Genomic DNA, 57671 nt, shown 5'->3' on the forward strand with positions numbered 1-57671 from the left:
CCACTCTCATTTCTAACACATTAGCTACTGCCTTTATTTTTGAATCACCGCCGTAGCAATGCTTAGCTCCTTCAACTGCGCGGCAGAAATCGGCGAAGGCGAGTCAATCATTACGTCGCGGCCGGAGTTGTTTTTGGGGAAGGCGATGAAGTCGCGAATGGAGTCGGCGCCGCCGAAGAGGCTGCAGAGGCGATCGAAACCGAAGGCGATGCCGCCGTGGGGTGGGGCGCCGTACTCGAAGGCGTCGAGCAGGAAGCCGAACTGGGCTTGTGCTTCTTCATCCGAGAAGCCGAGCAGCGAGAACATGCGGGCCTGCACCGTGCGGTCGTGAATACGGATGGAGCCGCCCCCTACTTCTACGCCGTTAATTACCATATCATAGGCATTAGCGCGCACCTGACCGATGGTTTCGGGGCTATCGAGCAGAGCAATATCCTCAGGTTTGGGCGAGGTGAAGGGGTGGTGCATGGCGAAGTAGCGATTTTCGTCCTCATTAAATTCGAGCAAGGGAAAATCCACCACCCACAGCGGCGAGAACGTGTCTTTGTCGCGTAGACCCATACGCTGGCCTATTTCTAGTCGCAGCTCCGAGAGTGCCTTGCGGGTGCGGTTGGCTTCGCCGGCCAGAATGAGCAGCAAATCGCCGGGCGCGGCGTTGAACGCAGCTTTCCACTGCTGCAATACTTCCTGCGCGAAGAATTTATCGACCGATGATTTCACGCTGCCGTCGGACTCGATGCGAGCGTAGATAAGGCCAGTCGCGCCAATTTGGGGACGCTTCACAAACTCAGTCAGCTCATCGAGCTGCTTGCGCGTGTACACGGCGCTGTTGAAAGCATTGATACCGACTACCAGCTCTGCACTCTCGAACACCGGGAAGTTGTGACCCGATACCAAGTCCTGCGTTTGGGCGGCCGTGGGGGGCGTTTTTTCGGTGTTTTTCAACTCCACAAACTTCATCTCGAAGCGCGTATCGGGCTTGTCGTTGCCGTAGAAGCGCATGGCATCGGCGTAGGTCATGCGCGGCAGCTCCCCGATTTCCAGGCCTTTTACTTCCTTGAACAGGTACTGCACCAGGCCTTCGAAGGTGCGCAGAATGTCTTCCTGCTCCACGAAAGACATTTCGCAGTCAATCTGGGTGAACTCGGGCTGACGGTCGGCGCGCAGGTCTTCGTCGCGGAAACACTTTACGATCTGGAAATAACGGTCGAAGCCCGATACCATCAGCAGCTGCTTGAAGGTCTGGGGCGACTGGGGCAGGGCATAAAACTCGCCTGGGTTCATGCGCGAGGGCACCACGAAGTCGCGGGCACCTTCAGGCGTGCTTTTGATGAGCACAGGCGTTTCCACTTCGATAAATTCCTGCCCATCGAGGAAGCGGCGCGTCGCCTGGGCCACGCGGTGGCGCAGCTCTAAGTTGCGGCGCACGGGGGAGCGGCGCAAGTCCAGATAGCGGTACTTCATGCGCAGGTCGTCGCCGCCGTCGGTGTCGTCTTCGATGAGGAAGGGAGGTAATTTGGCGGGGTTCAGCACGTCCAGTTTCTCCACCCGAATCTCGATGTTGCCGGTGGGCATCTTATCGTTTTTGGAATGGCGCTCGGCTACTTTACCCGTCACGCAGAGCACGTACTCGCGGCCCAGTTGGCGAGCTTGGTCGCGCACTCCGGGCGTTTCTACGCCTTCTTCCAGAGCCAGTTGAGTGAGGCCATAACGGTCACGCAGGTCAATCCAGAGGATGCCGCCTTTGTCGCGGGTGCGCTGCACCCAGCCGCAAAGGGTGACGGTTTGACCAACGTGGTCGAGGCGAAGTTCGCCGCAGGTATGGGTACGGAGCATGAGCTTGAATAGTCGGTAAGAGGTAATCGGGACTTGGAAGGCGAAGGTAGGAAGATATGCCGGGCCCAAAAACGCGCTGTAGTCAGCGGCTTTATTTTTTCAAAGCTGTAATAGCTGTGCCAGAGCCGCGATTCATGCACTAGAAGCGCTTCAGCAAAGATTATTAGTTGCAAGGGCAACTCTTATAGCGAATTCTCTATCTTTCAATTGATTCTTTCTGCCTTCCCCTCAATTCTATCTTTTCCTCCCGCTTTTAACTTCTTACCGCACGCATGGCCCTTGTTATCGAAAACCTGTCGAAAACCTATTCCAACGGTGTGCAGGCCCTGCGCGACGTGAACCTGACCATCCCGACCGGTATGTTTGGCCTGCTCGGCCCCAACGGCGCGGGCAAGTCGAGCCTGATGCGCACCATCGCCACCTTGCAAGAAGCCGACAGCGGCAGTATTCGCCTGGACGAATTGGACGTGTTGCGCGAAAAAGACGCTGTGCGCCGTATTCTGGGCTATTTGCCCCAGGAGTTTGGGGTGTATCCTAAAGTAGCCGCCGAAGATCTATTGGATCATTTTGCCGTGCTCAAAGGCCTCTCCGACAGCAAGGAGCGCAAAGCAACAGTAGCGGCCCTGCTGCACAAAACCAACCTCTACGATGTGCGCCGCAAGAACCTGGGGGGCTATTCGGGAGGTATGAAACAGCGGTTTGGTATTGCCCAAGCGCTGCTCGGCAACCCGCGCCTCATTATCGTGGACGAGCCCACGGCCGGCCTCGACCCGGCCGAGCGCAACCGCTTCCACAACCTGCTGAGCGAGATTGGAGAAAACATCATCGTTATTCTCAGCACTCATATTGTGAGCGATGTAAGTGACTTGTGCCGCAACATGGCCATCATCAACAAAGGCCAATTGCTACTCACCGGCGACCCGCTGGTGGTGATGAATGAGCTGCAAGGCCAGGTGTGGCGCCGCGCTATCGCTAAAGACCAGCTACCGGCCCTGCAAAAGGAGCAGCAGGTTATTTCTTCCCGCCTCTACGCGGGCCAAACCATTGTGCACGTGGTCAGCGACGGGTCGCCGGGGCCGGATTATGAGCCGGTGGTGCCTTCCTTGGAAGATGTGTATTTCGCCCGCATTGCGGAGGCTGAGCGGAGCGCCGCGGCGGTAGTGGCTTAGCAGTTCGCCCCACACCTCTCTTCACAATCAAAACATCTCCCTCATGTTTCTCCAAATATTTCGGTTTGAGCTGTGGTACCGACTGCGGCGGCCGGCTACTTATATATACTTTGGCATCCTGCTGCTGCTGGCTTTACTGCTGATGCTCACGGCGGGGGGCTTTTTCAAGGGCGTAGCCGTGAGCGTGGGCAGCAAGGTGCTTATGAACTCGCCGTTTTCCCTGAATGGCTACACCAATGTCCTGACCCTGATACCGGGCGTGCTGCTGATTTCGGCCATGTTTGGGCCAGCCGTAATGCGTGACTTTGACACGCGCATGCATCCGCTGCTGTACACTACGCCTATTTCGCGGGTAGGGTACCTGGGAGGGCGTTTTGCCGGCACGTTCGTTATTACGATGCTGGTGCTCAGCGGCATTGGTCTCGGTTTGTTTATTGGGACGTTGATACCGGGTATGCCGGCTGAACGCATTGGCCCCCAGAAACTGCTGTACTACCTAAACCCCTACCTCACGCTGGTATTGCCCAACGTGCTGCTTATGGGGGGCATTTTCTTTGCCCTGGGCACGCTCACGCGCAAGGCGCTGGCCACCTACGTGGGCAGCATCGTGTTCTTGGTGCTGTATTTCGTAGCCCAAAGTCAGCTCACCGACCTCGACAATCAAACCCTGGCCGGCCTGCTCGACCCGATGGGCACCGGGGCCACGCGCCAGCTTACCAAGTATTGGACGCCCGCCGAGAAGAACACCCAAATTGTGCCGCTGACCGGGTTACTGCTCACCAACCGGGCAATATGGCTGGGCGTGGGCCTGGCGCTTCTGGGCTTCTGTTTCTGGCGCTTCCGCTTCGCTCAGAGTGCCGCTGAAGGCCCCGTGCGGCGCCGCGCCGAGCGCCCTGGCCTCGACGTGCTGCCTACTACCGCCAACGTTGTGCTGCCGCGCGTGCACCAGGAGTTTGGCACCGGTCAGTACTTGCGCCAGTGGGCGCGCCTTACCAAGCTGGAGTTTCTGGATATCGTCCGCAGCCCCTATTTCATTGCCATTGTGGTAGCGGGCTTGGCTTTTTTGCTGGCCGCGGCCTTGCAGGTAGGTAAGATCTTCGACACGAATACGTATCCTGTTACCTCTCAGGTTATTGTTATCCTGTCGGGCTCTTTCAGCCTGTTTACACTGGCTATTATCACCTTTTATGCCGGCGAGCTGGTGTGGCGGGAGCGGGATGCCCACCTGAATCAGATTTATGATGCTCTACCCCTGCCCAACTGGGTGCCACTGGCCTCTAAGTTGTCCGCTTTGCTGCTGATACCCATTGTACTGCAGGTAGTTGTGTTGGTCTGTGGCCTCCTGACGCAGATATTCTCCGGCTATTTTCAGTTCGAGCTGGGCCTGTATATCCGTTGGTTGTTTGGGCTGCAAATTTTGGATTACTGGCTGCTGGTAGTGCTGGCCCTGGCCGTGCACGTGCTCGTGAATCATAAGTATCTGGGCCACTTTGTGATGCTGCTGTACTACATGTTCACGGTTTTCACGAGCCAGATCGGCCTGGAGCATAATCTGCTGATCTACGGCTCCGACCCCGGCATACAGTACTCAGCTCTAAACAAGTTTGGTCACTTCATTGGGCCTTACGTGTGGTTTAAGCTTTACTGGGCGGCGCTGGCGCTGGTATTGGCTGTGGGGGCCAATTTGCTCTGGGTGCGCGGCACCGAAACCAGTGGCACCGTGCGGCGGCAATTGGCGGCGCAGCGCGCTACGGGCTTGGCTCGGGTAGCGTTGGGCGCGGGCTTGCTCACGTTCCTGCTCGTGGGAGGCTTTATTTACTATAACACCAACGTGCTCAACCGTTACCAGGGCTCCAAAGCCCAGGAGAAGCTGACCGTTGAGTTTGAGAAGAAATATAGCCGCCTGGGCAAACGCCCGCAGCCGCGCATTACGGCCGTGGAGGTACAGGCCGACTTGTTTCCGAGCAAGCAGGAAGTGCGCCTGCGGGGTCAGTACTGGCTGCGCAACAAAACGGCTTTTCCCATTGATTCGGTGCAGCTAAATCTATCCTCTGAGGCGAAGATTCGTCTGTTGGCGCTTGGTGCGACGGGTGGGGCGCCCGCCCGCACCGTGCTCGCCGATTCGCTGCTGGGCTTCTACATCCAGCGCCTGCCACAGCCCCTGGCTCCCGGCGACTCCCTGCCCCTGCGCTTTGACTTATACTACGCCGCGCCGGGCTTCGAGAACCGTACGGCTCGCACCAGCGTGGTGTATAACGGCACGTTTATCAACAGCCAGCTCATGCCCAGCATTGGCTATAATCCCAACGCCGAAATTCGCGATGAGGACACGCGCAAGGATTACCATTTGCCCCCCAGGCCGCGCATGGCTTCGCTTTCCGACACGGCCGCGCGTCGCAATACCTACATCAGTCACGACTCGGATTGGGTGCGCTTCGTGGCTACCGTTAGCACTGAGCCCGACCAGCTGGCCATTGCGCCGGGCTACTTGAAAAAAGAATGGCAAGACCAAGGCCGCCGCTACTTCCGCTACGAAATGGACGCGCCCATTCTCAACTTCTACTCCTTCCAATCGGCCCGCTACGCCGTGCGCAAAGCCAAGTGGAACGACGTGGACATTGCCATTTATTACCAGCCCGGCCACGAGTACAACCTCGACCGTATGGTGCGCGGTGTGCAGGACGCCCTCACCTACTACACCAAGAACTTTGGGCCCTACCAGCACCGGCAGGTGCGCATCATTGAGTTTCCGGGCTACCAGACGTTTGCCCAAAGCTTCCCCAACACCATTCCGTACTCCGAAAACATTGGCTTCATCGCCAAAATCGACTCGGCTAACCCCGAGGACGTGGATTACCCCTACTACGTGACCGCCCACGAGGTGGCGCACCAGTGGTGGGCCCACCAGGTAATTGGGGCCAACGTGCAGGGTTCCACGATGATGTCGGAGACGCTGTCGCAGTACGCAGCCCTGATGGTGATGAAGCAACTCTACGGGGAGGCGCGCATGCGTAAGTTTTTGAAGTATGAAATGGACCGCTACCTCAGCGGGCGGGCCATTGAGCAGACCAAGGAACAGCCGTTGTATAAGGTAGAGAATCAGCAGTATATCCACTACCGTAAGGGTTCGGTGGCCATGTATGCCCTGCAGGACTACATCGGTGAAGACAAGGTGAATAAGGCCTTGGCAGCCTATATCCGGGAGGTGAAGTTTCAGCAGCCGCCTTACACCACCGCGCCCGATTTGCTGCGCCACCTGCGCCAGGTCACGCCCGACTCTTTGCAGTACCTGATTACAGATATGTTTGAGCGCATTACTCTGTATGAAAACCGAGTCGATTCGGCGTCTTACAAGAAGCTACCCAATGGCAAATTCCAGGTTACACTGAACCTAAACAGCAAGAAGTTTTACGCCGACAGCCTGGGCAATGAGCGTCCCGCGCCCATGAACGACTGGGTCGATATTGCCGTGCTTACCGAGCGCAAAGTGAACGGCAAGTGGCGCGATGAGCCCCTGTACCGACGCAAAACGCGGCTCAAGGCCGGAAATAATAAGCTGGAGATTATCGTGGCCGAAAAACCAGTAAAGGCTGGTATTGACCCATTTAATGAATTAATTGACCGCGACCCGGACGATAACATCAAAAACTTACCACGCAGCTAGCTGGAGGGCTTTTCGGGTTTGGCCCGGATTGTGCAAAGGGCCGGAAGAGAACCTTGTTTTCCGGCCTTTTGTCTATTCTTCCTATGAAATATACTGCTCTTCTCGCCGCAGCCCTTCTCACGGCAGCGGCCGCTCAGGCCCAAACGTCCACCAAAGTCAAGACCAAAACGGAGGTCAACGGCACCAGCGTCAAGTCCAAGACCAGCGCTGAGCCCGTCATCCTCGACGGCCCCATCAAGCGCGTTGAAACCCTCTCCGGCATCGACGTATATCCCGACCCCAATACGAATACCATCTTCTTGAGCTTCACCCAGCAGTTTACCCAACCCGGCACGCTGGTGATGACGAACTACAAGAAAACGCCTGTTTATACCACCGCCCTCGACCCGCGCAATAACACCGGCCAGCCCGTGGATTTGGGCCGGATTCCGGCGGGTACTTACCTCGTAGAAGCCAAAACCGGCAACTACGTGTACTGGAAAAAAGTGAGCATTAAATACCCCGCCAAGCCGGTGGCCAGCAAAAAAAAGAAGCGACGCTAAATCCGCCTATTTAGTTAGCTCTTTTACCTCCGTAGTCGTTTCGGCTGCGGAGGTTTTTTATTTGTAACCTCGTGGCTGAAACGGAATACAGTCGGCGGCCTTTCGTTGTAGAGGCACAATATTTTATGTCTCGTCGTTGCTGAGATTATTAGTCCTGAATGGCGCCGTAGCGAGTCGTTCAACGACCAGACGCAAAATATTGCGTCTCTACAGCGTTCCTTTGCAACTCCCCAGTTTGATTTTCCCTTTATGAAATCCTCATTGCGCCTGCTTCGATTTGCCCCCTGGACCTTGCTTTTCCTGCTGATGGTTGCGTTTGTAGCGCCTAAGCTGAAGAAAACGCAGATCACAAAAAACCTTACCGTGGGCGTGCCCGAAGGCTTCGCCGCCCTACCCGATGATGGTATTGCCGCCAAGTATCCTGCCCCGCGTAAGCCCTTAGCCGTGTTTACCAATCCCAGCGGCCGCGTCGATTTCAGCGTGGCCCAGAAGCCCAGCACCTTTACTAGCAAGGACTACGGCATTCTGCTCAAGGTCTATAAAGCCAGCATTCAGAACGCCTATACCAAAGTCGATTTCCTTACAGAGGATATTCGCACCATCAACAAACGCGACTTTGTGGCGCTAGAGTTTGTGTCATCGGTGGCGGATACGCGGCGGGGGGGCAATTTGGCGCCCATTCGCCGCTACCAGTTCGTGCAGTACGCCATTGAGGGCGACCAACTCATGATTTTCACCTTCAACTGCCCCGCCGAAGAGCAGGCGCAGTGGCAGCCGACGGCGCAAGCCATGATGAAAAGTATTGCGTTGAAGTAATAGCAAGAACAATCAAAACGAGGTCATGCAGAGCAGAGCGAAGCATCTCGCTCGCTTCGTTGAATTACTACTCTCACTAAACACGCGAGATGCTTCGCTCTGCTCTGCATGACCCCGTTTTAGTTTAGACTACCACCTATCAATTAGCCTATGACTCTTTCACTTTACAGCGACGAAAGCTACATGCGCGAGGCCCTGAAGCAGGCGCGCTATGCTTTGGCCGAAGACGAGATTCCCATTGGCGCAGTAGTGGTGCTGGAGCGGCAGATTATTGCCCGCGCTTACAACCAAACCGAGAAGCTCAACGACGTAACCGCCCACGCCGAAATGCTGGCTTTGACGGCAGCGGCTAATTTCCTGGGTAATAAATACCTGACTGATTGCACCTTATACGTCACCGTAGAGCCCTGCGTAATGTGCGCGGGTGCCAGCGCCTGGGCCCAGATGCGGCGCGTGGTGTACGGCGCTTCCGAGGAGAAACACGGATTTCGGCGGCACGGCAACCTGCTGCACCGACGCACAGAGCTGGTTACGGGCATCATGGCGATGGAATGCGCCGAGCTGATGCAGGAGTTTTTTGCCCGCAAGCGGAAATAACTACTTTTGAGGGCGGCTGGGGGCAATTTCTAACCCTTCGGCGGCTTTGTCAGTTAAAGAATACCAGTAGCTGCTCGAATGCCGGGCAGCCTTACGCGTTTCATTTCACCTCCAAACCTTTCTTTCTCATGGCCTTCGAACTGCCCCAACTGCCTTACGCCTACGACGCCCTCGAGCCGCATTTTGATGCGCAAACGATGGAAATTCACTACACCAAGCACCATCAGGCTTACGTCACTAACCTGAACAATGCTATCCAGGGCACCGAGATGGAAAGTCAGTCCATCGAAGACATTTTGCAAAATATTGCCGCCGCTCCGGCCGCCGTGCGCAACAATGGCGGTGGGCACTGGAACCACTCCTTGTTCTGGCAAATCCTGACGCCGAATGGCGGCGGGCAGCCTACGGGCGCTATTGGTGAGGCCATCACGCAGTCGTTTGGCAGCTACGATAAATTCAAGGAGGAATTCACCAAAGCCGCTACCACGCGCTTCGGTTCAGGCTGGGCTTGGCTGTGCAAGCAGCAAGACGGCTCCCTACAAATCTGCTCGACGCCTAACCAGGACAATCCCCTCATGCCCGACGCTGGCTGCAAAGGCACGCCCGTACTCGGCCTCGACGTGTGGGAGCACTCCTACTACCTGAAGTACCAGAACAAGCGCCCTGACTACATCGCCGCTTTCTACAACCTCATTAATTGGGACGAGGTAAACAAGCGCCTCCAGGCCGCCGCTTAAGCTTTTGCTTTCTCCTACAAAAAAGCCCCCCGCATAACTGTGGGGGGCTTTTTTGTATAACGCTGTATACTTTCAGTATGTCATCCTGACGAAGGAAGGACCTTATCACATAAGAACGACTAGCATAACAACGACTTGTTCAGGCTTGATAAGGTCCTTCCTTCGTCAGGATGACAGAATAAACAAAGAATTAACGCGCTACTGCAAGGTCAGGACGGCACCGAAGTAGAGGAAGCGGCGCTGAAAGTATTCCGGGTTGGCCTGGCTGTAATCGGTGGAGTAGCTGTAGCTGCTCACGTTGCGGGTGTTCAGCACGTTGCTCAGCACCACGTAGAGCACCAGCGTATTTTGATTTTCGCGGCTGCGGATGAATTTGCTGGCTGTCAGGTCGGTGCGGAAATAGTTGGGCAGACGGCTAGTGCCAAGCTCGGGGGCGTACTGGGGGACAAAAAATCCAGATTCTGGGTCGAGCTGGGCACCGAGGATGGGGGTGTAGGGAGCGCCGGAGCGGTACTGGGTAAAGCTGCCGATTTGGCCGCCTTTGAAGCCATATTTCAAATTGCTTTTTACAATAAACGGTAGGTTGTACCGCCGCTGATTAACAGCCAGGGCCGCGGCTTCTGGGCTATTTATTTGGAGGCGCGACCGGATGCTAGCCAGGGAAAGATCAGCGCTCAGCTTCTTGAAAAACGTGCGCTGGGCGTACACTTCCACGCCCAGCACGCGACTGTCGAGCACCGAGTTTTCGTCCTTGGCATACACGGCCGCTGATAGATTCAGCTCTTCGGAAGTATAGGCGTAATCGAGAGCCACCTGGCGGGTGCGGTAGCGCAGAAAGGGATAATAGGCGGCATCGGGCGAGGAAAAGGACGTGTACTGACCGCCCGATAGGTTCAGAAACTGGCGCGGACTGATATCGTAGCGTAAGTTGAGTTGCCCGCTTAGGTATGCGGATTGCTGGCTATGCGGCACGTTGGTACGTAGACCCACGCCTACCACCCAGCGCTGGTGCTTCCACTTGGTGTACTGATAAGCTTCCCACAAAGTGCGCTGCTGTCGAATGGTGGCCGCGTAGGCCGGGGCCGTTTCACTCATAGCGTAGGGCAAGGCCGGAAATTGCCCCCCAACGCGGATGGCGCGCTCGTCGTAGCTCAGGCCCACGCGGGTAGACAGGGCATCGGACCAGTAGCGACGGAAGTTGAGGCCACCGTAGTAGTCGGCGTTGCGGCGGGCAGCGCGGTAGTTGCCCACGCCGTCGGTGGCGCGGCTGCGGCTGGCGCCTAGGCTGAGGCTGAGGTCGGCGCCGGTCCAGGCTTTTTCGTAGCTGGCTATGCCAAAACCACGGTTTTTGCGGTAGCGGTAGGTGTCATTCAGCGAAGCGTTGTGAAATCGATAGGCGTACTGCTCGCTGATGCCGTAGGCAAACAGCTTGAGCGTGCCGTAGCTGCCTAGACTAGTCGAAAAATGCCCCCCAAGATCCCGATTGCCGAACTTCGAGAGCTTTCGAAACGACTCTGGGTTCACGGCTTTGATCAGCTCGCCGGTTTGGTAGTTGCCGTACACTTTCAGCATGCCCTTCTCTCCCACTGGCATGCCCGCCATCACCCCCGAGTTAGCTAGGCCTAAAGATCCTTGTAAAAAGCGCGGTCGCGGCTTATCGTCGGTGGTGAGGCTGATGAGGCCGGCGCCAGCGTTGCCGTACTCCAGGGGCGGATTGGAGGGAAACACCAGCACCGACTTCACCAGATCCACATTAAAAATGCTGAACGTACCGATGCCGCTGAGCTGGGCAAATTTTACGGCGTCGTAAATTGGCACATTATTCAGGAAAATGCCTGTCTGGGCCGGGTCGGAGCCCCGCAGACTAATACTAGCTGACTCGTCGGTGTTAGAGGCGGCGGGCAAGGTGCGCACGGCTAGCAACGGATCGGCCGCAGCGGCCGGGTTGGTTACTATTTTTAGATAATCTAGCTCCCGCACAATAAAGTCCTCGGCAATGGGTCGCTTGGCCGTCACCTCCACCTGCCCCAGCTGCTGACTCGCCTGGGGCCGCAGCCGCACCAGTATCTCCGCCTGATTTTGCTCCCCAGCCGCCAAAGACTGCCGATACGGCGCGTAGCCGATGTACGTCACTATCAATGTATCGCCTTTGGCTAAGGTGGTAGGCAACTCGAAGCGGCCGTCGAGGTTGGTAGCGGTGGCGGTCGTGGGCAGGCTGCTCAGCCGCACCGTGGCGCCTAGCAGTTTCTCGCCAGTATTGCGGTCGGCTACGGTACCGCGCAACACAAGACGGTTTTGCGCCGCCGCTGGGCTATTGAAGGCGCACAGCAAGGCCAGAGCCAGCACCACAAGGCGGGCTTGGAAATGGGAAAGACGGGACATGGGAAGGGAGTTTAAGCATGAAGCTTAAGACGTCGTTTGGTTGTAGCGCGAACTTTCAGTTCGCGTATCGTTGCTGATGTTGTTATAAATGCCTCCCAGCGTTGACGTTTAACGACACGCGAACTTTCAGTTCGCGCTACAGCTTGGCAACCAGACTTTTCAGCACCCCGTGGTTAGGATACTTGGCCAGGCCCTCCGTGGCGTATTGTTTGGCTAGCTCGGTTTGGCCGGCTTTCTTGTAGGTCTGGGCCAGATAGCTGTAAGCGTCGGCTTTACCCCAGTTGGGAGCGTAGGGATTAGGGTCGGTTTTTTCGGGCAGGGCAATGGCTTTCTTGAAGTGCTCGGCCGCTACTTTGCCGCCGCCGTACTGGGAGGGCGTGTAAAAGTCGTTGATGCCACGGGCGTAGTGGGCGCGCAGATTATTGGGGGCCAGGGCAAGAGCTTTTTCGGCATTTTCCTTCACCGTATTGGCCTTGAAAGGAATGGTGAGGAAGCTGGCAAACTCCAGGTTTAGGCCTTGCAGCAGGGAGAGCAAGGCGTAATGCTCGGCCGTTTTGGTTGGGATTTCTTCTAACAGGGCGATACCGGTTTGCAGAGCTTTCTCGGCCGTTTTCTTGTCCTGGCCAGCCCGGAAATACAGGTGATATTGGGCAAAAGCCCCCCAGTAGTTCAGATAGGCATTGGGGCTTTTGGCTCGTAACTCATCCAAGGCCGTCGCCACATTGCGGAGCGAATCGGCGGGCGTACGCCAGGTTATCTTCTCTTGAATGTTGGTCAGCACAGAGGCCGACCGGTTTTGCCCCCCAGCCTGCGCCACTAGCTGGCCAGGTACCAATAGCAACACAAACGCGAGCAGAAGCAGGTACTTTTTCATAGTTGTAGAGAAAAGTGTGGATGGACAAAAAAAGACAAGGCACGGCCTGGCTAGCCCGAAAAAGTGGCTAGCGAGGGCAAAAACAGCGAAAAGGAAACGGGACTTACTCGGGCTTGAGGTAGCGTTGCAGGCTCTGCACGTAGTTCTCGAAGGCCGTGACGCCCTGGGGCGTGATGGCGCAGCGCGTGAGTGGGTAGCTGCCGCTAAACTCCTTCGTCATTGTGAGGTAGCCGGCGTCTTTGAGCTTACTGATCTGGGTGCTCAGGTTGCCCGCCGTTGCGCCGGTCTTCTCCTTCAAGAAGTTAAACTCCGCCTCCCGCACGCTCAACAAGATGGACATGACCGCTAATCGAAGCTGGGAGTGCAAGAGCGGATCAAGGTCTTCAAAGGGTGCGGCCACGGCGGTATTGGTTTTTAAGCATATGTCCTGGCACGATGTAGGCCACTAGCACGGCAGTGGCCACGAGCAGCAGCTGCGTCTCGAACGACACGCGAAATGCGACTGTCGCCAGCACCCAGCAGGTGGCCCCACCCCACAAAAGCGGCCGGTATCGGAGCACCCCGCCCGTGGCAAACGTGCCCAGACCGTATAGGGCAATGATAAGAGGATACGCAATCTTCCAGCCTGAGACTGATCCTACACCGATGAGCATGAGCATCAGCACCCCAAAACCTGCCCAGAGGTAAATCATAAAGTCGTGCTGAACGGTGCGCACCCGCTCGCGGCGGCCCCGCCGAAAACCATTCACGAAGGCGGCCACCGTGCCCAGGCTCATCAGCACCGGCCAGGCCAGCCAGGGCTTATCGTAGCCGGTTTGCAGCAGGCCAAAGTGACTCAGGGCCGCCACAAACACCAGCCACCCCCAGAGCAGTAAGTCGAAGGAGTTGTCGCTGAGGTCCTGCTTGGCCGTGTGAATCATCTCCTGAATCAGGCGCAGGCTATCGGCGGGCGACATGGGTTTTTCGAGGGGTTCCATATAAAGTAAAGTTGAGAAGCAGAGGAAAAGAGCAAGCCGCGCCTTAAGCAGCCGCGCGGCTATGCGTGTGCAGCATGTAGCCTGGTATCACGTAGCTCATCAGCATCGCCGTAGCAATAAGCAGCAGTTGCATATGCTCAGGAACAAAGATGGTGGCCACGCCCAAAATCACCGATGAAATGCCCCCCAGCACCAATGGCCGGAAGCTCAGCACCCGACCAGCCACCAGCGCCGCCAGTCCATTAAAGAACAGCAGAATGGGATGAGCAGTGACCCAGCCGAACTGAATGGCGCAGGCAATGGCGACAAAGAGGATAACGATAAAGCTCCTTTGCAGCAAGCGCATGGCCTTAGCGGCCGGCGCAGTGCTGGCGGGCCGCAGCTTCCGCTCCCGCCGACCCCGCACGCTCAGCACAATGGCCATCATCGGCATCAGCACCATCCAGGGCATCCAGGGTGCCGCAAACCCGCCAATCGTCAGGCCTACCTCACTCAGGGCTGCCACCAGCACTACCGAACCACGGAGCATATAGGTGAACGCGTAAGAGCGCAAATCGGCGGGCTCTACCACTTGGCTGGTAGTGGAACTAACGAAGCTGTTAACGGTAGCAGGGGCGGCGAAGCTGGCGAGCGTTTTCATGGTTGGCGTGGCTAGTGGTGATTGGACATAACAAACGTAAACTAGTTTACATTATAAACCAAACTATTTCACAAACTTTTTTGCTTCCTAAACTAGCTTCTCTCCCACCCGCTTCGTTTTCGATTTTCTCTATCTTTGAATGCCTGGGCTGTGCAAGCGACCAGGTTGTTCTCTTTTGCTGCCTTTCCCACTTCTTTTCTGAAGTCTGGCTCCTCGGTTTGGTGCCGGCTTCGCTGCTCTCGGCGGTCTTCAGCTGTGCACGCTTACTCGCCGAAAATTCCTCTCTTTTAACCTGATCCTACATGAGTATCAAGCTGCGTCTCATTATCCTGAGCTTCTTACAGTTTTTTATCTGGGGTTCGTGGCTGATCACCATCGGGGCGTATTGGTTTCAAACCAAGCAATGGTCTGGAGCTCAGTTCGGAGCCATCTTCTCGACGATGGGCATTGCGTCCATCTTCATGCCCTCCATCATGGGCATCATCGCCGATAAGTATATGAATGCCGAGAAGCTCTACGGCATCCTGCACATTCTGGGGGGCATTGTGCTGTTCACCGTGCCGCTGGTCACTGACCCCGGCACCATGTTCTGGGTGATGCTGCTAAACATGATCTTCTACATGCCCACGCTGGCCCTCTCTATTGCCGTGTCTTACTATGTGCTCAAAAGCCGAGGCGGCGACGTGGTGCGGGATTATCCACCTATTCGGGTGTGGGGCACGGTGGGCTTTATCGTGGCTATGTGGACGGTGAGTCTGCTAGGATTCGAGAAATCGGCCAACCAGTTCTATGTAGCTGCCGGCGCGGCTATTCTGCTAGGTTTCTATTCGTTTACGCTGCCGAAGTGTCCGCCTATCGCGAAAGACACGCCGAGCCGTTCCTTGGTCGATGTGCTGGGCTTGAAGTCGTTTGCTTTGCTGCGCGACACCAAAATGCTCACCTTCTTCCTCTTCGCTATGCTATTGGGCGCGGCCTTGCAGCTGACCAACGCCTACGGCGACACCTTCCTGCACGACGCTAGCAGCAATGTAGCCCCCATCAGCACTGAGTCTTGGTCACAGCTTTTATCGCAACTAGCATCCCAGCCCATTCAAACTCTGAGTGGCTTATCTGCGAAATATCCGGCCATCATCATGTCTATCTCGCAGATTTCCGAGACATTATTCATTCTGGCTATTCCCTTCTTCCTGCGCCGCTTTGGCATTAAGCAGGTGATGTTCTTTAGCATGATTGCCTGGGTACTACGCTTCGGCTTGTTTGCCTTCGGCAATCTGGATTCTAATCTTTGGATGATTATCCTCTCGTGCATCGTGTACGGTATGGCCTTCGACTTTTTCAATATCTCCGGCTCGCTGTTCGTCGAAACTCAGACCGCGCCCTCTATCCGGGCCAGTGCGCAGGGCTTGTTTATGATGATGACCAACGGCTTTGGTGCCGTGTTTGGTAGCTTGGTAAGCGGCCTCGTCATCGAGAAATACTTCACTGCCGCCGATGGCGTCACGAAGGACTGGCAAAGCATTTGGCTGTCATTTGCCGGCTACGCCTTGGTTGTGGCCGTGCTATTTCTCATCTTGTTCAAGCATAAGCACGAGCCTGCGCTTATAGAGGAAGTGGAGCAACCTGGGCCACTGCTGGCCGCTGGAGAAGCATAAATGAAGCCAGGCTGCTCCAAAAGTATAAAAACAGTAAAAAACTAGTTTAAATGTAGTCTAACAAAAAACCCGCTCTGCGTCATGCAGAGCGGGTTTTTTGTTGAATTTGGAGTTGCTCTAGCTTAGAACTGCTCGTCGGCGCTGAAATAGAAGTCGCCTTCAATTTGTGCGTTCTCGTCGGAGTCGGAGCCGTGCACGGCGTTGGCCTCAATGCTCTTGGCGTACTTCTTCCGAATGGTGCCTTCTTCCGCCTGGGCTGGGTTGGTAGCACCAATCAGGGTGCGGAAATCGGCAACTGCGTTGTCTTTCTCCAGAATAGCCGCCACAATTGGGCCCGACGACATATATTTTACCAGATCCTGGTAGAAGGGACGCTCCTTGTGAACCTCATAGAATTTGCCGGCGCGCTCAGGCGTCAGGCGTACTTTCTTAAGCGAAACGATGCGGAAGCCACCCTCTTCGATCATGTGCAGGATGCCACCAATGTGGTTTTCCTGTACCGCGTCGGGCTTAATCATCGTGAATGTGCGGTTAGTGGCCATTCTGTTGTAGTAAAGTGGTAAGAGTAAATAAGACTTGCGAAGCGCAAATCCGTGGCAGATTGCGGCCGCAAAAGTAGACGAAAGTTGGTTGGGTTGAGAACCTGAGCGCTAGGCAAGTTGAAATCGACCCTAAAAAGCCCCCCAGCTTCGTGCTAATACGCTAGGTCAGGCTTTAATTAAGAGTTATGCATGGCCTTCTACATTAAATCTAGAACGTCATGCAGAGGCGGAGCCGAAGCATCTCGCGTGCTGATGAGAGGTCGGTAATCCAGCTAAACACGCGAGATGCTTCGGCTACGCCTCTGCATGACATTCAGTAGAATGGTTTGCTGCAACTTTTTATAAAAAGAGAACTTTCTCTTCCTCAACTGATTACGAAGCTCTAGGCCTTTACCGAACCTAAACCCAACGGTCTATTGTTAGGACGAAAATTATTTGCGGATTATTTCCGAATTTTGCCGCCTTGCTTCCGGCCTAAACCACCGAATTTCAGCCACCTATCAGTAGGCAATGTCCACAATCTCAGCTCTGAAGGAGTTGCTCGCGCAGCCCCGGCAGATTTTTATCACCACACACCACAAACCCGACGCCGACGCGCTTGGCTCCTCCTTGGGGCTAGCCGGGTACCTTCGTAAAAAAGGTCACCACGTCACCGTCGTCACCCCTTCCGATTATCCCGATTTTCTCGCTTGGATGCCCGGCAACGAAGATGTTATCGTCTACGATGCCCGCCGCAACGATGCCCAAGTGCGTGAAATTATTGGTACGGCCGAGGTTATCTTCTGTCTTGACTTTAGCTGCCTGAACCGCATCAACGAGCTCGGCAGCTATATCCGCAACGCCCCAGGCACCAAGGTGCTCATCGACCATCATCTGGAGCCGGAAAACTTTGCCGACCTGGATTTCTCTAACCCCAAAGCAGCGGCCACGGCCGAGCTGGTGTTTGAGGTAATCCGCGACTTGGGCGACCAGGACATGATTGACGTGGGTATCGGCGAGAGCCTCTACGCGGGCATCATGACCGATACGGGCTCGTTTCGCCACCCCAGCACCTCGCGCAATGTGCATTTGATTATTGCCGAGCTGCTCGATGCGGGCATCGACTTAAGCTCCGTGCACCGCCGCATCTACGATTCACACTCCGAAATGCGCCTGCGCTTTCTGGGCTTCGTGCTGAAGGATAAGCTGGTGGTATTGCCCGAGTACAACACGGCCTACATCGCCATCACTCAAGAAGAGCTGCGCCAGTACCAGTCCAAAACCGGCGATACCGAAGGCTTGGTCAACTTTGCCTTAAGTATTGAGGGCGTGGTGTTTGCGGCCGTACTCATCGACCGTGGCCAGGCTGTAAAAATCTCCTTCCGCTCGGTGGGGGGCTTTTCGGTAAATGAATTTGCTCGCAAGCACTTCCAGGGTGGCGGCCACCTCAACGCATCCGGCGGTATCAGCCACGACTCTTTGGACGCGACCGTGCAACGGTTCCTCAGCTTATTGCCTCAGTATCAAACCCAGCTCGTGACGGCCCCGCTAGCGGTTGCGCCGCCCGCAGCGTAACTTGCTTCGATTTTACTTCAACCCTCTTTCCTTTTTCATGCTTTTCCAACGCAATTTTCTAGGCTTGGCGCTTGCCGCCGGCATTTTAGGCCTCGCTTCCTGCAACAAGGGCGGCGGTGACTTCACGAAGGCCAAATCCGGCTTTGAGTACAAACTTTTCAAAAGCGAAGGTGGCAAGTACACCGAGCGGGAAGTAAGCCCCGAGGGCGACGCAACCTACAAAGACCGTCTGGGCAAAATCCTGGCTCTGAATGTGGAGTACCGCACAGCCAAGGATTCCATTCTGTTCAATTCGCGCAAGGCCCAGATGGGCGTACCAATGCGCATCAAGCTAGAGGAGCTGAAAACCAAAGGCGGCCTGGAAGAAGCGCTTTCTATGCTTCAGCCCGGCGACAGCGCAGTTTTCCGCTTCAACGTTGACACCATTTTTGCCAAGTCATTCCGCGCGCCTGTGCCGCCGTTCATGAAGAAAGCCGGCAACACGATGACAATGTTCGTGAAGGCCGACAAGCTACAATCGGAGCAGGAGGCTATGGCCGACCAGCAGAAGATGATGGAAGAGCAGCAGCGCAAAATGATGGCGTATGCTGAGCAGCAGATCAAGAAAGACGACGTAATCCTGCAGGACTACATCAAGAAAAACAACCTGAAGGCCGAGAAGTCTCCTTCCGGTATCTACTACGTAGTGAACAAGCCCGGCACCGGCGCTAAGCCCAAGCAAGGCCAAACGGTAGCCGTGACCTACAAAGGCTCGCTGCTCGACGGCAAAGTATTTGACTCGTCGGAGAAGCAAGGCGGTAAGCCAATCGAGTTTCCCTTGGGCGTAGGTCAGGTTATTCCGGGTTGGGATCAGGGTATTGCCCTGCTCAACGAAGGCAGCCAGGCTACGCTGCTCATTCCCTCTACGCTGGGCTACGGCCAGCGTGGCGCCGGCGCCGATATTCCGGCCGATGCCGTGCTCCGCTTCGACGTGGAGTTGGTTGACGTAAAGTAAATTGCCCCCTAGCCGTCGTGCGTAGGCCTCTGGGCCGGCCACGACGGCTTTTTTTATTTCTTTTTCCGATTCTTTTTTTGCGTCTATGATTCAGTTGCTCAAACGCTCTATTTTCTCTCGCCTGGCAGTGCTGCTGGTAGCTAGCACTCCCCTGCTCACAGCCTGCGAAAAGGAAGTAGATTATGTAAAAAAGGACGAAACGATCATCAGCGAGTACATCGCCAAAAACAACATTACTGGTGCGCAGCGCCAGGAATCGGGCCTGTACTATGTACCGACTGTGGTAGGTACCGGTGCCAAGCCCAAGCCGGGTCAAGTAGTATCGGTGCACTATGTTGGCACGCTGCTCGACGGTCAGGAGTTTGACAATTCTGTAAAGCGCGGCAAGCCCATTGATTTTCAGTTAGGTGTAGGTCAGGTTATTGCAGGTTGGGACGAAGGTATTGCGCTCATGAACCAGGGTGGCAAGGCTACGCTGCTTATTCCCTCGGCGCAGGCCTATGGTACGCGCGGAGCCGGTGGTGGCTCAATTCCGCCTAACACGGTGCTGCGCTTCGACGTGGAGCTTGTAGGCGTTAAATAACCACGCTACCTGTTACGTTATACTCCGGACTGGTTTATTTTTAAGTACAAAGGCGATACGATGATGAAGACTTCTTTTACCTCCTCTTGGCTCAATCGAGTAGTGCTGCTTCTGCTGGCTATTGGGCCCTTTTTGGTCGCCTGCGGTGACACCACTCAGGAGAAATACGCCAAGCAGATACGCAAGCAGGAAGAAGAGTATAAAGTAATCGACGAGACCAAGATTCAGGCTTATCTAGCTAAGAACAATATCACGGAGTTTACTCGTCTACCGTCGGGCTTGTTTATGATACCCATCGTAAATGGTACTGGAGCGCAGGTAAAGGCTGGCAATCGTGTAACGGTGAAATACCGAGGTACATTTATCGAGAACGGCGCGGTCTTCGACAGCTCATTTGACAAGCGTATTCCCTGCGACTGCGGCACCTTCCTAATTGGTAATGGTGAAGTAATTAAGGGATGGGACCAGGCTTTCGTTGAAATGAAGAATGGCGACCGAAAAACTCTAATCATTCCTTCGTATTTGGGTTATGGCGCCGCTGGCAGCACCGATGGGGCTGGCTCTTATAGAATTCTACCTAATCAGGTACTCGTCTTCGACGTCGAAATCACCGACATCCGGTAAAAATGCCCCCCACCTCGCCTTGCTGGCGCTATTTAGCGCTGCTACTAATGCTGCTCACCGGAGCTGGCGGAGTTTATGCCCAAGGGCCGGCGGACACCGTTCGGACAGCCTCGGGCTTGCGCTACTTTATTCATCAGCCGGGCAAAGGGTCGGTTGCTAAGGTTGGCGACCGAGTAGTGGTGAACTACACAGGCTTTCTGCCCAATGGCCGCCTCTTCGATTCGTCGGCGTCGGATGGCCGGCCGCTGAAGTGCCGCGTCGGGCGGGGCGAGGTAATTAAGGGTTGGGATGAAGTGCTGCTGCTACTTCCCGCCGGCAGCCGGGCCCGTGTTTGGATACCGGCCGCCCTGGCCTACGGCGCCAAGGGAGTCCGCGACCCCGAAGACCAGCGCCGCTATCTTATTCCTCCCAAAACCGACCTCGTTTTTGAGTTGGAAATGGTGAAGGTAAGCAGGTAACAAAAAGCCCCCCAGCGACGCTGGGGGGCTTTTTTATGCAGAATATTTCACAACTACTCTCCTAGCACTTCCGAAAGCACGGCCAACGAGCGAATGTCGCCCAGCTTCTCGATGTGCAGCTGATAGTAGCGAATGAGTACTGCCAGCAGCTCGCGGCGAATGCGGCCATTTGGGACGGTGGCGGTAGCTGGGTCGCGGAGAAGCTCGTCGAAGTAATGGTCAAACTCGCGGAAGCGCAGCACCGTGGGCGCACTGCTGCTGTTGGCTGGGTTGCTGGCCTCCCCGGCAAACGCGACCTGGGTTGTTACCTGCTCACCTGACAAGATGCCGAAGCCCAGATAAGAAGCCAGCTGAAGCAGAAAAACCAGCGCAAAGTTTTCATAGCCCGAGGTTTGCTTGTCGAAAGCCAGAATAGAATCGTGGAGGAAAGTAAACAGGGGTTCGTTTTCCTCTTCCTCAAACACGGTGCGGCTCACTACTTCCGACAAAAATAGCACAACACTGCCCTTGCGCACATCATACGGAATGCTGGCAAATTGCTCGGCACACCGAAACTCCGACAAGCGCGTTATGCCCCCCGTACGAGAAGTATACGCCACCAGATCGAGCAAAGTAAAGGGCTGAAATAACGCAATGCGCCCCGGTGGCTTGGCCTTGCGCACACCGTTCACGATATACGTCTGCAAGCCTAGCCGCTCGGTGTACACTCGCGCAATGATGCTGGTTTCGCGGTATTTGATGTAGCTCAGGACTAAGCCACGCGTTTTTATGAGCATTTTTTACTTGTTGATGGGCTGACCGCTCCTTGCACACAGTATTAGGTGTAAAGACGCACATTCACGTCTGAAGCAATGCAAAGGTTGTCTCGGCCTCTGTTGTTTACTGGAGCGCTCTATCAATAGCTCATTAACACCAAAGCACGGCAACAAATTACCGTGCTACCACCGCTATTTTGCTGATGCAAGTGTTCTTGCCATCGGCGTCAGAGGATAGGACCATATACACACCCGACTGCACTTTGCGGCCGTTGTAGTCGGCTAGGTTCCACGTGAGGGTGCCGCCGTTAGCGCGGGTCTGGTACACGAGCCGGCCCCCAACGTCGGTGATCTTTACGACTGCGTTATTGGCCAAACCCGAAATACCGACCTGCCCTGTGAAATCGGTGCGGACGGGGTTGGGCGATACTTTGGCGCAGGTAGGCTTGCCTTCTGTAACCGTAGCTGAGCCTCGATAAGAAACCACCCCAGCATCGGTGACTACGAAAACATCCCCGGTGCGGTCATTCACGGCCACGTCCAAGATACGGTTGGAGGGTAAGGGACTATTGGCGGTAGTAAAGTTTAGCAATGCCTCGTCGGCGCTTTCGCTGAACAGCCATAAGCCCCGGTCGGTACCAAACCACTTGCGATTGGCGCCATCTACGGCTACGGTGCGTACTACATCGGTGCTCAGCGTGGCAAAGCCTCTGCTAGCGGCCGGTCCGCGCACAATAAAGGGCTTTTGAAACACCTCCTCGCTGCCAGCATCGAACACCAGACCCGGATTGGTAAGCACAGCCACCCCGGCGCTGGTAGTCACCCAGATACTGCCCTGCCGGTCCTTCACCATATCGTAGATATCGTTGGAAGGCAGACCATTAGCCGTGGTAAAATAACGGGGCGTCCGGGATGTTTCGTCGTAAGCAATAATGCCATTGCCCGTGGGCTGACGCGACGTGGAGAGCCACGCGTGGCCACCGTCGTCAAGCACGATACCGTTGAGGTTTTCGGCACCGTTGAAATACGGCAATGAGCGCCAAGTAGTAGCTACCGGATTAAAGATGTGGATGCTGGGCGTATTGGTAAACTCATGGCGGTTCACCACCCACACGTTGCCCTCGGGGTCTGCCGTGAGGTCCGTGACGCGGGTGTAGTTGGGGTCAAAATTGGGGAATTTGGGTGGAGCTAGGGCCGACTTCAGTGGGTTATTGCCGCTGCCATCGGTAAACTGACGAAAGCTGCCCAGCCCTTTCCACTCCAGCACCCCATTGCCGTAGCTGCCAATATAGAGCGTACCATCGGGAGTGCGCACGCCGTGGGTCAGGTCTTTCGGATTCGGGTACTGAGCGCGGTTAGGTACGGTTTGCGGGGTAATGTTGGTCCACTGCCCGTCTTTGTATTCGTAAAAGCCACCAAAAAAGTCGCTTTGTAAGAATCGGTCGGAGAAGCCGCCACTGAATACATTGGTGATGCCGGTGCGCGCATCGGTATATACACTAAAGGCCCGGGCGCTGGCAGGAGCATTAGTCACGAAGCTTTCAAACTGCTGGCCATCAGCGGTTTTGACGAGGCCATTCTGGAAGTCAGCTAGGTAAAAAGCGCCGTCGCGCGCCCGCGTTACGGCGCGCACATCACGCAGGCGCGCATCGCGGAGGGTGCGCACAGTGCCGCCAGGCTGGCTGAGTATGGACAGCTTATCGACATCGACTACCAGCAAGCCAGCCCGCGACGAGGTGAGTTGCCGAAATTGCCCCCCAGCGAAGCCTGGCACCGGTTGCCAGCCCCGTCCGGCCCCAGTTCCTCCCACAAAACGGTAGAGCTGGTCGCCGTTGGCGCCCGCGTACACCTTGCCCGCCTGCGTCGCCATTGTCCGGAAAGGATTGCCGGCCCGGGCCGGCAAATCGATAGTCCAGCTGCGAAAATTAGCGAGGTTATCGGTGAGGCGGCCCCGTAGCAAGCCGGCGGACGTAGCAGCATATATCGAGTCGCGGACGATGGTGCTGGCGTACACCTGCACGGCCTGCCCACCCGGCCCGATATTCACATAAGTATCGCGCACCTCCAGCCGCGTCATGTCAAATACGAGCAGGCCAAAGCTACTGGACAAGTAGGCCCGCTGGCCGCTAAACTGGATATGATTGACGGTTTTGGCCTGATTAATCTCGGCCCGTAGAATGTCGGTTACGTTTCGAATAGAGTTGTCAGGGCGCAGTACATCTAGGTTGCCATTATTATAGACAACTAGCACTTGCTGACTTACCGAATCATAGGCTACGGTGCCCACGCCCACGTCATTGAGGCCGTCGCGGCGGGAAAGCAGGCGGGTGGTATTGAGATCTTTATCGAAATAAAAAAAGGAGCTTTCGGTCGCTACGTATACCCGCGGGCCCGTGTCGACCAGGGCTTTAGCCTGGTTGGTGGGCAAATGCAGCTGCCAGTCGCCGTAGCCTACGGGCCCTTGTGCCAGGGCCGAAGTAAGAGCGCAAAGCCAAGCAGCAACGAAGCCAAACCAGCGAGAGGTATGCAGCGGATGAGTCATGAAACAAGAAGAAAGGCAACACCAGAACGTGCTCGGTGCTACAGCATTTTATACTGGGCCGAAACGCGCGCTGGGGGGCTTTTTTCTTTCATGCCATCCAGAAAGCAAGGCCGGCAGCGCGCTTCATATGAGTCGGTTTCGCCCAGCAAAATCTTATCCTCGGAAGCGGCAATACGGAAAGAATACGAAGCCAACTCACCGCAGCACACACACACGGCGTGTACTTTGGTGACGTATTCGGCTACGGCCATAAGGGCGGGCACGGGACCGAAAGGCTTACCGGCGTAGTCCATATCTAGGCCCGCCACAATAACGCGCGTGCCCCGGTTGGCAAGCTGCACGCAAACTTCGATCAATGACTCATCGAAAAATTGCGCTTCGTCGATGCCCACCACGTCGCAGCCGCTGGTAAGCAGCAGGATTTCCTGGGCCAAAGCCACGGGCGTCGAGCGGATGCTGTTGGCATTGTGCGACACTACATCGTGAGCGTGGTAGCGCGTATCGATAGCAGGCTTGAAGATTTCGACCCGCTGGCGAGCAATGGTAGCCCGATTCAAACGACGAATTAATTCTTCAGTTTTGCCCGAAAACATGGAGCCGCACACCACCTCAATCCAGCCCCGACGGGAGGCTTCGCGGTTGGTGCCGACGCGGGGTTCTAGAAACATAAGGACTTTTTGGAGGCGCTGACAGCGCTTGGCCGGGCTTGACTTTAAACCTCTAAAGTAAGGGTTTCGGCGGGGAGCGGCAAAGGCTAATGACGAGTTGCGGGCAAATCGGCGACGGGCTATGCGGGGCTGTAGGTTACGTGCGGCAGCTTGGTGGCTTCGGGCACGCGGGCCGTGAGGTGGCCCGTGGGCAGACGGGTTTGGCAGGTAAGGCGCTCATGAGAAAGTAAGCGTCCTGCTTGGCGGTAACGCAATTCGGCGGCCGTCTCGGGCGTTAGGTTCTCCGCGCCGCTCAGCACTTCCAAACGGCAGGTAGTGCAGCGGCCTTTGCCCCCACAGGCATGCATCCAGTCGTGGCCGGCGGCGTGCAGGGCAGCCAACAAGGTAGCCCCGGCGGGTACGGGTAGTTCGGCACCTGGTAAGTTTTGCACGGTCAGACTAGGCATCTTTCCTTAAATTGCCGATTGAATCAGGATCTGAAATGAAGGACAAATATAGCCACGCCAAGCGCGAACACTATGGCCGCCGGCTGGCCGCTCACCTCTGCGACCAGCATTTTGGCCCCCAGCCCACCACTACCCTCGATGGTCCCGCCGTGCTGCGCTTCACACCTATTCGACAGGTAAACCTACTGGTAGTGCAGCAACTACTAACGCAGTGGACGGCCGAAATGGCCCGCCTGCGCAGCCCCTACTTCGACTTTGAGGCTCCTGATGTGCGGCAGGCCCTTACCCAATTCATGAACACGCTTTCCCGACGTATTCGCTTGAATCGGCAGGCTTTCGAGCCCTTATTGGCGCGCGCTGTGGCCGACACGCTAGGCGTAGTCACCGACCCCACTCAAACTTTCGAGGAAAAGCTGATTGGCGGCCAGCCTACGACTACTGCCGCTCAATTGCGCGATTCGCTACGATATCTGGATTTTAATAAGGAGCTGTTCACGGAGTTTATCGACAGCTTGGCCCAGGATGCCCCGTTGGAGCGCGACTTTCTGCTGGAGCGCTTTCGGTTGCACCAGGAGGCTACTTATAAAGGTCACCAACTCATGGAGCGATTGGTAGCGGAGTTCAGCGCCTTGCTCCCGCTCACGGAGGCCGACCTGTGGGCTGATGGTCCAGTGAGGACGCCGGTCGCAGCTGTGGAGGAGCCCCGCCCCGCGCGGCCCGAGCCCGTGCGAGCACCAGTTGCACCGGAGCCAGTAGCGGCTCCGGTAGCTGCCACCCCAGCCCCAACGCCAGTCCAAAATGCCCCCCAGCCGGCCGCACCCACGCCTACCTTCGTGCCGACGCCTGCTTTTGTGCCAACCCCGGCACCAGCCCCGGTTGCGCCAGCACCGGCCTACCGCTCTACTACAACGGAAGCTGCTCCAGTTCGCCTTTATGAAAAGCTGAAAGCTGAGCGCCCGGCTGCCGTAACGCTAAGCGAATCGTTGCGGCCTGAAAAAGCGGGCGCCTCGCTGGCCGAAAAAGCCCCCCGGGTGGAATCATTGCGCGAAGCCATTTCTATTAACCAGCGCTTTAGCTTTATTAATGAGCTGTTTGCTGGAGAAAACATGGAGTACCACGCCGCTATTCAGCACCTTGACACGCTTGCGGACCCGGAAACGGCGAAGCGCTACGTGACTCAGGATTTGGCCGCTAAACACGACTGGTCGCGAAAGGAGGAGCACGTAGGCAAGCTGCTTAAGCTCATCGACCGGAAGTTCGCCTAAAAGGCTGACTGATGGCTCTGCCTTCCTCACGTCTGCCGCCAGCCTTACGCTGGCCTCATTGGCTGCTGGTGTATGTGCTGGCCGTGGGCATGGTGGCGGGCAGCGCCTACACCATGTACGTGCACTACGACTTCTCGCACTCCCTTGACACGCGCAGCTATTTGAGCGTGGCGCGTGGGGAGTTTCGGGGCACCAGCCTCACGCGGCGATACCGGGTGCTGGTGCCCGCCGCCGCGGCCGTCGTGGCCAAGCCTATCGCGCACTTTTATACGCAGTTGTGGCCTCAGCGCGCTACTAGCGACTGGCCTTTGCGGCTGGCTTTCTACTTGGTTAACACCTTGGTGCTGGCCGGGGCGGGATTGCTTATTTTTCGCACCTGCCTGCTATATGGCGCCACGCCGGCGGCCGCGGCTTTGGCGCTAGTGGCAGTGCTCACGAGCCGGTGGGCGGTGTATATTGCCGGGCTGCCGCTCGTAGACAGCCTGTATATTCTGGTCGTTGCCTTGGGCTTTTACGCGGCGCGCAGCGGTTCAGCAGCAGCCTTAGTAGCTTGCATCTTGCTAGGGCCTTTGGCGAAGGAATCCTTCGTTTTTCTAGCTCCCTGGCTGCTTCTATTCGGACAGCGTGCCATACGGTGGCCAGTTCAAGTGGCACTCTTGTTTGTATCAGGCGCCATAACCTATGGCGTGCGCCACTGGATCGACGTGCAGGCCGGATCAATGCCCCAGGAGAGCGTGCAAAATGCATTGAATCACTTCGAAAACATCGAATACTCGCTCCGACGTATGTTTTCGGTGAAGGGTGCGGGCGAGCTGTTCAGCATTTTTGGCTTCTTTACGCTGGTCTTGCTGGCCGGCTTGCGGGGCGGCAGAGCAGTCATTAGTGCCTGGCTACAGCCTTTGGGCTGGGCAAGTGGGGGGCTAATTTTGGTCGTTGCCGTGCACATGCTGCTCTCGGGCGAGTTGGCGCGCATGGGCTACCTGGCGGCGCCGGTCTTTGCCGTGGCGTTCAGCCTGATCCTGACGCGGCATTCGACTTTTCAATGGCTGCGCGGCGGGTAGTTTCAGCAGGCCCAAATGCTCTGCTAGTGCCTAGCGTACCAAATCCTGCTTACGGTAAGCGTCGATGGCCAGCATAATAAACAGCAGGATGGTAAACGACCACAGCGAGGAGCCACCGTAGCTAAACAGCGGCAGCGGGATGCCCACCACCGGCGCTAGGCCAATGGTCATGCCCACATTCACTGCAAAGTGGAAGAAGAAAATGCTGGCCACGCAGTAGCCGTAAGTCCGCCCAAACACCGATTTCTGACGCTCCGCCACATACACTAAGCGGATCAGCAGGGCCATAAACAGGATAATAACCACCACGCTGCCCGTCCACCCCCACTCCTCGCCTACGGTGCAGAAAATAAAGTCGGTGCTTTGCTCGGGCACAAAGTCAAATTTGGTTTGGGTGCCCTCCAGAAAGCCTTTACCCATCAGTCCGCCCGAGCCGATGGCAATCTTGGATTGGGTCACGTTCCAACCGACGCCCAACGGATCAGCCGACGGATTGATAAGCACCTCAATGCGCTTGCGCTGGTGGGGTTGAAGCACCTCATTGAAGAAGAAATCGACCCCGAATACCATCCCGACTACCACCGCCCACACGGTCAGCGACAAGGGCAAATGGTGGCGCATGACTTTGGAATTAACCAGAAAAACGCCCCCCAGAATCAGCGTAATGCCGCCTATTAGCCACAGCTTCGGCACCAGCAAGGCCAAAATTAGAATAATGCCCGCGGCAGCCAGAATGATAAGTATCAGCGGCGACATGCCCTCGCGGAAGTATGCCAGCAGAAAAGCTCCAAACACCAGTGCCTGTCCGGTTTCGTTGGAGGCTATAATGAGCAGCGGGGGGAGCAACGTAAGTCCGGCCAGTACCGCTTGGTCGCGCCAGTTCTGGTGGCGCAGGTTAATACCAGCCATATAGCGCGATACGGCCAGCGCAGTAGCAAACTTGGCAAACTCAGCCGGCTGCAAGCGTACAGGCCCTAGCTCCAACCACGACCGGGACCCCGCAATGGGGCGGGCAATGACCAGCGTAACCAGCAGCAGCACGACTACAACAGCATAAAAAACGTAGGCAAACGTGTCGTACGCCTTATAATCGACCACGACCAAGATAACCATCAGCACTACCGCCGTCCCAATCCAGAGGATTTGTTTGAACCAGTTGTAAGCCATTAGCTCCTGAAAGCCCTGACCAGCGAAATTAGCCGGCGCATCAGGCGAGTAGCTGGCTGCGTACACATTGAGCCAGCCCAAGCCTACCATCAAGGCATAGATGCCGATGGTTACCCAATCAAGGCTGCGACTGTATCTGGCGGGGGAGGAAGGCACTGGTAAGTGATAGGTAGAAGTTGGGAACTGTGCTTGATGCTAGCGACAGGTCAATGCTTTTTCTTCTTAATGAACTTGGAGGCTTCTCCCTGCACCCACTCTTCCCAATGGGTGCGGACAATAGTGCGGCGCAGATATTTCTCAATCATCAGCGAGGCCAAAGGAGCAGCAGAGGTACCGCCAAAGCCAGCATTTTCGATAAACACCGCAATGGCAATTTGCGGATCTTCGGCCGGCGCGAAGGCAGCGAAAGTGGCATGGTCGGGGCCGTGGGAGTTCTGTACTGTTCCGGTTTTGCCAGCCACCGAAATCCCAAACTGCGCCAGGCTAGCCAAATTGCCCGTGCCCCCACGCCCGTCTACTACGGCCTGCATCCCAGGAATGATAGCATCGAAGTGCTGGGGGGCAATATTGGTGTAATGACGCTCCTTATACTCCGGCAGCGGTCCGCCCTGCCCGACACCACGCACGAAATGAGGGGTATAGTAGTAGCCCCGGTTGGCAATAGTGGCCATAATGTTAGCCATTTGCAGGCCTGTAATTCCAATTTCGCCCTGCCCAATGCTCAAAGAATAGATAGTGCGGAAGTTCCAGCCATTACGCCCATACATTTTGTCATATAGCTCGGGCGAAGGAATAGAACCTTTGCGCTCCGAGCCCAAATCGACGCCCAACTGCTGGCCCAGCCCAAACGACATCACTTGCCTCCGCCACTCCGCCAGGCCCAGGCGGGCATCTTCTTTGGGGTTGCGGGAACGGCCGCGCATCACCACCGAACGCATTACTTGGTAGAAATAGGGATTGCAGCTTTGCTTGATGGCAATGCCCACATTGCTGGGGTGTTCGTGGTTGTGGGTGCACTTCACCAGTCTCTGGTTGCAAGCAAAGGCCGTGTAAGGCGTCACGGCACCCATTTGCAGGGCTACCAGCTCGTTTACTAGCTTAAATACCGAACCCGGCGGATACGTCGCCATGAGCGGACGGTTGAATAGCGGACGCTCAGGATTGTTGAGTAATTCCATGTACCGGTTGCCCATTCCTTTACCGCTGAGCTTGGCGGGCTCGAAAAAAGGCGACGATACGAAGGCCAAAATTTCACCGGTTTTGGGGTCGAGGGCTACAATAGAGCCCCTTTTGCCGGCCATCAGCATCTCCCCATACGCTTGTAGTTCGCTGTCGATGCTGATGTGTAGGTCTTGCCCGGCCACGGAAAGCGTATCAAATTCGCCTCCTCGAAAGGCGCCTTTCTCAATACCCCGCACGTTTACCATGCGGTATTGCACGCCCCGCCGCCCCATGAGCGTTTTCTCGTAAAACGACTCTAATCCACTGATTCCCAAATTATCGCCCGCTGAGTACTTGGCATATCTAGGGCTTTCGAGCAGTTTGGGCGTAATAGCTCCCACGTAGCCGAGGGCATGAGCCAGACTTTGAGTTTTGTAAGAGCGGGCCATATGGGCCTTAATGCTAAAGCCCGGAAAGTCGATCAGATTATCCTGAATAGCGGCCAGCTCAGGCGTACTCAGGTTCTGAACCAGCGGCGAGGCCTTTACCCGGGAGTACTTTTTAGCGTTCAGCAAGCCAGCGCGAAACTCCTCGATGGGTAATTGTAAAAGCTCACACAGGCGAAGGGTATCCAACTGCTTCACCTCGCGGGGCACCACCATCAGATCGTACACCGGCGTGTTTTGCACCATCAGCTCCCCGTTGCGGTCAAAGATCAGGCCCCGGTAGGGCACCTGCACAATGCGCTGTAAGGTGTTGCGGTCAGCGGCCAGTTTGTAGCTGCCGTCGAGCACTTGGATATAAAACAAACGCGCCGCAAATAGTAGTGCCACGACCAGAAAAATGGCCTGCACCACGTACTTACGACCTTCAAGGTATTGCAAAGCGAAAAACAATAAAAATGCCCCCAGCCCAGTGAACCGGTTCGCAAAGGTACACAACGCGGGGGGTCACTGTCTAGTCTGTTTGACTAGCGGCTTTACTCCCAGAGCATTTTTCAGGTAAATAAAGTTCTGCTTTTTTACCTGTTGTTGCGCCGCGATGGGAAGAAGAGTAGTTGCACAATTAGCAGGGTGATGCCCGTGAATAAAGTGCTCACTACCACCTTCGCCAGGGTAATTTCAATGATCTGAAAACTACCCAATTCGAGCAGAAAAAACGCGAGGTGGTGAATGCTTACTAGCAGACTTGTATACACCAGAAACCACTGCCAGCCCATCTGGTGCACGTTCACAGAGTCGGCGGCGTCGTAGCCGTCGCGGGGCGTGAGCAGACGTAGCACCCAGGGCCGCAGGTACATGAGCAGCACGGCTGCCGCGGCATGTACGCCTCCTGTGTCATAGAATATATCAATGGTGAGGCCTACGCCGAAGCCTAGCACCAGCTGCAATACGATAGGCGTTGTGATGGGCAGAAACAGGAGAAATCCCAGGTAGAAAAAGCACCAGCCCAAATCAAACAGCACCAGTTTACTGGCTACCAGCACGTGTAGCAACACGTACAAAACCATCAAGAGCGAATAGAAAATAAAGCCGCCGGCTGCTCTCATGGCTTTCGAATCTCTTCCATTTGCGGCTTCACTCCTGCCCGCGCTTCCACCGTATCGCGCTCGGCCTTGGGCCGGCTGTTCACTACGTACACGTAGGTAAGGCGCGAAAAGTCCACAGCCAGGCGCACCCGAATAGTCCAGAAGTCCTTGTCGGGTTCCTTGCTGAAGGCGTCGATGGTGCCAATCATCACCCCTTCCGGAAACACAGCATTGTAGCCGGAAGTCAGCACCGTATCACCTCGCACTAGCTCATTCTGCCGGGGAATCTGATCAAGCAGGACGTGGGTCGGGTCATCGCCCAGCCACTTTATACCACCCTCGGTGCCGTCGCGCTTTATTTTGGCCGAAATAACTGTTTTAGAGTGCAATACCGACGTAGCCGTGGCGTAGTGCTCACTGGCAACTTTCACGCGGCCTACCACGCCGTCGGCAGAAAGCAGGCCCATGCCAGGGCGCACCCCGTCGCGGGTACCAGCATTGATGGTAATATAGTTGTCGACGCGGCGACGGGAATTATTTATCACGCGGGCCGGAATCAACGGATAATCAGGGTCATTGGCGGGCAATTCGCGCAGACCTAGCAAGATAGAATCGCGGCGGGCGGGGCGCAGAGGCACGGCGGGCGCAAGGCTGTCGGGCAGGCGTCCGTCGAGGTCGGCGCGGTACAGCTGCTGGCGCAAGGCCGCATTTTCGGCTACCAAGCCCCGATTCACGTCCACTAAGCGAAAATAGTCCAACACCTGCGTGCGCAGCTCCAACACCCGGCCGGCGTAGGCGTTGGCCGAGTTGAAAAAAGCGGCCCGTTGGTACGAGCTATTGCGAATAAGTAAGTACAGACTCGCCACCTCCAGTAACCCGAACACCAGTATACCCCGGTAGCGGAAAAGGAAGGCGAAAAGGTTACGCATTTTTTAATGAAGAATGGAGAATGAGGAATGAGGAATCAGTGTCGGAATGAGGTTAATACCACTTCCTCATTCTCCCTTCCGCATTCTTCACTGACTTAGGACAGCAGCACGCTGCGGAAGCCCTGCAGGTTTTTAATAGTAGCACCCGTACCGCGCACTACCGCGCGCAATGGATCTTCGGCAATATGAATGGCCAGCTTAGTTTTAGCCGCTAAGCGCTTATCAAGCCCACGGAGCAGCGCGCCGCCGCCCGTGAGGTGAATGCCGTTGTCGTAAATATCAGCTGACAGCTCTGGGGGGCTAATTTCCAGGGCCTTAAGCACTGCCTCCTCAATTTTAGCCACTGACTTATCCAAGGCGATGGCGATTTCGGAAGAGGTTACCTTAATGACCTTAGGAATACCCGTCATCAGGTCACGGCCCCGGATTTCGTAGTCGGGTGGCGTAATGTCCAGTTCGGTAAGCGCGGCGCCTACTTCAATTTTGATTTTCTCGGCCGAGCGCTCGCCAATCAGCAGGTTGTGCTGGCGGCGCATATAGTCCAGAATATCCTGGTTAAACACATCGCCCGCCGTCTTGATAGACTGGTCACAGACGATACCAGAAAGGGCAATAACTGCAATTTCGGTGGTGCCGCCGCCAATGTCAATAATCATGGAGCCAATGGGCTGCTCCACATCAATGCCAATACCGATGGCAGCCGCCATGGGCTCCTGAATCATCCAAACTTCTTTGGCGCCGGCGTGCTCAGCGGAGTCGCGCACAGCGCGTTTTTCCACTTCCGTAATACCCGAGGGAATACAGATGACCATACGGTGCGAGGGCTGAAACAGACGATTGCGCGTGTCAATCATCTTAATCATGCCCTTAATCATTTCCTCGGCGGCGTGGAAGTCGGCAATTACACCGTCCTTCAAAGGGCGAATGGTGCGAATATTGTCGTGGGTCTTCTCGTGCATTTGCTGCGCTTGCCGGCCCACGGCGATTACTTTGTTGGTTGTGCGGTCCTTGGCAATGATACTCGGCTCATCCACCACGATCTTGTCGTTGTGAATAATGAGGGTATTAGCCGTTCCCAGGTCAATGGCGATATCGCTGGTAAGAAAGTTGAAAAAACCCATTGAGTTTACGGCGAGGCAAGTAAAAGAGAATGCGTGGGTTGCACCACGTAAAGAGGGCGCAAAAGTACGTAAGTTTGGCCGAAGCGCTACCAGTAAAAATTAGGGCGCTCTGGAGTTAAGCAGGTGGTGTAACGAAAAAACCTGCTCGAAATTGCAGCAGAAATGCCCCCCAGGCTCCGTATTTATTCTGATACGCAGTATTTAGGCATCCTGCGCTACGCCTGAGCTTAACTTATAAGCACGGCACAGCTGACTATTTATTTTTCAGATAGTTAAGGCCACATTTGAGGAGCAAGATTGTCTGCTTCTACTGCGGCCTTACCTGCTGAAAAATGACTGAGTAGCTTAATGCTTGAAATGACGCACGCCGGTCATAACCATGGCCATGCCTAGCTGGTCGCAGGCGGCGATGCTGTCCTGATCTTTGATAGAGCCACCGGGCTGTACCACGGCTCGAATTCCGGCCTCACCGGCAATCTCTACGCAGTCGGGGAAGGGGAAAAAGGCGTCGGAGGCCATGACGGCGCCGTGCAGATCGAAGCCGAAGGCCTTGGCTTTTTCAATTGCCTGCTTAAGCGCATCGACTCGCGAAGTTTGCCCTACGCCGGAAGCCAAAAGCTGGCCTGGCCGCGCCAGCACGATGGTATTGCTCTTTGTATGTTTGCACACTTTAGCCGCAAACACAAGGGCTTCAGTCTCCTCCGCAGTTGGCGCCGACTGCGTGACCACTCTGAAATCGGCGGCAGTTTCGGTTTGCCGGTCAAAATCCTGCTCTACAATGCCGTTGAGCAAGGTTTTGATTTGCTTAACAGGCAACTGCACTGGCTTCTGACGCAGCAGAATACGGTTTTTCTTGCTTTGCAGAATAGGCAGCGCGGCCTCCTCGAACTCCGGCGCGATGAGTACTTCAAAGAACAGTTTGTTTAGCTCCTCAGCCGTAGCCGCGTCCACTGGCTTGTTAACAATAATCACACCTCCAAAAGCCGACACTGGGTCGCAGGCCAGGGCTTGCACGTAGGCGTCGTGCAAGGAGGCTGCCTGAGCTACGCCGCAAGCATTGGTGTGCTTGAGTATGGCGCAGGCGGGCTGACCGTCAGCAAATTCCGCCATTAGAGCCACGGCAGCGTCTACATCAACCAAGTTATTATAACTAAGCTGCTTACCATGTAACTGGTCAAAAAGCGCTGACAAGTCACCATAGAAGGTACCGGCTTGGTGAGGGTTCTCGCCGTAGCGCAGAGCCGTAGCGGGCTGCTGGCTTATTCGCAAAGAATTGCCCCCCAGCGTTGTATCCTGACTTATATAATTGAAAATCTGGGTGTCGTAGTGCGAAGTGGTGGCGAAGGCGGCGGCGGCGTAGTGCCGTCGGTCATCGAGATCGGTAGCGCCATGTTTCTGGGTCAGCAGCTCGGCCACAGCTTCGTATTGGTCGCGGCTGCTCACGACCAGCACGTCGCGGTAGTTTTTGGCGGCGGCGCGCAGCAGGGAAATCCCACCGATGTCAATTTTCTCAATTACGTCGGCTTCGGCGGCGCCCGAGGCTACCGTTTCCTCGAATGGGTACAAGTCAACTACCACCAAATCGATGGGCGGAATCTCGTGCTGCTCTGCTTCCTGAGTATCGCTGGATTCGTGGCGGCGCTGCAAAATTCCACCGAACACTTTGGGATGCAGAGTTTTAACACGACCTCCAAATACAGCAGGAAACCCCGTTAGGCTTTCCACAGCCGTTACTTCGGCGCCTTGCTCCTCCAAAAACTGCTGGGTACCGCCCGTTGAGTACAGCTTGACACCGTGCTGCTTAAGTACCGCCACTAGGGGCTCCAAACGGTCTTTGTAGTACACAGAAATAAGCGCGGAGCGAATGGGCTGAAGCGACATAGCAGTAAAAGGATTTGGGCTGAAAGAATGGAGAGACGAAGGTAGTACCCGAACCGCGCCGAAGCTAGTAGACGACCAGACTGTTCAATTTTGAACCGGATGATTCCCACTAAATCATGACCTCTATCTGGTCAAATATGGCTAGCCTATTGACTGAATATAGATACCTCTATATAACCGGCCTACGGGAAAACGTTCTCTTTTTTCTGCTTCTTAGCTGTTTGTTAAGGCCGTCTATTCTGCAGCCACGCTAACAAATAGGGCAATATCCTTTCGGCTCCTTCCCACTTAAAATGCTTCGCCAATACTGAAATAAAAGCCGGAAGAACCTCGGCGGCCCACCCCATAATCAAACCGGACGTTGAGGCGGTCTTGGCGGTTGAAATGGAAACGTAAGCCAGCCCCGCCTGTCGCTTTGATGCCACCCTCATCAAAGGATGATAAGCTGTTGCCAACCTGGCCTAAGCCACCAAACACGACTCCATTGAAGCGCCAGAACAAGTACCGGCGCACTTCGGCCTGTAGGGCCACTAGCTGCCGGTCGCGGTAACGGCCTTCGTAGTAGCCGCGCAGAATCCTGTCGCCGCCGAGATTGGCTAATTCCCGAAATGGTACGCGGCCCATGTGAAACTGCCCTACCAGTTGCATGGCCAAAATGGTTTTGTTATCTTGAGTAAGGGGTTGGAAATGACGGGCATCGAGCAGAAAACGGCTGAAGCGGTAGTCGCTACCCAGCCAGCCGCCATTGAATAAGCTACTTATTTCCAGATAATTACCTCGAAATGTACTGAGTACATTATCGCGGCCATCGTAGAGTACGGAGGGGCCCAGGCCAGAGATCAGGGTATTCTGCCGTTCGCGGGCATCACGCTCATATAGGAGGCTGGGGCGCTCCTCGGTGGGGCTGCCCTCGTTGATGTCGGCATTTACCTGCACGTCGCGCAGATCGGTGCGACGATATTGGAGCCCAGCGAATAAGTTGGGCGCGATTCTCTTTAATACCCGTTGATTGAAAATAAACACTTTATACTCTATCACCGACTCATCATCACTTTCGGTGCTCGGCCCAAAGCCGTAATAGTTAATGGGAAATTTGTAGTAGTAGCTCAACTCTCCACTCAGCAAAAATCGCTCACCGGGCGTAAAAATGGTGTGCGACAATTGCACCAGACTCTGGCTTTTCTGGGTACGCCACGCAATGAGGCGAGCGTTGGACTTGCGCACTGTGGTATCGGTACCGAAACGCCACACCGGCAAAATGGCTGCTCCGTAGCCCAAGCCGGTTTCGGGTTGCGAGAAGACAATGGGAAACGGGATGAAACTGGGTTTGTCGCGCTTGCTTTGGGTGGGCTGGGGGGCATTTTTGGGCGTCCCGACTGAGTCGGGCGCCGCTGGCATAACTTGGGCAGTAGCGGTGTGAGCAACAAAACCAGCCAACAGGCAGACGTACAAAAAGCGCATATCCAGAACAAAAAACGGCCAAAACCAGCCGCAGCGCCGGAAGATACGCGTTGGACCAAGAATCTGGATTTTGTTCTGAGCTTCATTTGCAGCGCGCTTTGACTAAAGGTCAGTAGGCGGCACGGTAATTCATTTCGTCCAAAAGCAAAAAGCCCCCCAAAATGTACTTGGGGGGCTTTTTGTTCTATGTGCGTTGAGATTGAAGGCGCTAAAACGCCTCGCCTACGGCAAAGTAAATGCTGGGGGCGGTGTCGGTGCCGCCGGCGTAGTCGAGGCGAATGTTGAGGCGGTCGCGGCGGTTGAAGCGGAAACGCAGGCCCGCGCCCCCGGCGAACCGGGTGCCGTCGAAGGTGTAGTCCGACAACTTATAGCCGACTTGCCCAGCCCCCAGGAATGCCGCTCCATCGATGCGCCAAAACAGCTTCTGACGAACTTCAGCCTGAAAAGTCATCATCTGCCGGTCGCGGAAACGGGTTTCGTACAAGCCCCGCATCAGAGCGGCGTTGTTGTAGATTGCGCCGCCCAAATTGGCACCCAGACCGCCCATCTCCCGGAAAGGCACATCGCCAGTATGCAGTTGAGTGAGGTATTGCAGGGCCAGAATCGTGTTGTTGGACCCAAACAAAGGCTGGAAGTGACGGGCATCAAGCTGATAGCGCGTAAACTTAAAGTCGCTGCCTAAAGCACCGCCATTCACCAGAATGTGGGCATCTACGAAGTTGCCACGGTAGGTGGTCAGCACATTATCGCGGCCATCATAGAGCAAGGAAGGACCGATGCCGGAGCTCAACGTATTTTCCCGTTCGCGCGGATCGATACGCGGATCGAGTAGGAACGTGTTGGGGGCTCCGTTCTCGGCGTTGCCAGTCGCTCTAATATCGGTCAGATTGGTGAGGCGGTAGCGCAAACCCACAAACAGGTTAGGAGCAATGCGCGGCATCACTTTCTCATCAAAAACAATCAGCTTGAACTCTTGCTCCGACTCGGCCTGACTGCTGTTGTCGTTCCCAACGCCGTAGTAAAATAGCTTCTGATCATAACGGCTCAGCTCGCCCGATAAGAACACCTTTTCGCCGGGCGTAAAAATGGTGTGCGTGAGTTGAAGGGTGCTTTGCTTTTCCTGGCTAAACCAGGCAATAAGGCGGGCATTGGACTTGCGCACCGTAGTGTCGGTACCAAAGCGCCAGACGGGTAAAATGGCCGCCCCAGCCGCAAATCCGGTTTCCTGCTGATAAAAGGCTATCGGAACCGGAATAAAACTGGGTTTGTCGCTGGCCGCGAAGGCCGATCGGCGGGGCTTGTTCAGGCCAGGAGCCGCGGTCGCGGCTGGATCGGTCGTGGGCGACACTTGGGCAAAAGCGCCCGGGGCTGCCAACACACTCAAGGTCAGCAACGAGTAGAGAAAGCGCATAGGATGGCTCGGTAGAAAGTAGGGGGAACTGAACGCAGCTGCTACGATAGGGAGAAGGTAGCAATTCCCATTCAGATTTCACAGCTAACGGTGTAGCCACCTAAACTGTTTTATCTGCCAACCACTACCCAGAGCATAGAAAGCACGCCAGCCAGCATAATCCACTTGCACCAAGCGCTGAGGGTGGTGAAGTGGAGCTTACGGTCGGCACGAAGCAGGCGCCATCCCAAGGCCAACAGCGGTAGCAGAACGGTTACGAATAACCACACTCCTAGCGTCCGAGAAGAGGCAACGAACAGCGCCTGTGCGCTGGCTGCCCCAATGAGCACAAGCAGGTTAATCAGAAAAAAGCCCGTCACCCACTTAGTACGTGCTACGCCCCACACGATTGGCAGCGTTCGGCACTTGTGGGCCGCATCACCACGCATATCCTCAATATCTTTAATAACCTCGCGCACTATGGTAAGCAGGAAGGCAGCTAGCGCATACACCCACACGGCCGTTTGGCCCGTACGCAGTTGTAGCTCGGGCAATAAGACCAGCGCGGCCGTGAGCGTCCCAATGCTCAGATTACCTACCAGCGGCAAGCGCTTAAACCGAGCCGAATAGCCCCACAGCAGCAGCGCCGACCCTAAGTGCACCAGCCCCAGCAGAGGCGACAATGATCCTGCCACCAGTACCCCGATGCCCGTGAGCACCAAATGGGCCATCATGGCGTGGCGCCGGTTTATCACTCGCCCCACCACAAGGCGCCCCGGCCGATTGATACTATCAATCTTGACGTCGTAGTAATCGTTGATGATATAGCCAGCCGCCGCCACGCACAACGACGCCAGAATGAGCAGTGCAAACGGCGCGGTAAGCAAGGGTCGAGGTGTTTGAAGCAAGCAGGCGCGCACCAGAAAGAGGCACAGCGCCATCAGCAGCAGGTTGGGCAAGCGTACTAGCCGGATCACAGGCCGCCACCCCCGGGGCTCCTCGGCGCCGGATACTGACGTAAAAGCGGCGGACGGAGTGGGAGGTAGCATACAACGAAAACCATTGAGAAAGCTTAAAAATGCCCCCCAGAATGTAAGACCGCAAATATCTTGTGCAAAGCCCCAAAAAGAAAGCCCCTCCGTAATGGGAGAGGCTTTCTGGAAAGTAAAAATCTAGGCAGGTAAACCTACACTCGCTTTACGTTTACCGCATTTACTCCTTTGCGGCCTTCCTGCGTTTCAAACTCTACGCGGTCGTTTTGTTGGATTTGGCCCCCGTTAAGGCCGGTAATGTGTACGAAGAAGTCTTCCTTCGTATTGTCATCTGTAATGAAGCCGTAGCCCTTCGACTCATTAAAGAATTTTACGGTTCCTGTTTTCATGAAAAAAATAAAAAAATGGGGTGAATGGATGATGGGGTAAATATAAAGGGATTTTGTAAAAACACAACCCACTCTAAACCACGGTCCAGGTTAAGGAACGTGGTAGTTACCAAGCGTTAACACCCCTCAATTTTGGGTTTAACCCTACCACGTTTGCTGGGCCCGCATTACGGCCTCAATCAGCTCACGGACGGCACCATGGCCGCCGGGCAGGGCCGACACGTAATTGCTGATTTCGCGCACGTCGGTGGCGGCATCGGCAGGGCAGGCAGCTACGGCGCAGCGGCGCATCACTTCCACATCGGGCCTATCGTCGCCCATATAGGCAATGTGGGCCGGATCGAGGCGGTGCAGGTTGATGTAAGTATTGAAAATCTTCATCTTATCATCTATCCCCAAATAAATATCGCGCACGTCCAACGATTCCAGGCGTTTGCGTACGCCCTCCTCCTCCCGCCCCGAGATTACAACAATGCGGTAGCCTTTGGTCAGGGCGTACCGGATAGCAAAGCCGTCGCGGATGTGAAAGGCCCGTGCTTGCTCGCCGGAGTTGAATGCTAGCAGGGTGCCATCCGTCAGCACGCCGTCTACATCAAGAATAAATGCCTGGATAGAAGCCAGGCTAGGAGAAGTAATAGTTGTATCCATTGATAAACTAAAAAGGCTGGATAAGTAAATAGTCGTTTGCACAGCACCCGACCTTTTACTTATCCAGCCATGTAACCTAGTAGAAGAAGCATTTACTGATTATCGCGCCATTCATAGACCCATTTGGCTTGGATCTGCTCCAGGTGGCCTTCATTGGCTTGCTCGCGGGTTCCGGCAAAGTTGGGCAATGATAATACCCATTCTAGCAGCTCAGTGAAGCGAATGCGGTAAATTTTTGCCTCCGAGAATTCGTCCCCAAACTTTTCGTAGAGTGCGATGGCAATGTCTTCGTGGTCGCTCCACTGAATAGGAGGCTCGAAATGATTCATATCGTCGGGTGCTGTGCTGATGATAGTTTAGTGACCGAGGAAATCTTGGGGCGGAATGAGGATAACCAGGTCGTTGCCTTCGGCTTGCACAACGCATTGGCAAGCCAGCCGAGAATTGATGCGCGGATTAACGGCGCGGTCGATAAAATCTTCCTCCTTATCGGAGATTTCGGGCAGCTCGTCTTCGCCTTGAAGCACATACACGTGGCATGTGCTGCACCCGCAGACACCGCCGCAGTTATGCTGGAGGTGAATATCGTTGTTGAGGGCCACGTCCAGCACCGACTCGCCTTGGGCCGCTACGTGCGTTTGCGCGGGCTGGCCATCTTGAAACTGGAAGGTGATGTTAATGGTGTTCACAAAATAGGGTCTTGGGGGGCAATTTAGGGCACGAAGGTACGTACCACTGCTTCCGAATCAAAGCTGAATACCGGCTTCGTTGTTTTGTGGCGCAGGCAGTATTTGCTGCTGAATACTGATACTGAGCAATTTATAGACCTCCAGCCAAGTAGGATGGGCTACTAGCTCAGCTTCATGACGCGCTAGCGTGGGCGCGTCGCGGCGCACTGCCGGCCCGGTTTGTACGCTGAAAGGGGGCGCGGCCAATGCTTTTTCCACCGTTTCGCGCAGCAGCGGCTCGAGTAGGGTAAAGGGCAAGTTTGCCTCTTGCAGCAACGCCTGACTGATGCCCAACAAATGATTGGTGAAGTTGCTGGCAAACACGGCGGCCACGTGCAGGCGCTGGCGCTGGTTGGTAGCCACAAGCTGCACCTGTCGGCTCAGACTGCGAGCCAGAGCAAGCAGCGTGGCTTCTCCGGCCGCATCGGCGGCTTCTATGCACAGGGGCACGGTCGGCCAGTCTATCATCCGGCCGGGGCTGAAAGTCTGGAGCGGATAAAAAACGCCCCCCCGTACCGTTGGCTGCACCTCAAACACAGCTAAGGGCAAGGCACCGGCTGTGTGAGCCACTAGGGCGCCTGCCGGAAAGCGAGCAGTAGTCAGCACACCGGGTACGGCCGCATCTGGTAGGGCTATCAAGTACACGTCCGCGAAAGGCTGGGGGGCAAAATCCAGGCTGGTGCTGACTGCGGCGCCGGGTAGCTGTTGGGCTAGGCTTTGGGCGCTGGCTGCCGTCCGACTCCATACTACTACCACTTGATGACCGGCTCGCACCAGCGCCGGACCAAGCTGAGAGGCTACGCGGCCAGCACCTATTAGGGCGATGCGCTGGGGGGTAAATGGGATTTTGGAACTGCTCATTCGACGCAATAAAATGCTTAATTCTTTAATCAGGCCTTCTTATCAGGGCAAGTCACATGTATATGCCCCGGCTTTATCATTGATTTGCAGGAAAAAAAGATGCACCTTGAAAAGTGACTGCTGTGCTATACCTATTTCAGGCTAACTGCAGCTGCTTCTCTGCTCTTCCAACTCATCCTTCTTCTACTTTCTTTCTATGACAAATTGCTACATGCTAGGCTCTTACTTAGTCAGAGGCAGCCTCTTCCGCCGAATTCGGGCGTTAGGCATGGCGGCACTGCTGGTAGTTAGCGCTACCGCTGCCTCAGCACAGAGCCTCAACTACCTACCTGCCGACGCGCAGAACGTAGTTGGCACCTACACCGACCTCGGCACAACGGGCACCGCAATTACGACCGATAACCTAGACGACGCTAACTCGGCTGCCCAGGAAATTGGCTTCACGTTTAACTACAACGGTCAAGCCTTCACGCAGTTTGTGCTGAATACCAACGGCTACATCAAGCTAGGTGCTACTGCCCCCTCAGCGCCCACCCTCATCAGTCCATTTTTGACTGGCACGGCCGCTGATATCAACATCATCGCGGCCCTATCGAACATCGACCTGACGGGCGCCGCCGACCAAACAGCCACCCCTACTGAGTTTCGGGTAGCTACTACCGGCACGGCAGGCTCACGCGTTTGCACCATTCAGTTCGAGAATCTGCGCGACAAAAACGCCAGCGCAACCGTGCTAGCGCAGTTCGCCACCATGCAGTTTCAGATTAAGCTGTTTGAGGGCTCCAATAATATTGAACTGCAATATGGTACCTGGGTTAGCTCGGGCAATGCCTCAGCTAGTCGAACGTTTGTGGTGGGATTAAAAGGATCTAGCAGCAACCCTTTCAACTTTCTGATAGCCTCCAAAGGTACCGCCACCCAGTTCTGGAGCCTTACCACTTTCGCCTCCAGCGGCTTATTTGGGCATCTTATTTCTAATGCAGCGCTGCCCGATGTAGGCCGTACCTACCGCTTCCGGCCGGCTACTGAGCGCAATGATGCGTCGGTAGCGGTATATACGCTGGGCAAGCTACCCGCGACGGCTGCTGCGCAGCACGTGGTAACGGCCTCTGTTACCAACAATGGCTTCCCCGACAAAGTCAATTTACCTGTCACACTGACTGTTTCGGGGGCCAACACCTTTACCAGCACGAAGATCATCCCGAACATCGCTCCCGGACAGACTGTGCAGGTATCCTTCGATCCTTATCCGGCTACCTTAGCGCTTGGCACTAACACCGTACGAGCCACTATTCCGGCCGATGGAGTTGCCACTAACAATAGCAGCACGTACTCACAGCGCGTCACGGGATTTGATATTTCATATATCGACCAGACCGATACTGAGCTACTAGGCCTAGGGGCACAGGCCCGTTCTCTGCTGGCTACGAAGTATACTATTACCCAACCAAGCACGATCAGCGAAATCAGCGCTATTGTGCCGCCCAGAGCCGGCAACAGTGCTGGCTTCCGCCTGCTCCTGTATGATGCTACGGGCACCAACGGCACTCCTGGCACTGCTTTATTTACTTCGCCTACTCTGAACCGCACGCCGGCAGGCGGCGAGGTATCAGCTGTAGTACCCGACGTGGCTGTTGGCACCTCCTTCTTCGTCGTTATGGAGCTTTCGGAAATCAACCCAGTGATAGCCCTTCAGCAAGAGACTCCCATCAGACCCAATACCTTCTATATACAGGCACCAGGTGGGGCTTGGTCGGCTTTAGCTTTTGCGGGTGGTAATGGCTTCCGCTTAGCGCTAGAGGCCAAGTTCACCGGCGCCTGCCTACAAGTGCGTGATCCTGCTGTAAGCAATATCACCGCTACCTCGGCCACTGTCACCTTTACCCCCACTCCCGGCACTGGCGCTTACGATATAGAGTATGGGCCACGTGGATTTCAGCCAGGCACCGGCACTAAAGTTACCAGCCCAACCTCGCCTGTTAGCTTAACTGGCTTAGTATCGGGCGGCAATTATGATCTGTATGTGCGCAAAAACTGTGGCGCGGAGCTGGCCGTTAATGCTGGCCCAGTGGCGTTTGTTACGCCTTGCGTACCGGCCGCTGTTAGTACTTTCCCCTACAGCCAAAACTTCGATTTCGCGGCAAACAGCACTGTTCCCTGCGGCTTCTCGGTGCTCAATGCTAACAACGATGCCGCTACTTGGCAAGTAGCTACGGGCGGCACGATTGGGGATCCGCAGTACGTGCGGAGCGGGCTCAAGTCGTTGGTGTATTTGTACAACGAGAACCTGACTACTGGCGGCGACGATTGGGTGTTCACGCCGGCCCTCACGCTGGCCGCTGCTCAGCAATACGTAGTGTCTTTTTACAATCGGGTGGGCGTGTTGCCAAACACTACCCAAGTAGTCCCCGAAGGACTTGAGATTCGGGTGGGCACGGCCCCAAACCCCAGCGCCATGACCACGACCATTTTTGATAACCGCAACCTCAACAATGCGGCCTTCACCCTGCGCACCACCGATCCTATTCGGGTGCCTACTGACGGGCAGTACTATATTGGTTTCCACGTGGTCAGCAACCCTGGCGCGTTCATCCTAGCCCTCGACGACGTCACCATTACTGCCGGCGTGGCGACGTCCGTGAATAAGGCCCTGTCGCAGGCCATCGATGCGTATCCTAACCCAACAACGGGGCTGCTTTCGTTGAACCTGAGTGGCACCAATGCCCGCAAGATGTCGGCCACGGTTGTCAACATGGTCGGCCAGACGGTATACTCTCGCTCCCTGAGTGGCAAGCAAGCCCAACTCGATCTGAGCCAGTTGGCGGCTGGTGTGTACATGCTGAAGTTAGAGCTGGATGGCGAAACAGCCGTGAAGCGCATCAGTATTCAAAAGTAGCTGCCCGCAGCTTTCAGCTGAAGCAAAAAAGCCCCCCAGAATTTTCTGGGGGGCTTTTTTATTCGCTTAACAAGCTTTGCGTCTAATCGATAGGGTTAAGCTATTTAAGTTTTAGGCTACCGGTTGAGCACGACGCGGCGAAGTCGTTTTCTTGTTGGCCGTAGCATCCGGGGAAGCGGGCTGGGGGGCATTTTCGCGTACCTCGCGGCGGCGCTTCACGAAGGCCATTCCAAAGCCGATGGTCATGAGCAAAGTGCCACTCCAGAGCAGGTTGATAAACGGCTTCTCCACCGCCTTCAGGATCACATAATCCTTGGCCGTCGTGCTAACACCGAAAGTAAACTTCTGCTTCTCGGGGTCAACATTTATGAAAGACAACCGCAAACCTAAGTCCTCCACCTCATCCGGCACACGACCGATAAGACGGTCGCGCACTACGAACATGGGGTGCACATGGTACTTCTTCTTCTCACCATGCACTATGAAGTCGCCCTGAATAGCCAAGTCGCCCTTTTTCAGGCCTAAACCAGCCGTTTGGTGGGCAGGCTCGATGGCGCGCAGCACGGCAAAGTAGTCATTCAGGAAAATGGTATCGCCTACGGTAATCTCGTGTTCTTTTACCTCCGTCCAGTCTTTCTCCTTGCTCGGGTCGGGCACGGTGCTGATGTGGGAGTAAATGTCGTGGTCGATGAACTGCTTAAGCGCCGGTGAGGCGAGCAGACCCATTTCCTCGTTCACCTGCGCCCGTGGATACAGCGTGAAAGCTTCTCCGGTTTCGCGGTTCTTGTACTCGACGCGGTAGTAGGTATTCTCGGGGCGGATTTCGAGGGTATCACCTATCTTATAGAAGGTCTTGTCCTTGATCTTAATGTCGCCACGGGCAATTACCTTGTACTCATCGTCGGTGCGATAAATAAGCTCTTTGTTAACGTATTCGGGCATGCCGGGCACCTCAAAATACTGTCCGGTGTAGCTCACATCGTACTTGCCCATGGGAGCGGTGTCGTTGCGCCAGAGCAATACGTTGTCACGGTTTATCTCCTCCGGAAACTCCCGCGAGTACACTAAGCCCGACACGTTGGCGGAAATGATATTGGAATAGCCCGCCGAAGCCAGAATTCCCAGCAGCATCAAGGCTACGCCGATGTGGGCCACGGCTCCACCCGATACGCTTACGCGCCGCAAAATCAGATTCAGCAGCATGCCCAGGTTGGCCAGCACCCCAAACAGCGCTGCCGTAAGCAGCAGAATGTAGGTGGGCTCCATTTGCAGCTTGTTGTAGCGCACCAGCAGAATAACCAGAGCCGAGCCTAATAGGGTAAGAATTCCCGGTACCCCCAACGAGTTGAGCAAGCTCTGCTTGTCGTTTTTCTGCCACCACATTACCTGAGCCAATCCCGACAGCACGGCTACGCCTACGCCGATATACAGCTGAATCTTGGTGTAGTGAGCAATCTGGTCGGCGGGCAGGGCTAGATTAGACTTAATGCCCAGGAAACCCAAGAAAGCGTTGTAAACTGGAATACTAGTAGTTACCAGCACCTGGAAAGCGCCCAGACACAGCACAGTAGCACCCACAAATACCCACAGCTCAGCGTTGTAAGTAGTGAGTTCCTTCTCCGAAATCGGGATGCTTTTCCAGCGCCACACCAGCAAGCTGATAGCGACTACAAAAAAGGCCCCCATATAAATCAGAAGCTGCCCCGATAAGCCTAGGTCGGTGAAGGAGTGCACCGAGGCATTACCCAATACACCGCTTCGGGTAAGGAAGGTAGCGTACAGGATGAGCAGGAAAGACGCAATAACGAGCACGAAGGAAGTACGTAAGCCCAAGCGGCTACGCTTCCACAGAATCATGCCGTGGATGGAAGCTACCAGCACCAACCATGGAATGTACACCGCATTTTCAACGGGGTCCCAGTTCCAGTAGCCGCCGAAGTTCAGGGTTTCATAGGCCCAATATGCGCCCATCATTACACCCACGCCTAGCACCAAGGCGCCGAGCAACGTCCAGGGAAGTGCGGGCTTTACCCACTTTGTCAGTTCCCCTTTCCAGAGGCCGGCTAAAGCAAATGCAAACGGTACGAGCGTAAGGGCAAAACCTAGGAACAGCGTGGGCGGGTGAATCACCATCCAGTAGTTCTGAAGCAGTGGGTTTAGGCCGGTACCATCCTGAGGAACGAAGTTGGGATTGAGCTTGAAAACGGGCAGATCAACAAGGAAGTCGCGCAGCAGAATAAAAGGCGACGAGCCAATCTTTAAATCTCCAATCACTACACCCAAGATCATGGACGTGAGGAAAAGCTGCACGCCGGCAAACACGGTCATGACGGGCGCTTCCCACTTGTTATTGTAGCGAATAATGGCGAAGCCTAATACTACATGCCAAAATATCCACAGCAAAAAGCTACCCTCCTGCCCTTCCCAGAAGCAGGAAATCATGTAGTACACCGGCAGGTGATTGCTGGAGTGGCTCCAGACATAGTAGTATTCGTATCGATGCCCGTAGATAAGGCTGAACAGGCAGCCAATAATAGCTAGCACCGCGGCGCCGTGCACAAAAAATGCCCCCCGGCCTAAGCGCTGCCAAGCGGCATCCTCCTGGCCCAAGGACCGCCCGCGAGTAGCCATAAAGTAGGCGTACGCGGCCACGGTAGCGGCCACAAACGCTATAATGACACTTAAGTGTCCGAGGTCGCCGATGAGAGTATTAAGCATGTTTATCGAATATATAGTAAGAGCGACTGACAGCTGATTTTCTGTCGGCGCCCACGGTCTATTGTGCTTTGCGGCGTGCGTTATGTAGCTTTTTCATTCGAGACTGATGACCTCGCCGCGCCGCGCTTACTCGGGAGGGTGCTACTGCTTTAGCCGCCGAAGAGTGTAGGGCCTGCGCAATGGTTTCATAGGCACTATTCCTCGCCTCCGTACCCATCCAGGTCACCCAGCGGCTACTGACCACCACCGGCGGTTGCTCGTCGGTAGCAGTAGTTACTATTTGATAATGGTAGCGGCCGGGGCTGGGCAAGGTGTCAGTGAGGGCGTACTCGGTTTGTAGGCCGCCATACACGCGGCGGATTACGGGTTGCTCACCCACGGCCACGGCTTGTTTCTGATGGGCCTCGCGCCGCAGAATGCGACTTTTGGTGGTAGTTACCGTATCAGGCAGGGTCCAGTTCAAGGTTACAAGTTGCGTCGGTGTAAAAACCGTTTCAGCGGCGGTTAGTTCAGCTACTGGCAAACCTTTTGGCTGTCTGCTCACGGTGAGGGCGAAAGAGCAAAAGTCATTCAGGTAGCCATCCACGTTGAGCAAATAGCGCTGCCCGGTCTTCAGGCCTTCCAACGGTACAAATACGTCGTCCTGAGTACCCAGCGAGGTGCAGGAAACGATTTGGTAAGTGCTAGGCTGACACGGCTCGCCTGTTAAGACCACCAACTGCACGCCCTTCGTATCGCGGCATTTTTGCCCCCCAATGTTCACGAAGTAGCGGCCAGCGGCCTTGGGGGTAAACTCAAACCACTGGTCGTTGTGGTATTTAATGCACTTACCCGTCAGGGCTTCATCTACACACGACCACTGCACTGTGCAGCCAGTCGTGTTAGAAGTCAGTGTTTGCTCAGCCTGTATAGTTAGCCGCTGCTCTATGTCGTCATTGACAACCTGGGCATTAGCAGTCAAAGCTGCGCAGTGAAGAATAAAGGATTGAGCAACGAAAACGCGGAGCCAGAAGCGCATATGCGCCTTGCCTGACCATCTATCCGCATCCTCATTCCTCATGCTTGCTTCTTAATTAACCACAGCTGTTGCGCCTTTCACTTCCGTCTCCACATACTTAGACGGGCATTTCAGCAAAATCTTATCGGCTACGAAAATGTCGTTGCGCATGGCGCCGGTAATTACTACCTGCTCCGACTTGTCGAAGTCCTGAGGCTTGGGGTTAAAGTATATAACCCGCTGGGCAATGCGGTTGGTATCAACCAGCGTGAAAGCGAAGTAATTGGGGTCGAGCGTAGGATTGTACTCCAGGCCCATGATGTTCTTTTGATTGTCGCGGGGCAGGCGGCCCACTACGTGTACTTTAGTCATGTTGCCCTCAGCGGCGCGCTCCCGTGCTTCCTTAAAGGAAACATAGACGCTGGCGTCGCCGGCCGCGCTCATAATAATGCCAATAGCGATGGCGATTACGGCAATGGCGAGGATGTGAGTTTTTTTCATGTTGCGAAAGATGCGGGTCGGTTATTCTGAACAACTAAAGCCGGACGAAAAATCCTTGGGGGGCAAAATTACGAGTGAATCTCCTTCTCTAAGCGGCTCACCTTACGGTCGAGGGAAATCAGGTAGCCAATCAAGCCTACTACGACCACCAGTATCACGGCCACCACTACATAGATTTTCCCATTTTGCCGCAGAGCGTCGGCCATTTCGGGCGTGTCGGCAGTTTGGGCGAAGGCTTGCAGGGCAGTGCCGAGCAGCGCCAATAGGAGCAAAAAGGCGTTACGCCAGCTGTTTTTCATAAATCTTCTGTTTGAGAAATTCGAGGCGGCTGCTCACCTGGGTTATCCAGAAACCGATGAGCGTCCAGCCAATCACGGCGGGGTAGAACACCATGCGCATGTTGCTATCCAAATCATAGTTGCTAAAGCCAGGATTACCACCCGCGCCCGGATGCAGTGAATCGGTGAGGCGCGGCAACACAAAAAGCAAGGGAATAGCGGCCGCAAACGCAAATATGTTGTACACAGCGCTGATGCGGGCCCGCTGCTGCTCATCAGTAAAAGATGAGCGCAATACAATATAAGCCCCGTAGATAAGCATCGCAATAGCGGCTCCATTGAGGCGCGGGTCAGAGGTCCACCAAGCGCCCCAAGTATAGCGCGCCCACATGCTACCCGTAGCCAAGCCAAGCATGCCCATTATGATGCCCGTCTTGGCCGACTCGTGCGACAACGTATCCAAGCGAGCTGTGGGCGTGCGCAAATACCGAATAGAGTAAACGACCGACGTAGTAAGGATAATGGTCATGCCGAACCACATCGGCACGTGGAAATACAGGTTGCGAATGCTTTCATTCACAATATCCAGCCGCGGCACTGGCATCAGCAATCCCGCTACCACCGTGTACAGCACGAGCACCACGGCCAGCACTTTCCACCAGTTTCTTTTTATAGACATGAGCAAGTAGACATAAGTAGAATTACTGCTAGTGACGAAACAAGGCGGCGCACGGCTCGGCTGCCGACGCGCCAGTAAAATAACAAGCTAACCCCTTGGTTTGTGACAACTTCCGGGGGGCATTTTCTTGATTATTATCATTCATTTTCGTCTCGAAGAAGCTTAGCCGCGCCATAAAAAAGGAAACAACAAGTACGACACGGCCGTCACAATCAGGTTGAGCGCCAGCAGGGTAAGCAAAGAGCCACTACTGGCTTCGAACTCCAAGCCATCCAGCGCATTCTTAGACACCTTGATTAGCAACAGGAGCATAGGAATCATAATCGGGAAGCCAAGCACCGCCATAAGGGTGCTGCTATTGGTAGCTTTGGAGGCAATGCCCGACACCAGTGTGAGCGTGGTAGCAAAACCCACTGCTCCTAGGGCCACATTGCCCACAAACAGCGGTACATCCTGCACCGGATTGCCTAGTACCACAGCATAAAGCGCAAACCCCACCAGCGCCAAGCCCAGCAGCAGCACGGCGTTGTAGGCAATTTTGGCCAGAATCACTGCCTGGGGCCGTACCAACGTGTAGTAGTATAGCAGGCGGCCCCTGCTTTCTTGCAGAAAGCCTTTTGCCGCCGCATTTACGGCCGTAAAAAGAAGGATAATCCAAAAGAGTGCGTTCCAGGCCGGAGCTGGTAATTGCCCCCCACGCAGGGCAAAGCTGAGGTAACACACAAATACGGTACTGCCCACGTACAGCAGCATGCCGTTTAGAGCCGCCCGCTGCCGCCACTCCAGACGAAAATCCTTCTGCATTAAATACCAAATCTCACGAAGGAGCAACACGGCACGGGACTAGTGAATGGGACCACAAAGATAGTCACTGGCCGCTGGTTTTGGGTGCTTTAGCCCTGATGTTTAGGATATAGCCGATAAGCTTTTTCGTCTCAAACGAGACACAAAAAAGCCCCCCAAGCGCTGTTTGGGGGGCTTTTTACTACATCAGAGGCCGGAAGCACGCCTCCTCGATAACTCAAATTTTAGAAGTCGTAGCCGAGCGTGAAGTATAATTTAGGACGGCCTAGCCGATAGTCTTCCTGCCCCCAGGCAATATCAGCTTTGCCGTAGAACCCGAGCAAGGTAGTGCGGGCCCCAAAGCCATAGCCGACAAGTAAGGGGTTGCGGAAGTTGACCACCGTGGCAGTGAAAGCATTTCCATTGCCGCCCACAATCTGGGTATTAAAGGAGTTGTTTTCGTTGAACGGGTTGGGCCCAGAATAGGCCGAGCCAGCATCGGCAAAGGCGGTAAGCTGCAGGTTGCGGAAGAAGCCCGACTCAATGGGCTTGTTAGTGAAATACTGAATAATTGGCACCCGCAGCTCTGAGTTGAAGAGCACGTATTTCGGCCCGACGCGCTTGCTATAATCGAAGCCACGCAAGTTGGTCACGAACTGCTGATAGAACATCTGGGTTGGGTCGACGGTGGAGGGCAGTACCCGCTGATCATTCTCATAATCATTGTTGAGCCAGTTGTCCATGCCACCGAGGCGAAACTGCTGGCGAGTATCACCAAAAAACTGTCCGTAGCTGGCGCGGTTCGCCCAGATGATCTGGCGGTGAATTTTCTGATAGTGGCGCAGGTCCACATAGATCTTGCCGAAGTTTTGGTTGTTATCACTCAAGCTGTTAAGCTTCATGATACCAACCTTCATGCGCGTACCCTGCCACATATTGGTACCCGTTGAAATGGCATTGTCGTACACCAATTCGCCGGTAACGCCTAGGTAATTGCGGTTTACATCCACCGAATCGTCAAAGATGTTGATAGATGTCCGGTTCACATTCACGAAGCGGGGCCCACCACGCAGGCTCAGGTTGTGCGTCAGCGGATAAGCAGCCGTTGGGGCTACCTCATGGCGCCCGTAGCGGGTCCGGCCATAAGTAGCGGCGATGTCGAAGAAGTACGCTTGCTTCTCGTAGCGCAAACTGAAATCGACGCGGCGACGCAGGTCGGTGTACTGGGCGTACATGCTGCTGGTACGTAAATCGGTGAGGGCAAAAATACCCGCCTGAATACGCTGGTTCTCAAACAGGTCAGTCATGTTAGCCTGCCCAATCAAGCCAAAGCCCAACAGCGGGTCCACGTACAGCGACGACACTACATTATCGATGCTGAACTGGGGTGAGTAGCGATAAGGGCCGCTCACGGCAAATGCATCGGCGGGCGGGGCCGTGGGCAAGTTGGCAGCCGTGGCCGAACGACGGCGGGCATTTACGCGTGTGGGCGCATCTTCCTCAAACTGATAGTCGCTGGTGTCGATAGGTTTGTCTGCCTGCTGTTGGGCTGTAGTAGGCGGCGTAGCCGTGGAGTCAGGCGAAGTTTGCCCCCCAGGCTGCCCAGCTACGGCAGCTGAATCGGGCGCGGCCGAAGTTGAGTCGGGCGCGGTCGGAGGAGCCGGTGCTGACCGCGGCGCGGCAGGTGCCGCCGGAGCGGAGCGGTCTTCCAGAATCTCCTGACGAGCCGTTTTGGCGAGGGTCATGTTTTCGGCCAGCGCGTACGTGGGGTACACATACACCATGTCGCGGGCACGGTCAGCGGCCACAAAACCTAGCGCACCGGTACCAGTACTATAGTCGAAATCTTTGATATTGGGAGAGAAATTGGTAACAGCCGTCCGCTGTCGGGTAGCGAGCGAGAAGCGGTACAGGCTACGTACGCCGCTTTCTTCACCCAGATATAGAATCTCGGTATCAGACAGCACCCGCGGGCGGCCCTCGTTAGAGATGGTGCTCACCAGCGACTCCACTGGCTGTGCCCGCCCATCGAGGTGGTACATAAACAAATCGTAGTTGTTTACTACACTGGCAAAGCTGCCTTCAGCCGTACCATCGGCCCAGCGGTTGGAGCTGAACACGATGCCTGCGCCATTGGGCAAAAACACCGGCTGCACATCGTCGAACAGGTCGTTGGTGATGCGCTCGGGTGTGCGGCTGCCGGCCCGCAGCAGGTATAGATCATTTTGCCCCCCACGTGTGCCACTGAATACCAGCGCCTTACCATCAGGTGAGTAGGCCAGGTCGAGCACTTGGGAGAAAGGTCTAAAAATAGAGGAGCCACCACGGTTGAAAGGCAACAGTTCCTTCATATTCGTAATCACGCTGTTTAGTCCTCCAGCATCGGCTGGGCGCAGACGTAGCGTCATGTAGCCTTTGTCCATCTCGGCCACTGCCACTTGCGAGTTACCACGCCAAGCCAACACAGGCAGGCGGGTCTCCACTTGTTGGTCGGGTGTTTTGTAGCTGCTACGATGAATGGTATGCTTGCCCGATCCGTTGCGGTTAATGGTAATCACGCGGTACCGTCCCCGGTCGTTTGATACATAAGCCAAACGCTGGCCATTTGGGCTCAGCACGGGCTGCGAGTACAACACGCCCTTGCGGTTATTGCGCACTACCTGGTTTTTCTCATCGGGCATTACCAGCGGCACCACTTGCTGGGCATTGAGCTGACGGTAGTACGTCAGCCAATCGCGCAAGAACACCTTGTAGGGCACATTCAAAGAGCTGCTGATACCAACCTCCACATCGCGGGTGATGCGCGTTAGGTTTAGTATATTTTGAATAGTGGTGTAGCCGTAGCGCTCCGCAATGTAATTCCAGACGCTTTGGCCAGCCAGTTGCGGATTGCGCAGGAAGAATGGGGCCGTTTTGGTGCCCTCAAACTGCTGCGTCATGTTGCGCATGTAGTCGTCCATTTCCACGCTCCAACCTTCGGCGGCGTAGGCAGAGGCGCCAGCAATAAACCACTCGGGCAATTGCAACAGGTACGTGCTCTGAATGACTTCTTTCAGAGAGCCACCATACATCATATCGTTGAGCAGCACACGGGTAATCTGCGCGCTGACATCGCGCTTAAATAGTGTTTGCTGGCCCTGAAAGGCAATTTGCACCTTATTCATCCGCAGCAGCGAAGTTTCGCCGCCAGTCTGGTACTTGTCGCTATCGAGGCCAATATTGCTCTGCCGCAGGTCGCCCACGGAGTTATAGAGCATCACGGTGGTTTTGGAGTACGGGTAGTAACCGATCAGCGAAGAAACGCGCTGTAGCTCCTTCTCAGCATATTCGGCCGCCCGGCGAGCGGTGTTTTCGCCCCCGGCATAGTAGTAAATATTGAAGTTCTGGGTGCTGAGCAGCTGCCAGTTGAACTCTTTGTATTGAATACGAACGCGCCCAAACTGCTCCTGAGCCGTTTGAGCCCGGGCCTCACCGGCCATCATCAATCCACCAACCAACAACGCTCCGACCACCCAAAGCCGGCGCGTTAATAAAAAGGATACGTGCTCCATATAGAAAGCAAAAGGGCAGAAAATCAGGAAGAAACGCCGACCGTGGTAGGTACGGAAATATACAACGAATGATGCCGCGAAATATTGACCTCGGGCCAAATGGCTTCAGTACCTTCCAGCACTGAGGCAAAATGGTTTGCCAGCCGCGGAGCGAGCATCACGCCCTTTGAGCCAAAGCCATTAAATATACTCAAAACCGGCCAAGCTGGATGCACTCCCAGCACGGGTTTTCTGTCGCGTGAGGCCGGCCGGAAACCAGCCCGCTGAGCCAGTACTTGAAATGGCAGATCGGACATCTCCGCGAAGCGCTGACTGAGTTCTGTGCGGGCCTCTTCCGTAATGCCAGTGGGCAACGGCGCCCAGCGATATGTAGCGCCCACCCGAAACTTTCCGTCGCCGAGTGGCACCACGTAGCCGCCTTTGTTCAGCACCTGCTCCGACGACAACCCAGGGCAGGCAACGTCCAGTACCTCGCCCTGATTGGCCGTAATAGGCAGCCAGTTGAAATACGGATTGCGCACGACTGCGGCGCCTTCACAGCACACAAATTGCCGAGCCTGCACTGCACCCGCGTAGGTCACGCCAGCCGGGCCGACAACAAGCTCTTTCCAATCAAAAGTTTCGTGCCGCAGCCAGCCCTTTTGCAGGCCGTCGGTGGCGAAAGCCGTCAGCATTTCGCGCACGGCCACATAGCCGCAGTGACGAATCAAAACGCCCCCCAAGTCAGTGCGCACGCCGGGGCTGGGGGGCAAATCGGCGGTAATGTCTCCCACAAATCCCTCCCAGGGCTGGTCGGCGCTGCGGGCTATGATAGTATTTTGCTCCTTCACGGAAGAGAACAATTTCAGGATCGGCGTTTCGAAGAAAAACTGTTGGCCAAACTCAGCTTCCAATTTTCGATAAAAAGCCGCCGCCGCCGGAATCAGCTCAGCCGCCCGCCACGACAAAGCAAAGCGCTGCCCAGTTACGGGGTTCATCAAGCCAGCGGCTACCGTGGAGGCTGTATCGGCCCGTTGCTCATCGATTACCAGCACCGCACAGCCGCGCTGACGCAATTCGTAAGCGAGTGTGGCGCCGGCCAAGCCGTGGCCCAGAATGAGGTAGTCGTAGGTAGTCATGGAAGCAATGGGGAGCAGTGAGAACAGCGCAAACAAGTAATCGGCTACGAAGGTACTCACGCAACTTCGCGTCACTCCTCGTAACTTACCCTCCCAAGTACGTTCGGCGCCTGCCGGTTCCCACCAAAAGCTAATATGACTGTCTCTGGTTTCACCTTCAACGCTTTTTCCGAAAACACTTACCTGCTTCACGACGCGACTAAGCAATGTGTCGTCATTGACCCCGGCTGCTATGATAAGGCCGAACAGCAAGCCCTGAAGGCCTTTATCCAAGAGCAAGGCTTAGAGGTAGTGCTGCTGTTGAACACCCACTGCCACATCGACCATGTGTTTGGTAATCAATTTATTATAGACACCTACAAAGTTCCGTTTCTGATTCACGAAGCCGACCTGAGCGTGCTGCGAGCCGTGCCAACCTACGCGCCCAGCTACGGCTTTCCACTTTATAACCCAGCCGAGCCTACCGGTTTTTTGACGCCCGGTGAGCCCATTACCTTCGGCGACACCACGCTGGAAGTGCGCTTTGCTCCAGGCCATGCGCCAGGCCACGTCGTGTTTTACCATGAGCCCACTGAAACCGTTATTGGCGGCGACGTGCTGTTTCAGGGTAGCATCGGCCGCACCGACTTGCCGGGGGGCAATTACGATACGCTTATCGAAAGCATTAAAAACCAGTTGCTTACTTTACCCGATTCGGTAACATTATATCCCGGTCATGGGCCGGCTACTACTATTGGCGCCGAACGGCGGTCCAATCCGTTTTTGCGCTAACGTCGATTTTTAGCTTACATGAAGAATCATTTGCCCAACGCTATTACCTGTCTCAATCTGTTTGCGGGCTGTTTGGCGCTTTGCAATGTATTTGCCGGCCGCTTGGAGCTGGCTGCTTACTTGGTGGGCTTGGCCGCCGTATTTGATTTTGCCGATGGTCTCGTGGCCCGTGCTTTACACGCTAGCTCGCCCATTGGTAAGGATCTGGACTCACTGGCTGATATGGTCTCGTTTGGTGTGGTGCCGGGCGCTATGCTATATCATTTGCTGGGCCAGGGGGCAAATTCACTGCCTTTTTGGTTGCCATACGCAGGCTTTATCGTTACTGTGTTTTCTGCCTTGCGCTTAGCCAAGTTCAACAACGACACGCGCCAGACCACTTCGTTCATCGGGTTGCCCACGCCAGCCTGCACATTGGTGGTCGCATCTCTGCCCCTGATTTTAGCCTACGACACCTATAATCTTTCGTCTCTGATTCTGAATCCTTGGGTTCTTTTGGGCCTCACTTTACTGCTGTCGGGGTTGCTGGTGGCTGAGCTTCCTTTGTTTGCCCTGAAGTTTAAGAACTTGACTTGGCAAGACAACTCCGTCCGCTTTGTGTTTCTGTTGCTATCGCTGGCTCTGCTGCTGGTATTGCAGGCGGCGGCCGTACCGGTTATAATTTTGTTATATGTCCTGCTTTCGTTGTGGCGACCGGCTTTTGGTTGAGTTTTTGGGCTGAAACTCAACACAATATTTGCATTCGATGGTAGTTATATAGCTGGCCCGTGCTGTCTTGCTTATAGCCAATTCTCGCACGGCTTCTATCTACTGCCTTATCTGCTTTCTATCGCTTATACGTCTATGCGCTTTTTTACGCTTTTACTGCTCGTTTGGGGGGTTATGAGTTTTGCGCCCCAGGCGCAGGCCCAAGCCACTGAGCAGACAGCGCAAGCCACCATAGAATGGCAGGGCTACCAAACTATATATGCGCGCACCGGCCAAGCCAGCCGCGTGCCGAGCTTCAGAGGCGCTACCTACACTCCCTCCGATCTTGTGGGCACATATACTCTGCGCCTGCCTGGCCGAGTAGCCAGTGGGCAGCTGCGCAATGCCGTGTATGAGCCTTTCTCCGCCGCCGATGCAGCGCTCTTCACCCAGGCAAATTTGCCCCCCGAACCCACGCTGAGTCTCCGCACCACCACAGAGTTGCGGGCCCCCGTGAGCTTTATTTCCTTTCAGCCAATCCGGCGCAATACCCAAAGCGGACAAGCGGAGCGGCTGGTATCCTTTGAGTACACTTATGTAACGGCGCCTGCTACGGCAGCGCGGGGGGGCAGGCCTCACCCAAGTGCCTCAGTATTGCAGCAAGGCGACTGGTTTAAAATTGGGGTGCCCGCTAGTGGTATATACAAGCTGGACAGAGCAGCTCTAATAGCATTGGGACTAAATGCCCAGACCATCGATCCGCGGCGGCTACAGATTTATGGTAACGCCACGGGTATGCTGCCCCAGCCTAATAGCGCTTATCGCCCCGACGACTTGGTTGAGAATGCTATTTTCGTGGCCAATGATAACAACGACGCCACCTTCAATGACAACGAATACGTCCTGTTTTATGCCCGCGGCCCACACACTTGGGAGCGGGAAGCGCCTACCATCAACCGTTTTCGCCACTCTTACCACCTCTACACCGATACGGCCTATTACTTTGTGACCGTCGGTGCTACGCCCGGCAAGCGTGTTGGACAGGCGCCCGCCGTCAC

51 protein-coding genes (1 of these 51 only partly in view) are annotated in these 57671 nt (G+C 55.3%); 18 read left to right on the plus strand and 33 right to left on the minus strand.

Going from position 1 to position 57671, the window contains the following annotated elements; genetic code table 11:
• Nucleotides 1-33: 33 nt before the first annotated feature.
• Nucleotides 34-1836 (minus strand): aspartate--tRNA ligase, encoded by a 1803-nt coding sequence (gene aspS, locus ACW9KT_RS18345; RefSeq protein ID WP_457083074.1) that lies wholly within the window; start codon nt 1834-1836, stop codon nt 34-36.
• Nucleotides 1837-2108: 272 nt separating this feature from the next.
• On the opposite strand from aspS, the gene ACW9KT_RS18350 reads away from it, so the two are divergent.
• The 6 genes from ACW9KT_RS18350 (at nt 2109) to ACW9KT_RS18375 (ending at nt 9361) form a co-directional block, all read left to right on the plus strand.
• Entirely contained in the window at nt 2109-3005 is an 897-nt protein-coding gene (locus tag ACW9KT_RS18350; protein ID WP_457083076.1) for an ABC transporter ATP-binding protein, read from the plus strand.
• 43 nt (nt 3006-3048) lie between these two features.
• On the plus strand, nt 3049-6669 hold the full coding sequence (locus ACW9KT_RS18355; RefSeq protein ID WP_457083078.1) for a M1 family aminopeptidase: 3621 nt from the start codon (nt 3049-3051) through the stop codon (nt 6667-6669).
• Between the two features lie 83 nt (nt 6670-6752).
• On the plus strand, nt 6753-7211 hold the full coding sequence (locus ACW9KT_RS18360; RefSeq protein WP_457083080.1) for a hypothetical protein: 459 nt from the start codon (nt 6753-6755) through the stop codon (nt 7209-7211).
• Between the two features lie 249 nt (nt 7212-7460).
• Nucleotides 7461-8027, plus strand: coding sequence for a hypothetical protein (locus tag ACW9KT_RS18365; RefSeq protein WP_457083082.1), 567 nt, complete (start codon nt 7461-7463; stop codon nt 8025-8027).
• 150 nt (nt 8028-8177) lie between these two features.
• A complete protein-coding gene (locus ACW9KT_RS18370; protein ID WP_457083084.1) occupies nt 8178-8624 on the plus strand; it encodes a nucleoside deaminase in 447 nt (148 codons plus the stop codon).
• Between the two features lie 128 nt (nt 8625-8752).
• On the plus strand, nt 8753-9361 hold the full coding sequence (locus tag ACW9KT_RS18375) for a superoxide dismutase (RefSeq protein WP_457083086.1): 609 nt from the start codon (nt 8753-8755) through the stop codon (nt 9359-9361).
• A gap of 198 nt (nt 9362-9559) precedes the next feature.
• Here ACW9KT_RS18375 and ACW9KT_RS18380 read toward each other — a convergent pair whose 3' ends face one another.
• From ACW9KT_RS18380 to ACW9KT_RS18400, 5 genes are all read right to left on the minus strand, one after another.
• Nucleotides 9560-11743 carry a TonB-dependent receptor gene (locus ACW9KT_RS18380; protein ID WP_457083088.1) on the minus strand — a complete coding sequence of 728 codons (2184 nt, stop codon included), beginning with the start codon at nt 11741-11743 and terminating at the stop codon, nt 9560-9562.
• 136 nt (nt 11744-11879) lie between these two features.
• On the minus strand, nt 11880-12617 hold the full coding sequence (locus tag ACW9KT_RS18385; RefSeq protein WP_457083090.1) for a hypothetical protein: 738 nt from the start codon (nt 12615-12617) through the stop codon (nt 11880-11882).
• A gap of 103 nt (nt 12618-12720) precedes the next feature.
• Complete coding sequence (locus ACW9KT_RS18390) at nt 12721-13017, minus strand: winged helix-turn-helix domain-containing protein (protein ID WP_457083092.1); 297 nt, start codon at nt 13015-13017, stop codon at nt 12721-12723.
• Nucleotides 13001-13594 (minus strand): hypothetical protein, encoded by a 594-nt coding sequence (locus tag ACW9KT_RS18395; RefSeq protein WP_457083094.1) that lies wholly within the window; start codon nt 13592-13594, stop codon nt 13001-13003. The genes ACW9KT_RS18390 and ACW9KT_RS18395 overlap by 17 nt, the downstream gene beginning before the upstream one ends.
• Before the next feature lie 43 nt (nt 13595-13637).
• Nucleotides 13638-14234 (minus strand): hypothetical protein, encoded by a 597-nt coding sequence (locus ACW9KT_RS18400; RefSeq protein WP_457083096.1) that lies wholly within the window; start codon nt 14232-14234, stop codon nt 13638-13640.
• Between the two features lie 302 nt (nt 14235-14536).
• On the opposite strand from ACW9KT_RS18400, the gene ACW9KT_RS18405 reads away from it, so the two are divergent.
• Nucleotides 14537-15886 (plus strand): nucleoside permease, encoded by a 1350-nt coding sequence (locus tag ACW9KT_RS18405; RefSeq protein WP_457083098.1) that lies wholly within the window; start codon nt 14537-14539, stop codon nt 15884-15886.
• Nucleotides 15887-16008: 122 nt separating this feature from the next.
• Here the strand turns inward: ACW9KT_RS18405 and ACW9KT_RS18410 are convergent, their stop codons facing one another.
• Nucleotides 16009-16428, minus strand: a complete 420-nt coding sequence (locus ACW9KT_RS18410; protein ID WP_084444100.1) for a nucleoside-diphosphate kinase — start codon at nt 16426-16428, stop codon at nt 16009-16011.
• Nucleotides 16429-16938: 510 nt separating this feature from the next.
• Between ACW9KT_RS18410 and ACW9KT_RS18415 the strand changes: the two genes are divergently transcribed.
• The 5 genes from ACW9KT_RS18415 (at nt 16939) to ACW9KT_RS18435 (ending at nt 20641) form a co-directional block, all read left to right on the plus strand.
• Nucleotides 16939-17982 carry a DHH family phosphoesterase gene (locus ACW9KT_RS18415; protein WP_457083100.1) on the plus strand — a complete coding sequence of 348 codons (1044 nt, stop codon included), beginning with the start codon at nt 16939-16941 and terminating at the stop codon, nt 17980-17982.
• Nucleotides 17983-18019: 37 nt separating this feature from the next.
• The gene (locus ACW9KT_RS18420; protein WP_457083102.1) at nt 18020-18976 is read left to right on the plus strand and encodes an FKBP-type peptidyl-prolyl cis-trans isomerase; all 957 of its coding nucleotides are present in this window, start codon (nt 18020-18022) and stop codon (nt 18974-18976) included.
• 85 nt (nt 18977-19061) lie between these two features.
• Nucleotides 19062-19559 (plus strand): FKBP-type peptidyl-prolyl cis-trans isomerase, encoded by a 498-nt coding sequence (locus tag ACW9KT_RS18425; protein ID WP_457083104.1) that lies wholly within the window; start codon nt 19062-19064, stop codon nt 19557-19559.
• Nucleotides 19560-19619: 60 nt separating this feature from the next.
• A complete protein-coding gene (locus ACW9KT_RS18430; RefSeq protein ID WP_457083106.1) occupies nt 19620-20183 on the plus strand; it encodes an FKBP-type peptidyl-prolyl cis-trans isomerase in 564 nt (187 codons plus the stop codon).
• Between the two features lie 2 nt (nt 20184-20185).
• Nucleotides 20186-20641 carry an FKBP-type peptidyl-prolyl cis-trans isomerase gene (locus ACW9KT_RS18435; protein WP_457083108.1) on the plus strand — a complete coding sequence of 152 codons (456 nt, stop codon included), beginning with the start codon at nt 20186-20188 and terminating at the stop codon, nt 20639-20641.
• Nucleotides 20642-20694: 53 nt separating this feature from the next.
• On the opposite strand, the gene recO is transcribed toward ACW9KT_RS18435, so the two are convergent.
• The 4 genes from recO to ACW9KT_RS18455 all read right to left on the minus strand — a co-directional run bounded on the left by recO (nt 20695) and on the right by ACW9KT_RS18455 (nt 25052).
• Nucleotides 20695-21417 carry a DNA repair protein RecO gene (recO, locus tag ACW9KT_RS18440; RefSeq protein ID WP_457083110.1) on the minus strand — a complete coding sequence of 241 codons (723 nt, stop codon included), beginning with the start codon at nt 21415-21417 and terminating at the stop codon, nt 20695-20697.
• A 154-nt stretch (nt 21418-21571) separates the two neighbouring features.
• Nucleotides 21572-23938 (minus strand): type IX secretion system anionic LPS delivery protein PorZ, encoded by a 2367-nt coding sequence (porZ, locus tag ACW9KT_RS18445; protein ID WP_457083112.1) that lies wholly within the window; start codon nt 23936-23938, stop codon nt 21572-21574.
• A gap of 38 nt (nt 23939-23976) precedes the next feature.
• Nucleotides 23977-24606 (minus strand): thymidine kinase, encoded by a 630-nt coding sequence (locus ACW9KT_RS18450; RefSeq protein ID WP_457083113.1) that lies wholly within the window; start codon nt 24604-24606, stop codon nt 23977-23979.
• Between the two features lie 119 nt (nt 24607-24725).
• Nucleotides 24726-25052: a 2Fe-2S iron-sulfur cluster-binding protein gene (locus ACW9KT_RS18455; protein WP_457083115.1), complete on the minus strand. Its 327-nt coding sequence runs from the start codon at nt 25050-25052 to the stop codon at nt 24726-24728.
• 35 nt (nt 25053-25087) lie between these two features.
• On the opposite strand from ACW9KT_RS18455, the gene ACW9KT_RS18460 reads away from it, so the two are divergent.
• Entirely contained in the window at nt 25088-26317 is a 1230-nt protein-coding gene (locus tag ACW9KT_RS18460; protein WP_457083117.1) for a hypothetical protein, read from the plus strand.
• An 11-nt stretch (nt 26318-26328) separates the two neighbouring features.
• Nucleotides 26329-27378: a hypothetical protein gene (locus tag ACW9KT_RS18465; RefSeq protein WP_457083119.1), complete on the plus strand. Its 1050-nt coding sequence runs from the start codon at nt 26329-26331 to the stop codon at nt 27376-27378.
• Nucleotides 27379-27408: 30 nt separating this feature from the next.
• Here the strand turns inward: ACW9KT_RS18465 and rodA are convergent, their stop codons facing one another.
• From rodA to ACW9KT_RS18535, 14 genes are all read right to left on the minus strand, one after another.
• A complete protein-coding gene (rodA, locus tag ACW9KT_RS18470) occupies nt 27409-28701 on the minus strand; it encodes a rod shape-determining protein RodA (protein ID WP_457083120.1) in 1293 nt (430 codons plus the stop codon).
• 50 nt (nt 28702-28751) lie between these two features.
• Nucleotides 28752-30590 (minus strand): penicillin-binding protein 2, encoded by a 1839-nt coding sequence (gene mrdA / locus ACW9KT_RS18475; RefSeq protein WP_457083122.1) that lies wholly within the window; start codon nt 30588-30590, stop codon nt 28752-28754.
• Nucleotides 30591-30727: 137 nt separating this feature from the next.
• Nucleotides 30728-31216 carry a hypothetical protein gene (locus ACW9KT_RS18480; protein WP_457083171.1) on the minus strand — a complete coding sequence of 163 codons (489 nt, stop codon included), beginning with the start codon at nt 31214-31216 and terminating at the stop codon, nt 30728-30730.
• A gap of 35 nt (nt 31217-31251) precedes the next feature.
• The gene (gene mreC / locus ACW9KT_RS18485; protein ID WP_457083124.1) at nt 31252-32163 is read right to left on the minus strand and encodes a rod shape-determining protein MreC; all 912 of its coding nucleotides are present in this window, start codon (nt 32161-32163) and stop codon (nt 31252-31254) included.
• A 95-nt stretch (nt 32164-32258) separates the two neighbouring features.
• Nucleotides 32259-33284 carry a rod shape-determining protein gene (locus tag ACW9KT_RS18490; protein WP_457083126.1) on the minus strand — a complete coding sequence of 342 codons (1026 nt, stop codon included), beginning with the start codon at nt 33282-33284 and terminating at the stop codon, nt 32259-32261.
• 345 nt (nt 33285-33629) lie between these two features.
• Nucleotides 33630-35165 carry a bifunctional phosphoribosylaminoimidazolecarboxamide formyltransferase/IMP cyclohydrolase gene (gene purH, locus ACW9KT_RS18495; protein WP_457083128.1) on the minus strand — a complete coding sequence of 512 codons (1536 nt, stop codon included), beginning with the start codon at nt 35163-35165 and terminating at the stop codon, nt 33630-33632.
• 288 nt (nt 35166-35453) lie between these two features.
• A complete protein-coding gene (locus ACW9KT_RS18500) occupies nt 35454-36626 on the minus strand; it encodes a BamA/TamA family outer membrane protein (protein ID WP_457083130.1) in 1173 nt (390 codons plus the stop codon).
• A gap of 208 nt (nt 36627-36834) precedes the next feature.
• Nucleotides 36835-38037, minus strand: a complete 1203-nt coding sequence (locus tag ACW9KT_RS18505) for a BamA/TamA family outer membrane protein (RefSeq protein ID WP_457083132.1) — start codon at nt 38035-38037, stop codon at nt 36835-36837.
• A gap of 110 nt (nt 38038-38147) precedes the next feature.
• The gene (locus tag ACW9KT_RS18510; protein ID WP_457083134.1) at nt 38148-39065 is read right to left on the minus strand and encodes a geranylgeranylglycerol-phosphate geranylgeranyltransferase; all 918 of its coding nucleotides are present in this window, start codon (nt 39063-39065) and stop codon (nt 38148-38150) included.
• Between the two features lie 137 nt (nt 39066-39202).
• On the minus strand, nt 39203-39397 hold the full coding sequence (locus ACW9KT_RS18515) for a cold-shock protein (RefSeq protein WP_133274106.1): 195 nt from the start codon (nt 39395-39397) through the stop codon (nt 39203-39205).
• 144 nt (nt 39398-39541) lie between these two features.
• Nucleotides 39542-40045 carry a KdsC family phosphatase gene (locus tag ACW9KT_RS18520; protein ID WP_457083136.1) on the minus strand — a complete coding sequence of 168 codons (504 nt, stop codon included), beginning with the start codon at nt 40043-40045 and terminating at the stop codon, nt 39542-39544.
• 92 nt (nt 40046-40137) lie between these two features.
• Complete coding sequence (gene iscX, locus ACW9KT_RS18525; protein WP_457083138.1) at nt 40138-40374, minus strand: Fe-S cluster assembly protein IscX; 237 nt, start codon at nt 40372-40374, stop codon at nt 40138-40140.
• 27 nt (nt 40375-40401) lie between these two features.
• The gene (locus ACW9KT_RS18530; RefSeq protein ID WP_457083140.1) at nt 40402-40734 is read right to left on the minus strand and encodes a 2Fe-2S iron-sulfur cluster-binding protein; all 333 of its coding nucleotides are present in this window, start codon (nt 40732-40734) and stop codon (nt 40402-40404) included.
• A 57-nt stretch (nt 40735-40791) separates the two neighbouring features.
• Nucleotides 40792-41634 (minus strand): Rossmann-like and DUF2520 domain-containing protein, encoded by an 843-nt coding sequence (locus ACW9KT_RS18535; protein WP_457083142.1) that lies wholly within the window; start codon nt 41632-41634, stop codon nt 40792-40794.
• Nucleotides 41635-41830: 196 nt separating this feature from the next.
• On the opposite strand from ACW9KT_RS18535, the gene ACW9KT_RS18540 reads away from it, so the two are divergent.
• Complete coding sequence (locus ACW9KT_RS18540; protein ID WP_457083144.1) at nt 41831-44530, plus strand: T9SS type A sorting domain-containing protein; 2700 nt, start codon at nt 41831-41833, stop codon at nt 44528-44530.
• Nucleotides 44531-44641: 111 nt separating this feature from the next.
• Here the strand turns inward: ACW9KT_RS18540 and ccsA are convergent, their stop codons facing one another.
• From ccsA to ACW9KT_RS18580, 8 genes are all read right to left on the minus strand, one after another.
• The gene (gene ccsA, locus ACW9KT_RS18545; protein WP_457083146.1) at nt 44642-47248 is read right to left on the minus strand and encodes a cytochrome c biogenesis protein CcsA; all 2607 of its coding nucleotides are present in this window, start codon (nt 47246-47248) and stop codon (nt 44642-44644) included.
• Between the two features lie 58 nt (nt 47249-47306).
• A complete protein-coding gene (locus ACW9KT_RS18550; RefSeq protein WP_457083148.1) occupies nt 47307-48209 on the minus strand; it encodes a hypothetical protein in 903 nt (300 codons plus the stop codon).
• 108 nt (nt 48210-48317) lie between these two features.
• Nucleotides 48318-48746 carry a cytochrome c maturation protein CcmE domain-containing protein gene (locus ACW9KT_RS18555; RefSeq protein WP_457083150.1) on the minus strand — a complete coding sequence of 143 codons (429 nt, stop codon included), beginning with the start codon at nt 48744-48746 and terminating at the stop codon, nt 48318-48320.
• A gap of 68 nt (nt 48747-48814) precedes the next feature.
• Nucleotides 48815-49045 (minus strand): CcmD family protein, encoded by a 231-nt coding sequence (locus ACW9KT_RS18560; protein WP_457083152.1) that lies wholly within the window; start codon nt 49043-49045, stop codon nt 48815-48817.
• A complete protein-coding gene (locus ACW9KT_RS18565; RefSeq protein ID WP_457083173.1) occupies nt 49026-49784 on the minus strand; it encodes a cytochrome c biogenesis protein in 759 nt (252 codons plus the stop codon). Before ACW9KT_RS18565 ends, ACW9KT_RS18560 begins: the two co-directional genes overlap by 20 nt.
• A gap of 81 nt (nt 49785-49865) precedes the next feature.
• Complete coding sequence (locus ACW9KT_RS18570) at nt 49866-50507, minus strand: heme exporter protein CcmB (protein ID WP_457083175.1); 642 nt, start codon at nt 50505-50507, stop codon at nt 49866-49868.
• A gap of 224 nt (nt 50508-50731) precedes the next feature.
• On the minus strand, nt 50732-54037 hold the full coding sequence (locus ACW9KT_RS18575) for a hypothetical protein (RefSeq protein ID WP_457083154.1): 3306 nt from the start codon (nt 54035-54037) through the stop codon (nt 50732-50734).
• Nucleotides 54038-54060: 23 nt separating this feature from the next.
• Nucleotides 54061-55155 carry an NAD(P)/FAD-dependent oxidoreductase gene (locus ACW9KT_RS18580; protein WP_457083156.1) on the minus strand — a complete coding sequence of 365 codons (1095 nt, stop codon included), beginning with the start codon at nt 55153-55155 and terminating at the stop codon, nt 54061-54063.
• Between the two features lie 135 nt (nt 55156-55290).
• On the opposite strand from ACW9KT_RS18580, the gene ACW9KT_RS18585 reads away from it, so the two are divergent.
• The 3 genes from ACW9KT_RS18585 to porU all read left to right on the plus strand — a co-directional run.
• Nucleotides 55291-55926: an MBL fold metallo-hydrolase gene (locus tag ACW9KT_RS18585; RefSeq protein WP_457083158.1), complete on the plus strand. Its 636-nt coding sequence runs from the start codon at nt 55291-55293 to the stop codon at nt 55924-55926.
• A gap of 18 nt (nt 55927-55944) precedes the next feature.
• Nucleotides 55945-56634: a CDP-alcohol phosphatidyltransferase family protein gene (locus tag ACW9KT_RS18590; RefSeq protein WP_457083160.1), complete on the plus strand. Its 690-nt coding sequence runs from the start codon at nt 55945-55947 to the stop codon at nt 56632-56634.
• 135 nt (nt 56635-56769) lie between these two features.
• Nucleotides 56770-57671: the beginning of a type IX secretion system sortase PorU gene (gene porU / locus ACW9KT_RS18595; RefSeq protein ID WP_457083161.1), read on the plus strand. The gene runs 3058 nt beyond the window's last position; the window shows 902 of its 3960 coding nt (coding positions 1-902); its start codon is at nt 56770-56772; the stop codon falls past the right edge of the window.

The sequence above is a fragment of the Hymenobacter sp. HD11105 genome, assembly GCF_054051685.1.

What these genes read in the sequence shown, in the direction of transcription:
- ACW9KT_RS18455 (WP_457083115.1), bottom strand. Translation starts at nt 25,052, where the DNA reads ATGCCTAGTCTGACCGTGCAAAACTTACCAGGTGCCGAACTACCCGTA.
- ACW9KT_RS18500 (WP_457083130.1), bottom strand. Translation starts at nt 36,626, where the DNA reads ATGCGCTTTTTGTACGTCTGCCTGTTGGCTGGTTTTGTTGCTCACACC.
- ACW9KT_RS18415 (WP_457083100.1), top strand. Translation starts at nt 16,939, where the DNA reads ATGTCCACAATCTCAGCTCTGAAGGAGTTGCTCGCGCAGCCCCGGCAG.
- ACW9KT_RS18370 (WP_457083084.1), top strand. Translation starts at nt 8,178, where the DNA reads ATGACTCTTTCACTTTACAGCGACGAAAGCTACATGCGCGAGGCCCTG.
- porZ (WP_457083112.1), bottom strand. Translation starts at nt 23,938, where the DNA reads ATGACTCATCCGCTGCATACCTCTCGCTGGTTTGGCTTCGTTGCTGCT.
- ACW9KT_RS18365 (WP_457083082.1), top strand. Translation starts at nt 7,461, where the DNA reads ATGAAATCCTCATTGCGCCTGCTTCGATTTGCCCCCTGGACCTTGCTT.
- ACW9KT_RS18520 (WP_457083136.1), bottom strand. Translation starts at nt 40,045, where the DNA reads ATGGATACAACTATTACTTCTCCTAGCCTGGCTTCTATCCAGGCATTT.
- ACW9KT_RS18535 (WP_457083142.1), bottom strand. Translation starts at nt 41,634, where the DNA reads ATGAGCAGTTCCAAAATCCCATTTACCCCCCAGCGCATCGCCCTAATA.
- ACW9KT_RS18435 (WP_457083108.1), top strand. Translation starts at nt 20,186, where the DNA reads ATGCCCCCCACCTCGCCTTGCTGGCGCTATTTAGCGCTGCTACTAATG.
- ACW9KT_RS18465 (WP_457083119.1), top strand. Translation starts at nt 26,329, where the DNA reads ATGGCTCTGCCTTCCTCACGTCTGCCGCCAGCCTTACGCTGGCCTCAT.
- ACW9KT_RS18590 (WP_457083160.1), top strand. Translation starts at nt 55,945, where the DNA reads ATGAAGAATCATTTGCCCAACGCTATTACCTGTCTCAATCTGTTTGCG.
- iscX (WP_457083138.1), bottom strand. Translation starts at nt 40,374, where the DNA reads ATGAATCATTTCGAGCCTCCTATTCAGTGGAGCGACCACGAAGACATT.
- purH (WP_457083128.1), bottom strand. Translation starts at nt 35,165, where the DNA reads ATGTCGCTTCAGCCCATTCGCTCCGCGCTTATTTCTGTGTACTACAAA.
- ACW9KT_RS18350 (WP_457083076.1), top strand. Translation starts at nt 2,109, where the DNA reads ATGGCCCTTGTTATCGAAAACCTGTCGAAAACCTATTCCAACGGTGTG.
- ACW9KT_RS18585 (WP_457083158.1), top strand. Translation starts at nt 55,291, where the DNA reads ATGACTGTCTCTGGTTTCACCTTCAACGCTTTTTCCGAAAACACTTAC.
- ACW9KT_RS18375 (WP_457083086.1), top strand. Translation starts at nt 8,753, where the DNA reads ATGGCCTTCGAACTGCCCCAACTGCCTTACGCCTACGACGCCCTCGAG.
- ACW9KT_RS18575 (WP_457083154.1), bottom strand. Translation starts at nt 54,037, where the DNA reads ATGGAGCACGTATCCTTTTTATTAACGCGCCGGCTTTGGGTGGTCGGA.
- ACW9KT_RS18460 (WP_457083117.1), top strand. Translation starts at nt 25,088, where the DNA reads ATGAAGGACAAATATAGCCACGCCAAGCGCGAACACTATGGCCGCCGG.
- ACW9KT_RS18555 (WP_457083150.1), bottom strand. Translation starts at nt 48,746, where the DNA reads ATGAAAAAAACTCACATCCTCGCCATTGCCGTAATCGCCATCGCTATT.
- ACW9KT_RS18480 (WP_457083171.1), bottom strand. Translation starts at nt 31,216, where the DNA reads ATGGTTTTGTACGTGTTGCTACACGTGCTGGTAGCCAGTAAACTGGTG.
- ACW9KT_RS18515 (WP_133274106.1), bottom strand. Translation starts at nt 39,397, where the DNA reads ATGAAAACAGGAACCGTAAAATTCTTTAATGAGTCGAAGGGCTACGGC.
- ccsA (WP_457083146.1), bottom strand. Translation starts at nt 47,248, where the DNA reads ATGCTTAATACTCTCATCGGCGACCTCGGACACTTAAGTGTCATTATA.
- ACW9KT_RS18360 (WP_457083080.1), top strand. Translation starts at nt 6,753, where the DNA reads ATGAAATATACTGCTCTTCTCGCCGCAGCCCTTCTCACGGCAGCGGCC.
- ACW9KT_RS18540 (WP_457083144.1), top strand. Translation starts at nt 41,831, where the DNA reads ATGACAAATTGCTACATGCTAGGCTCTTACTTAGTCAGAGGCAGCCTC.
- ACW9KT_RS18405 (WP_457083098.1), top strand. Translation starts at nt 14,537, where the DNA reads ATGAGTATCAAGCTGCGTCTCATTATCCTGAGCTTCTTACAGTTTTTT.
- aspS (WP_457083074.1), bottom strand. Translation starts at nt 1,836, where the DNA reads ATGCTCCGTACCCATACCTGCGGCGAACTTCGCCTCGACCACGTTGGT.
- ACW9KT_RS18410 (WP_084444100.1), bottom strand. Translation starts at nt 16,428, where the DNA reads ATGGCCACTAACCGCACATTCACGATGATTAAGCCCGACGCGGTACAG.
- mreC (WP_457083124.1), bottom strand. Translation starts at nt 32,163, where the DNA reads ATGCGTAACCTTTTCGCCTTCCTTTTCCGCTACCGGGGTATACTGGTG.
- ACW9KT_RS18385 (WP_457083090.1), bottom strand. Translation starts at nt 12,617, where the DNA reads ATGAAAAAGTACCTGCTTCTGCTCGCGTTTGTGTTGCTATTGGTACCT.
- ACW9KT_RS18450 (WP_457083113.1), bottom strand. Translation starts at nt 24,606, where the DNA reads ATGTTTCTAGAACCCCGCGTCGGCACCAACCGCGAAGCCTCCCGTCGG.
- ACW9KT_RS18580 (WP_457083156.1), bottom strand. Translation starts at nt 55,155, where the DNA reads ATGACTACCTACGACTACCTCATTCTGGGCCACGGCTTGGCCGGCGCC.
- ACW9KT_RS18380 (WP_457083088.1), bottom strand. Translation starts at nt 11,743, where the DNA reads ATGTCCCGTCTTTCCCATTTCCAAGCCCGCCTTGTGGTGCTGGCTCTG.
- ACW9KT_RS18425 (WP_457083104.1), top strand. Translation starts at nt 19,062, where the DNA reads ATGATTCAGTTGCTCAAACGCTCTATTTTCTCTCGCCTGGCAGTGCTG.
- ACW9KT_RS18505 (WP_457083132.1), bottom strand. Translation starts at nt 38,037, where the DNA reads ATGCGCTTTCTCTACTCGTTGCTGACCTTGAGTGTGTTGGCAGCCCCG.
- ACW9KT_RS18400 (WP_457083096.1), bottom strand. Translation starts at nt 14,234, where the DNA reads ATGAAAACGCTCGCCAGCTTCGCCGCCCCTGCTACCGTTAACAGCTTC.
- ACW9KT_RS18355 (WP_457083078.1), top strand. Translation starts at nt 3,049, where the DNA reads ATGTTTCTCCAAATATTTCGGTTTGAGCTGTGGTACCGACTGCGGCGG.
- ACW9KT_RS18490 (WP_457083126.1), bottom strand. Translation starts at nt 33,284, where the DNA reads ATGGGTTTTTTCAACTTTCTTACCAGCGATATCGCCATTGACCTGGGA.
- ACW9KT_RS18570 (WP_457083175.1), bottom strand. Translation starts at nt 50,507, where the DNA reads ATGCAGAAGGATTTTCGTCTGGAGTGGCGGCAGCGGGCGGCTCTAAAC.
- ACW9KT_RS18395 (WP_457083094.1), bottom strand. Translation starts at nt 13,594, where the DNA reads ATGGAACCCCTCGAAAAACCCATGTCGCCCGCCGATAGCCTGCGCCTG.
- ACW9KT_RS18430 (WP_457083106.1), top strand. Translation starts at nt 19,620, where the DNA reads ATGATGAAGACTTCTTTTACCTCCTCTTGGCTCAATCGAGTAGTGCTG.
- ACW9KT_RS18510 (WP_457083134.1), bottom strand. Translation starts at nt 39,065, where the DNA reads ATGCTACCTCCCACTCCGTCCGCCGCTTTTACGTCAGTATCCGGCGCC.
- ACW9KT_RS18420 (WP_457083102.1), top strand. Translation starts at nt 18,020, where the DNA reads ATGCTTTTCCAACGCAATTTTCTAGGCTTGGCGCTTGCCGCCGGCATT.
- ACW9KT_RS18560 (WP_457083152.1), bottom strand. Translation starts at nt 49,045, where the DNA reads ATGAAAAACAGCTGGCGTAACGCCTTTTTGCTCCTATTGGCGCTGCTC.
- recO (WP_457083110.1), bottom strand. Translation starts at nt 21,417, where the DNA reads ATGCTCATAAAAACGCGTGGCTTAGTCCTGAGCTACATCAAATACCGC.